The organism is Cupriavidus sp. HE11 (assembly GCF_056097175.1).
Genome location: NZ_CP184466.1, coordinates 114654 through 172324, shown reverse-complemented (window position 1 = coordinate 172324; position 57671 = coordinate 114654). Strand labels below are relative to the sequence as shown.

Genomic DNA, 57671 nt, shown 5'->3' with positions numbered 1-57671 from the left:
CCGTTTGGTCCAAAGTGATCAAAGACCATAACATCTCAGTTCAATAGAGGGCAGGCCTGGAAGGCGCCCCGCTGCACGCGCGCCGAAGACTTGGAGGCGCGATTCTGCAGTGACCGCCCTTATGTTCGGATTCAACCGGTCGATGCAACAGATTGAATCCGCAACCCTGTAGCTGCCTTTTCCCAGCGCCACAACGTCGCGCGACTGATGCCCAATTGCAGTGCCGCCTGCTGACGATTGCCCCCACAATTGGCCAGCACCTCCAGCACTCGGTCGCGCGCTGCCACGGCTGGCGGTTCGGCAACCTCAGATGTTTGCAGTGCCGTGGGACCGAGCACCCCGACACCGCTCGCCGGCAGCCCGAGCAATTCCGGGCAATCGTGATGCAACTCCTCGAATGCGATGTGACCCAGATCACTCCATTGAGAGAAAAACACTGCCATGCGCTCACAGATGTTTTCCAGTTCTCGAATGTTGCCCGGCCAGGCGTAGGCCTGGAGCCACGGCAGCACGCGCGCGACCAGGGCCGGGGCATCGAGGTGCGAGTCCAGTCGACCCAGCGAGCGACGCAACAAGAATGTCGCAAGAAGCTCGATGTCCTCGCTACGCTCGCGCAGCGTTGGCAACGCCAGTTGCAGGGTGTTGATCCGGTAGTAGAGGTCCTGCCGGAACTGCTTCGATGCGATTAGCTGCGGCAGCGGCTGATGTGTCGCGGCGATAATCCGGACGTCGACCGGAATCGGTATCGCGCCGCCCAGACGCAGGATTTCTCGCTCTTGCAGCACACGCAGCAGGCGCGTCTGCAGCGAGACGGGCATGTCGCCAATCTCATCGAGAAACAGTGTCCCGGTGTGTGCTGACTCGAACAGTCCGCGCTTGCCACCCCGGCGCGACCCGGTAAAGGCGCCTTCGTCGTAGCCAAATAGCTCGCTTTCCAGCAGCGCCTCCGGAAATGCGGCGCAGTTGATTGCCACAAAGGGCTTGGCCGCACGCTTGCTTTCGTTGTGAATGGCCTGGGCAAACTGCTCCTTGCCCACCCCGCTCTCACCGCACAGCAGCACCGTGAGGTCGGTCCTGGCAAAGCGCCGCGCCGTCGCGCAGGCGCGCGCAAACGCCGGACTCGCACCAATCAGGTTGTCGAAACGGTTGCGCGCATTGCGGGGATGCCGGCGCTGCTGGCTACGCAGGCTGGCGTCGGCATCCTGGATATTGCGGGCGTCATACAGCGTGATGGCGGCGCCTACCGTATCCCCATGTTCCCGGATCGGCGTGCGATTCACGATCCAATCGCGCTGCGCGAAGCGAAACACGCTACCGCGCTCCTGCATGCCGGTAGCCAGCGTGGATTGCAGCGACAGCGCCGGCTCGACGTCTTCGAGATGCTGGCCGATCATCTTCGACTTGACACGTCCCAGCAGGACTTCCATAGGCGGATTGACGGCGATTACCCGATTGTCACGATCCACGGCCAGCACGGCCTCCTGCAGGTTGTGCAGCACGCCGTTGAGCTGGTCATAGCGACTCGCTTCCAGGCGAGCTACGCGTGCCAGTTCGATGGCGTCTTCAACCCCTTGCCGAACCGCATTGATCGAATAGGCCAGGCGCCCCTGGATCCCGTACTGCTCGGCCAGCTCCATGACGATACTGGACCCGACGACCACCTCGTAGCCGTCCTGCACGAGGCGCTCGAAACACTGCCTCGCTTCGTCAGGCGTGTGGTACGCGTACTGGGCGACTTCGATATTGAGTAGCTCCCGGATGGCGTCCAACTCGGGAATGCACTCGCCATACATCACCACCCCGACCCGGCTCGAAATGCGCCGCGCATGGTATAGCGCCAGCAGGATGTCGAAGCCGCTGAGCTTGATCGTCGCAACGGGCGCATCAAGCGCACTGCGCAGGATCGTGGCGTTTGCCCCGGCGCTCACAAAGACGTCGGCCGCCCCATTACGCAGACGATCGTGCGCCGCGTCGAGCGCAGCCTCGAACGAGCCATTGACCACCTCGATAGTCGCACGGTCGGCGAACTCGTCCAGTACCGTCATGGCGAAGCGGCTCAAGTGCTTGTAACTGATGAAGCAAATGCGCGGCAGGCTGCCGCGCTCGGGGGTGGAACCGCGCATGTGTCTCCTCATCGGCTTTAGTCAGCTTTGGTCTGCCCTGATCGCCCAAGTCGAAAGCCCCTACGCCATTGGCGGCCGGACCCTATCGAACGTTTCTCGTGACGTTGCACGGGCGTTTCACAGCTGTTGCATGAATGTTTCATCAGTGTTTCATGAAACCGCCAGCCCGTCATCTACTCACGCGGCGTCTTATATAAATCAGTCACTTAGCTGCAAGCCAATCGCTGGCACACCGATTGCGCTGGTCCCCCCATACGAACAACGGAGGAACCCATGCAGGCGCTCGGACATATCACCGTGCTGGACCTGACCCATATGCTCTCGGGCCCGTACGGCACCATGCTGCTGGCCGACCTGGGCGCACGCACGATCAAGGTGGAGCCGCCGGGTACCGGCGAGGGCACGCGCAAACTGCTCGCGGAGAGCGAGGACTTCGCCCGCGACGGCATGGGGGCGTACTTTCTCACGCTGAACCGCAACAAGGAAAGCGTGTGCGTGGACCTCAAATCCGAGGCAGGCAGAGCCGTGTTTCTGGATCTCGTGCGCCATGCCGACGTGGTCTTTGACAACTTCAGCGCGAGCGTAACTGAGCGCTTGGGCATCGACCATGCGTCGCTCGCCAAGGTCAATCCGCGCATCATTACCTGTTCGGTCACCGGCTTCGGCCAGACGGGGCCAGATCGGCAGCAGCCAGCCTTCGACCAGGTCGTGCAGGCCATGGGTGGTGGCATGTCCATTACCGGCATGACCGACGGCCCGCCGATGCGCAGCGGCATTCCGGTCGGCGACCTGGGCGGGGGAGTTTTCGGTGCCATCGGCGTGCTGACAGCACTCGCTGCACGCGAGCAATCCGGGGTCGGCCAGCACGTCGATATCTCCATGCTGGACGCCCAGATCTCGCTGCTGAACTACATGGCGACGATGCATCTGATGTCGGGCCTGGTGCCAGAGCGCATCGGCAACAGCCATTTCGTGCATGTGCCGTACAACACCTACCCGACCCGTGACGGCCACATCATCATTGCCTGCATCGGCGACGCGTTCTTCGAGCGCTTCCTGAGCGTGATCGACCATCCCGATCTGCGGGCACCAGGCTATACGAAGCAACCCGGGCGCTACGCGGACAAGGCGCGCATCGATGCCATCATCGCCAATGAGCTGCAGGGTGAATCGTCCGCCTACTGGCTGGCGCGCTTGCGGCAGGCCCGCATTCCCTGCGGCCCGGTCAACGATTTCGCACACGCATTGCGTGAACCCCAGGTCGAAGCCCGCGACATGATTGTCGAAGTCCCCCTGAAGACCGGCGAGACCGTGCGCATGCCGGGCAACCCGGTAAAGCTCTCCGGGGCAACCACGCCGGCTTATACGTGCCCACCCGCCCTGGGTGAGCACACGGTGGCAGTGCTGCGTGACCTGCTGGGCTACGACGCGGAACAGGTTGCACGACTGCACGAGGCGGGAGCAGTGGCATGAGCGCCGTGCCCGCCCTCACGATCACCGACGTCGCACCGCGCGACGGACTGCAGAACCAGGCCGTCGCCATCTCCACCGACGCCAAGGTCGAACTGATCGGCTTGCTCTCGCGTGCGGGATTACGCAGCGTCGAAGCCACCAGCTTTGTGTCGCCGAAGGCCGTGCCGCAGATGGCTGACGCCGCCGACGTGGTCCGGCGCGCCTCCGTCCAATCGCCGGACCTGCGGATCTCCACGCTGGTACCGAATCTCAAGGGGCTCGAGCGCGCGCACGCGGCCGGGGCCTCCGAGATCGCGGTCGTACTGTCAGCGACCGAGACGATGAACCAGCGCAACATCAATATGGGGCTGGATGCAGCCACCGAGGTCAGCGAGCAGACCCTGTTACAGGCCCGCGCGCTCGGCCTGCGCACCCGCGCCTATGTGGCGGTGGCATTCGACTGCCCGTTCGAAGGCGCAGTCGACCTCGATACCGTGCTACGCCTGTCGTGCCGGATGCGGGACGCCGGTGCCGGAGAAATCGTGATCGCCGACACCATCGGCGCGGCCGCACCCGCCGCCGTCAAGTCCCGTATGTCCGCTCTCGCGCAAGCGTTGGACCCGGACACGCTGGCCGTGCATCTGCATGACACCCGGGGCCTGGGGGTCGCCAACGCGTGGGCCGCGCTCGAAGCCGGGGTACGGCGCTTCGACGCGAGCGTCGGTGGCATTGGTGGCTGCCCCTTCGCCCCGGGCGCCGCAGGGAACCTGGCGACCGAGGATTTGGTGCTGATGGCCGAGCAATGCGGGCTCAGTACCGGGATCTCACTTGATGGCCTGCTCGATGCCGTGGCGTTCGCCGAATCGTTGCTCGGGCGCGCGCTGGGCGGCCGCTCCAGCGCATGGCTGCGCCGACAACGTGAGCGACAGCGGGTCGCAGCCTGACCTGGCGACAGTCATCGCGCACGGTCGCGACGATAACAAGACCGTAGGGAGATGGCCGAGAACGACCGTCGTAGCAATGCACTGGCAGGAAAGCGGCACGCAATGCCGGCCTGGAAGCCCAGAGGCTTTCAGTACAGAACCATAAATGGAGGAGACATACGATGTGGAACGCTCGTTGGATGCGTGGCGCGCTAAGCGCCATGGCCTGTACCGCAGTGGCGCTGGCCTCGGGCCACGCCCTGGCCAAGTGGCCCGAAAAAGCCGTCACGCTGGTAGTCCCCTATGCCCCTGGTGGTGGCACGGACATCGTGAGCCGGCTGGTCGCACAGAAATTGTCCGAGCGCTGGGGGCAGTCGGTCATCGTTGAGAACCGCCCCGGTGCCAACGGCGTGATCGGCTCTAGTCACGTCCAGAAAGCCGCCCCGGACGGCTACACGCTGCTGATGGTGGTGGGCTCGCACGCGATCAATCCTGTGCTCATGAAGAACCTGCCGTATGACACCGTACGTGGCTTTTCTCCGATCACCCGGCTCGCCATCTCGCCGATGGTGCTCGTCGTGTCAAAGTCCAACCCCGCCAAGTCACTGACCGACTTGGTCGGTGCGGCCCGTAGCCAGCCGCTTGGCATCGGCTACTCCGAAGGCCAGACACGGTTGACGGGCGAGCTGATGCGCCAGGCGGGCAATCTCAAGACCATTCCGGTGTCCTACAAGGGTGGCGCACAGATCATGGTCGATGTGATCGGCGGCCATGTCGGTGCTGGCTTTACCAGCGTGCTCACGGCACTGCCCCATGTGCAAAGCGGCAATCTGCGTGTGATCGGCGTGGCGGCAGACCAGCGCATGCCCCTCTTCCCGGACGCGATGACGTTCAAGGAGGCGGGGCTCGACGGCGTGGAATCGCTGAACTGGTACGGTCTCTTCGGCCCTGCCGGCATGCAGACCGCCACCGTGGAGCAGATCCACCGGGACCTGCAGGCCGTCACGCAGGATCCCGCGCTGGCCAAGCAGATGAAGGATCAGGGGGCCATCATCGTTCTGACCCCACCCGCAGAATTTCGGGCGTTCCTCGGCAAGGAAACACAGAAATGGGCAGATGTGGCCAAGCGCGGTGGCATCCAACCCGAATAGGCACGCGGCGTTGCGCATCGTGTCGGTGCCACACATCCATCCTGAGCTGCACACAGTCCGATATATTGAACACACCCCGATATGGATCTTGAACTCAATGGCAAGCGTGTCCTGATTACCGGTGGCAGTCGTGGCATCGGCCTGGCGTGCGCCCGCGCATTCCTGCGCGAAGGCGCGCGCGTCACCCTCATTGGGCGTAGCGAGGCAAATCTCGCCGCAGCGGTGATATCCCTGGCGGCCTCGGTTGGGACGGCCGGGACGGTCGGTACACCCGGTGGAGCCGGCACCCACGGCGGCGGCGCCCCCCATACCATTGCGGCCGACCTGACCGATGCGGCGCAAGCCGCGCGCGCGGTCGACGCGGCCGCATCCGCGATGGGCGACATCGACATCCTGGTCACATCGGCAGGCGCCGCGCGCCGCACCCCACCTGCGGAACTCACACCGCAAGCGTGGCGCGATGCCATGGACGCCAAGTATTTCAGCTATCTGCACATCATCGATCCTGTCATCAAGCGGATGGCCCTGGCCGGCAGCGGCGCGATCGTCAATGTGGTCGGCATGGGCGGCAAGGTAGCGAGCCCCACCCACTTGCCAGGGGGCGCCGCCAACGCGGCGTTGATGCTGGCAACCGCGGGGCTGGCCAGCGCCTATGGTCGGTCCGGCGTGCGGGTGAATGCCGTGAACCCGTCGGCGACCCATACCGAGCGCCTTCAGCAAGGTCTGGAGGCCGAAGCCAAGCTTGCGGGCACGACCGTTGACGAGGCGCTGCGCTACGCCAGCGCACGCACCGGGCTCGGACGACTCGCCGCGCCTGAGGAAATCGCTGACGCGGTGCTGTTCCTTGCGTCGGCACGCGCGACCTATATCTCCGGCGCGATCCTGTCGATCGATGGCGCGACCACGCCCCTGGTCGTCTGATCGCTTCCGCGCTGTATCGGTCTTTACCGGCTTTCCAGGTCCTTACCACGCTTTACCGGTCACCAAGCTGTTCCAAAAAAAGGCGATCACGCCAACACACTCGCTGTCAAAACAGGAGGAGACAATATGCAGCGTCGTACCCTACTACGGGCGCTCAGCGCCATTGCTTTCGGCACGTTCGCCGCTTTCGGCGCCGGTGCCTTCGCGCAGGACTATCCAACACGCCCGATTCGGCTGATCGTGCCCTTCGCCCCTGGCGGTGTCTCTGACACCAGCGCCCGCGTGATCGCAGACAAACTCAGTCAGCGACTTGGGCAACAGGTCGTCGTCGACAACAAGCCCGGCGCGTCGGGCAATATCGGCACCGCGATGGTGGCCCAGTCGGCGCCCGACGGCTACACGTTGCTGCTCGGGTTCGATGGCACGATGGTCATCAACCCGCATGTGTTCCCGAAGGTACCCTTCGATCCCATAAAGGACTTCTTGCCCATCGGAAAAATTGGCGATGCGGCCCTGATCCTGATCACCCATCCGTCAGTCCCGGCGAAGAACCTGAAGGAGCTCGTTGCGTATTCGCAAACCCGGCCGGACGGCCTGTCGTATGGCAGCGCCGGCACCGGGAGCACCCCGCACCTGGCCGGCGAACTACTCAAGGCCCGCACGGGCCTGAAGATGGTGCACGTCCCCTACAAGGGCGGTGGCCAGGCCATGGGCGATCTGGTGGGTGGCACGCTCCCCGTGCTCTACACAGCCGTGGCGGGCGCCCAGCAATACGTGAAGTCCGGCAAGGCCAATGCGATTGCCGTCTCCGGTGCGAGCCGCGTGCCGGCACTGCCGGACGTCCCCACCTTGGAAGAGTCTGGGGTGTCGGGTCTGGTGAGCGACTCCTGGGTGGGCTTGCTGGCCCCCGCCAAGACCCCGAAGGAGATCGTCGACCGGCTATCGCGGGAGTTGAATGCGGTCGTCAACCAGCCTGACACCCGCGAGCGCCTCGCCACCCTTGGGATCGTGCCAGTCGGCAATTCGCCGGAGGCGTTCGGCAAACAAATTCAAGCTGATCTGAAGCGGTACGGCGAGATCGTCAAGACCGCCAATATCAAGGTGGAATAGCGGAATCGCGGGACGGGACGGCATCCGGCCACCGGGCAGTGCGCCGGATGCCCACGTCGAATCTTGACGGGCGAGGATCCGGCGCCATCCAGCAAGGTTCAGCACCATCCAGGCATGAGCCATGGAGACCAAGTCATGCTCGATAAGCGATGACCTCGATCTCTATCTTCGTATCCGCCATGTTCCGCCCCTGCAAGGTTCTCTCTGGGGACGAGTTGCGATGGACCACGCCCGCTGCTTCCGGCGGAGGTTCGGGAGAAGCCGTACTGAATCGGGCAGGATAACGGCGGCACGATGGCGTGCCTGCGATCGTCCGCGGTACCAAGCGTGCGGGCAAACGGAGGGGGCTCAGCCTAGCCGGTCGCGCCCATGCGGTGCAGCCAGGTCAAGCACCGGCCCCACCGGCACGATACCCGCCGGATTCAACGTTAGGTGACTTTCATAGTAGTGACCCTTGATGTGCTGAAAGTCCACCGTACCGGCCATGCCAGCGCGCTGGTAGATGTCCCGCAGATAGCCAGACAATCCCGGGTAGTCGACAATCCGGCGCCGATTGCATTTGAAATGCCCCACATAAACAGCGTCGAAGCGAATCAGGGTCGTAAAGAGCCGGATATCGGCTTCGGTGAAACGATTACCCACCAACCAGCGTTGCCCTGACAGGATGGACTCCAGCCAGTCGAGCGTCTCGAACAGCGGTCGCACACCCTCTTCATAGGCATGCTGAGTCGTGGCAAACCCGGCCTTGTACACGCCGTTATTGACGGTCTTGTACACCCGCGTGTTGACGGCATCGATCTGCGCACGCAATGCCGGCGGGTAGTAGTCCCCTGGCTCCGCGCCCAGCGCATCAAAGGCGCTGTTCATCATGCGGATGATCTCCGATGATTCGTTGCTGACGATGGTGGCCCGCTGCTTGTCCCATAGAACCGGTACCGTGACGCGTCCTGTGTACTGCGGATTTGCCAGCGTGTAGATTTGGTGCAGGACGCGCGCGCCGTTGACGACGTCAGGGATGACGCCCGGGCCATTGGCGAAGGTCCAGCCTTCTTCGCGCATCAACCAGTGCACGATCGAGATGCTGACGATGTCCTTCAAGCCCTTGAGTTCGCGCATGATCAACGTGCGATGCGCCCAGGGGCAAGCCAGGCTGACATAGAGGTGGTAACGTCCGGCCTGCGCCTCGAAGCCGCCGCTCCCTGACGGGCCAGGCACGCCATCAGGCGTCACCCAGCTCCGGAAAGCCGCGTCACCGCGCACGAAACGCCCGCCGGTCGCGCTCGTGTCATACCACCTGTCCTGCCACTGGCCATTGACCAAGAGTCCCATCGACGGCTCCTTGCTCCCACAGATGGAGAGAACACCTCCCCTGATACGGCCCGCGGCGTGCGTCGGGATTGTCCTGGCGCCCAACTTATGCGCGTAGCGCTCTCGGTTCGCCCCGCCCCAAGACTAACATGCCTTATTAATTACTCACGTTATCTAATCCGCCTTTGCACCGCCCTCAAGCTGCATCTTGAGTCGCTGCACCGCAGTTGTCGACTCCACATCAGTCCGTTGGCGTAGCTGCGGTACCGCACTGATACATCCACGAATAGGTGCCTCCTGCTGCACAGCGCCCGGCCTTCGATGCCTAGTGGCTGACCAGGTTGCGGGCGACTGCGACAGTGGGGTCTACGGCCACCTCGCCATGGCTGGCCGGGCTCCGAATCCGGCCATTTGCGGACAGACGATAAATTCTGGAAAATTGCTGCCAGATGATACAGGCGGGAGGGAAAATGACGGGACCACGGGGCTATCTTCACGAAATCTGGCTCTGCCCGGATGGCCAAGGAAGCCATCTTCCAGCGTGTATTCACCATGGACCCGACGGCGATGCAGCTCGCTCCCTGAACGAGCCAGGGAGTGAATGGGTCTGGACGTTCTGGGCATCATCACATGCGAAGGCGATGAGTATTTACTTTGAATTCATCGGCTATGGCAAATACACCCCTCAGCACGATGATGACCTACTCCCATATTCGCAAGCCATGTACGAACGCCAAGTCGCGCACTTAAAGTCCAAGTAGCCCGCACCCGCTATAGGGGGGGCCGGCCTCCAGCAGCCGCTTGCGAACGTCCGCTTCGGGTTGTAGATTCAACGGGCCGAAGCAACACTAGACACTCATGGGGCCGCTTCTTGCTGACACCGGGTATCAAGCCTCGGGGTGCCCCCCGCGCCCCGATTGCCCAAATCAGAGCCGCATCCTGACCCGGACTTGTCCCCACAATAGGGGACGCGCGGATCTTCCCCGCTTGCTAGACTCGCTCGCCAGCATCCAAGACCGGGGCACGGCGGGTCCCACCGCGATGGGCGAGCCGATCGTTCACTAGATTCAGGGTCGGCTACTTATGCCCCCACTATGGTGGGGCTCGTCGGATCTGCGCGACATTTACCATTTTTGGCACATCTACACATGTAACATATTCGTTACACGTCGTATGATCTGCGACGGTTCATTGTCGTGAACGTCGCGCCTTGCGCGTCCGACCCTCTACATAGATCCATGACCCAATACAAGATCAAGGCCGCCCGTCACCTGACGGCGCTCGCCATTTGTTCCGCCCTGCTGCTCTCCGCGTGTGGCGGCAACGGAGACCCCATCACCGCTTCGCCGCAGACAAGCGGCGCGCCTGCCGGCGCCAAGCTCGTACTCGACAAAGACTCGATCGCACCGACTGGCGGCGACACCGTCGTCGTATATGCCAAGATCCTCGGCGCAGACGGTAACGAACTGAAGGGCTACGACGTGTCCTGGGAGTCGAGCAATTCGGACGTGGCGAAGGTCCTCTCCGCATCGAATCTCGCACCATCGGCCTCGGTTGTTGGGGCGCCGGCGCCTGTCGGCTACTACGCGACCGTAGTGATCAGCGATGCAGGAGGCTCGGCCACGCTGACTGCATCCCTGTCTCGGGCCGATGGGTCCATCTTTAAGCAGACGCTCGTTATCTCGGCCATCCCGAAACCGACAACGCCGACCCCGCCGAAGACCTACACGCTCTCGATCTCGCCGAGCGGTTTCACGCTTGCCGCCGGCGCTGCCGCCCAGAACGCTACGGCCGTCGTTGCCCGCTCCGACGGCGCGAACGGTGTCTCCGATCTGACGAACTGGACCTGGAAGGTAGACGACACGACGAACTTCAAGGCTGTTGTTGCATCTGATGGCCTTTCTTCGACGATCGAGTCGGCACCTGGCGCTACGCCGGTCGCCGCAACAGGCAAGCTGACGGCCTGCGCGGATACGCCCGCCGGCGACCATCTCTGCGCGAATGCCTCGCTTTCTCGCCTGCAACTGCCGCTGCCGACGGTAACCTTTGACAAGGCTTCGCTCGACGTCAAGCCGGGGCGGACTGCCTACGTGCAGGCAACTCTGACGGATCAGCCCGGCCAGACCGCTTCGCTGGCATCGTATGCGACTTACACATGGTCATTCGATGACAGTAACCTGGCCACCACGGTGATCGGCGCCAACCCGGGCAGCGGTGGCATCTCCGCAAGCGCAAGCGCATTGAATGTATGGACAGGGTCGCTGAGGCTCACGGTGACCTACCCTGACGGCCGCTACGTTAGCACGTCGCTTCCCGTCTCCTCGTCGGGCCCTTGGAGCCAGATCAGCGTGGGCGCAGGCAGGTCCGCACGCGCGATTGTCGTCGATGGCGACAAGAGCTTTCTCCTCACGACTGACTCCTCAGGTGCATACGTCGAACGACAGCTTACCCCCCGTGGCGCGCTCGAGCGCATGTTCTATTCCGGCATAGGTCCCGATGCTTTCAACCTCATTTTGACGGAGGAGAAGTCCAGGCTTGTACTCGAATTCAATAACGGATTCCTGGGACACATCCCCGTCGACGGATCCCAAGGCCTGTTGAGTTTCTCTGATATGGCTTGCAATAACGGGGACGCTCGTCGCTCGTATGCGAAAACGAGCGACAACAACCTCGCCGGCGTCTCGTGGTGCCCGGGTGACCCGATTGCCAATAACTACCAGACTAGCATGGGACCTGGCATTTTTCGGAGGACTTTGCCGAACCTCTCCGACTCCATCATTGGGGCGAGGGTCTTCCCAGATGGAACGTACGCACTTGCGACAGCCGAAGGCAGCGTCACCGGACAGGTGTTGCAAGCCGTAGGCATGGAGACTTTCGACGGTGCAAACGCGCCCGGCCGTTTCGCGGGGGCAGTCATGCCTTCCGCAAGCAATCCGACCGCAATCACCGCAAGGTTCCTTGCCTCCCGACCGGAGCCTACCCTCTTTGCCTGGCAAGGCTCAACACTATTCACGCCGAGTTTCCCGCAGTTTAACCCCATGCCTGCCAAGGAAATCCAGGCTGACGACACAATCGTTTTTTCGTTGCATAGCCTCGCGGGAGACACCTTCTCCTTCTCGGCGGGACCGATGGTCACCTACGACGCTGGCAAGCCGCCTTCCGCTACCGCCACGTCCGCCACGCGATTCTCCTCGTCGCATTCGATGGTGAATGGCGTCCCCAAGGCCAAAATTGGCGCCGTTTACAACGACGGCTCCGTTTGGGTGTTCGACCAGCCCTGATACGCTAGCAGCACGAACAAAAGCCGACGTACCTTGCCGGGTACGTCGGCTTTTTTATTCGATAGCGAGAGTAAATTGTAGGGACCCGCTGCCCCACTCCATCCGCGACGCAGAAGGGTGGATGTCCCGGAACGGCCAGTTTGCGACAGTCGCCGCAAGATTATCTCTGGCCGATCAGGCTCCGGTACCAGCCATTCAATCCTGTCGCAGGCTTCCCGGCTGTCGGCGGCGTCTTGATGGCGCCGTCGACCAGCCGCGGGCACAGCGCAAACGACAGGTTCGCGCTGTTCAGCATATCGTTGCAGTCTGTGAATCACTCCGTAGCCTTGAACATGTCCTCCACCACCTTCTTGGCATCGCCAAATACCATCATGGTCTCGTCCATGTAGAACAGCGTGTTGTCCAGGCCTGCGTAGCCGGAAGCCATCGAGCGCTTGTTCACGATGATGGTCTTGGCCTTGTACGCCTCCAGGGTCGGCATGCCGGCCTCTCCAATATCCCGCTTCGGCTGGGCCGATTTTGCAATGGCCTGGCCGGAAGACGCAGCTCTTACCTACCTTCAGGAAGCTGCTGCCCGCAGGAAATCGCCTCATCGAGCCATTCTTAGGAGGCGCGAGCGTGTTCCTGAGAACGGATTTCCCGAGCTACCTGCTACTCGACGCACACGTGGACCTCATCGGCATATATAAACAGATGGTCCAGCGTCCCGAGCGCATCATTGAACTGGCGCGCCCCCTGTTTTCTCAGTATGCGGCGAACTAGGACATCTACTCTCATGTCCGAGGCATTCAACCGAGCTGCCCCTGTGGACGTCCGTGCGGCCTACTTCCTCTACGTGAACAAATTTTGCTTCAACGGGCTGTCGCGATATTCGGTAAAGGGCAACTTCAACGTGCCTTGGGGTCGCTCCGCCCAGGCGCCCGCGCTGCCAGAAAAAAACATTCGAGCGTTCAGTGAGCGCGCGCGAAGCAAGGCGGTCATCGTGCACGGCGAATTTACGGATGCGTTCAAGCTAGCGGTACCAGACGATGTCATCTACTGTGACCAGCCATATGTTGACCTGGCCGACGCGCCGTCCTTCACGAAGTACGCAGTAGAAGGCTTCCTCCAAGAACGCCAAGAGAAGCTGGCAGATTTGGCGCACGCCGGAACTTGGGACCTGTCACTGGCGTTTGTGATGGTCGGTGCAGTCGCTGTAATGAGGAATAAGGCTACTGGGTACTGGACCAGCGTGCGTGACGCGGCGACATGGCCTGGGGCATATTTACGTGCCGGCTTTGGAGGCCAGCGAGTGGGAAAGCTGTCCTGTCCTATTTGTTTTCCGGCGCCAGATATCGCTTGGAACCTTCGAGTACTGGAGCCGCTATCCCGCCGCGCGGTATACTGGTCGCAGGGCTTCTTTCACCATCGGGCTTCCTTTCAGACCCGCTATTTCTTTTGTCAGAATCTGCTTGTGTAACATCTGCTTTCGTGACATCTGCTGGTGTGGAATTCTGCTGGCTGCTCGACCGAAGTAGTGGCGTGTTTTTGACAGACTGCGCAGGGCACGCTGGGCAAAGACTGTCACCGGGACAACTAGCGCAAGACTCAGCAATGTTTGAATCATAATGGGTGGCCTCATGCGGTGAGCCCGTGCCCTGATTTTTTGCGCCTGCTAGCCGGAAGCCCGAAGAACGAAGAGCCCCTAAACAGGGGGCTCTTCAATTACCTCGGCATACCTCTCCAGTCCGGTTGGTGCCCCTTTCGCACGCCTTCTTCTACGTACCGAGCGCGCTTCATAACTTAAGCGCCATCGGTAAATACATCCCTCCGGTCCGTAACTCTCGCGCCGTCGGTGAATACATCCCGTTTATCCGTTGTTTTGCTTCCATCGACATATGGGTCTCGCGGCCCCATCGCGCTAGCACCATCCGTATAAACATCGCGCGTCCCGTTAGCGGCATAACTGACTCCCGCACCGAGTGCCGCACCCGTTATAGCGAGCAGTAAGAGTTCCTTCAGCATTATTCCACCTCCTTTTCAGGTGGTTACAAAAATTTATCTGTAAAAATTCCCTTAAATATAGTTTGTGCACTGCAACTTAGCTAGCCATATAAACAGATAGTTTTTTCATATAGGAATATTAATTACTGCATAACCGAACAGCAGTATTATTAATACTCGGGGCGGCTAAGATTTGCTGTGTGAACGAATGTAGACAACCCAAACGGATCCCCAGCGCGGACATTCCCTTAATTTCTTTTGACCGCAGCACAAGCCGGACTAGGACGTCGCCATCCCGAGTTGCTCGACGTCGTCTTCGAAAAGCCCTGTGGTCCCAAGGAAAATTATTGGGGCAATACTCCGTCTGCTCGCGAGCAGCGAAGAAAGCCCTGACGTTGCCATCTTCAACGTATTGCCACGTGTCGGCGCCGCCTTTGGATCAAGGGGACCGGACGGGGGCTTTACACCTTCGATGCTGGCTCCAGCAACGCCATGGCCGTGACCGTCAGCCCATGCTTGACCAGCACCGTGTTTTCCGCCGTCGCCGGGAATCCGCGCCCAGCACGATGTCGGGCCATCGTTCGCGGTCTCGCGTTCGGCCGCCATGGGCGTTGGTACTTGCGCAACGCCTCAAGGTTGCCGGAATCGGCCCGTTCGCGCAGCGCCGCCTACTGTGCCCTATAGCGATGCGGTGCGAGCCCAAAAAAAGCTCTGCTACTCCTCCTGAAAGGCCACCTCTCTCTTGGCTTTGATTGATGGCATGGCCACAATCATTACTAGTATCGCAGCCGCGACCAGCAGGCCCAGCGACAGCGGACGCGTCACGAACACGGTGAAGTCACCACGCGACAGCAGCAGCGAGCGGCGGAAGTTTTCTTCCATCATCGGCCCCAGCACAAAGCCCAGCAGCAGCGGTGCTGGTTCGCACTTCAGCTTGATGAATAGGTAGCCAATTAGACCGAATGCCGCGGTCTGGAACACGTCAAACGTGGTGTTCTGGACCGAGTACACGCCGATGCAGCAAAACACCAGAATGGCCGGATAGAGGTATCGGTAGGGCACCTTCAGCAGCTTCACCCAAATACCGATCAGCGGCAGGTTCAGCACAATGAGCATCAAGTTGCCTATCCACATCGAGGCAATCAGGCCCCAGAACAGCGCCGGGTTGCTGGTCATCACCTGCGGGCCGGGCTGGATGTTGTGGATGGTCATCGCACCGACCATCAGCGCCATCACGGCGTTTGGCGGAATACCCAGCGTCAGCAACGGGATGAACGACGTCTGTGCCGCGGCGTTGTTAGCCGATTCCGGGCCAGCCACACCTTCGATGGCGCCCTTTCCGAACTCATGTGCGTACTTCGAGGTCTTCTTCTCCAGAGAGTAAGCTGCAAACGACGCCAACGCCGCGCCACCGCCTGGCAGGATACCCAGTGCCGAACCCAGCAACGTTCCGCGCAGCACGGCAGGGATCATACGCTTGAAGTCCGCCTTGGTTGGAAACAGGTTCGTCACGTGGTCGGTGAAGGTCTCGCGGGCTTCCTTCTGTTCCAGGTTCGCGATGATTTCCGCGAAGCCGAACACACCCATGGCCACCGAAACGAAGTTCAGGCCGTCGGTAAGCTCGGGCACGTCGAACGAGAAGCGCGCCGCACCGGAGTTCACGTCGGTACCTACCAGACCCAGCAACAGGCCCAGCACGATCATCGAAATGGCCTTCACGAGTGAGCCCGACGCCAGCACCACGGCACCGATCAGGCCCAGGATCATCAGCGAGAAGTATTCGGCGGGACCGAACTTGAACGCCAGTTCCGACAGCGGGGCGGCAAACGCGGCAAGGATCAGCGTGGCCACGCAGCCGGCGAAGAACGAACCGATACCGGCCGTGGCAAGCGCCACGCCAGCCCGGCCGCGCCGTGCCATCTGGTAGCCGTCGATGGTGGTCACCACCGACGACGATTCGCCCGGCAGGTTCACCAGAATGGCAGTAGTGGAGCCACCGTACTGGGCACCGTAGTAGATACCGGCCAGCATGATCAGTGCGGCCACCGGGGAAAGTGTGTAGGTTACGGGCAGCAGCATCGCGATGGTGGCCAGCGGGCCGAGGCCCGGCAGCACGCCGATCAGCGTACCAAGCACGCAGCCTAGGAACGCGTAGGCGATGTTCTGGAACGACAGGGCGGTGGAGAAGCCCAGTCCGAGATTGGATAGCAATTCCATGAGAGCCATCTCCTTAGATTGCCAAGAAAGCGTGGACGCACCGCGGCATCTACAAGTCCATACCGTAGGCAAAAGCACCCATGGCAATTGGCAGCGGGGGAGCCTACGAGCCGCGGTAGGTATTCCTCGACGAGAGTGCTAGAGGCGAAAGCTGTTCATTCATCCGGCCCAACAATAACGTCCACGGCGGCGCGCCCTGCCAGCTCCGCCACGAGGTAAGCCCAACGTTTGGAATACGGCCCGCCAAAGACCTTGATTCGCTTACCCATCGCGGCGACGCTGGCCGGACTCATGGGCCCTTCAACCTGGAACCAGACGTCGAACATGTCCTTGGAGGTCATTCTGAGATCGACATGGATATCGAACCCGCGGTACTCAGTCACGCGATCCATAGCCATACTCTGCCTTGCAGAAGGAAGCCCATATCAAAGGGAAGTCGTTTCCACCCATATCGCATCGTTAAGGGTCGCTAGGACATCTATCGCGTCAGATACTTGCGAGAGGCCTGCTTGCGGGGCTACTGGGGGATCGTGCGAACGGCGGTCGCTGCGAGGCAGCGTGCATGAATTTTCCAGGAATCCCCTTGAGTGACTTAAGGAGTCACCAGCCCTAAGACGTCATCGAGGGGGAAGGCCCGGAAACGAGTGATAGACGGAGCAGAAGCACTTCGCTTCTGAAACGCTGCACTTCGAAGTATAGGGGGGTGATGCACCCCATCCTAACCCGCTTACAATTGCTCAGGCAGGCGGTACACCACGCACCTGTGGTGTCCGGTAGCACGGACAGCTCGCCCGCTTCTGGCGCTACACTAGATTTCAATGATAGAACCGTTCTCGCGGTCGAACCCGTCTCATATTCGGCAAGGTCGAGTCGAAGCGGCCCTTTATCGAAAGCCAGCCAGTATCCGGCCCGGCTGCCGGGATCGACCTGCCGCTCGCAACGACAATCACCATCTCAACCTGGCAGTCGGCATTAGCGCGCTTCGCCTTTCATCCCCTCAACTTCCATGGTGGCATTCCAATCCTCGTATGCCGCAATCGGTTCCATGGCGTCGTCAACGAACGATGCCGCACGTTCCGCGGCAGCCGCAGGTTCCGAGCACTTGCTCGGCTTACGACTTCCTCTTGGCAAGACCGTCGCTCCGAACCCGCGACTGAACCGTGCTGAATGGGGTTGCCGGTACGGAAGGTTTCTTGGGTTGCTTTGGCTTTTTCGCTTCACGGTTGCCGCGTAGTTGGCTTTTTGCCATAGAAACTCCTGTTGCATTGCTTGCCGGTTGGCAGCCTCAGCATACGCGCTTAATCTTCGTCACGGGGAATTACGTGCGCACGTGGAAGTCCGTTCCTTGGACGCTCTGCTGTGCGCACACCCGATCTCACTGACACGCGCTTGGACAGATGTGTGCCTTCCGCCGTAGGACAGCGAGAAACGTGACACGGAAGGTGCTGGTTGACACAGTGGCATCGGAAAATTGGGGGCGGGCCCCTCTTGCAACCACGGGAAATTAGGCTACGTATCGCTCGCGGCAGCACTGGGCGCTCGGGAGCGAGGCGGAGTAGCTCAGTCGAAATGCCAGCGACAGGGACGCTCACGCCTGGAAATACGAAGTCATGGATAGGTCGAAGTGAACGTCCCGCTTTTGTCCCATGCGACGCCCCGCCCGCCCTTGATCTCTCCGACAACCACGTCTTAAACCACGATATTGCGATAGGGCGTTGCACGACTTGGCATGCCGTAGAGCCGCTTCTCATCGGGGGAAAAAGCCAAACCATTTGGTGAGAACTTCAGCTTACCTGCCTGAACAATTGGGCTGCTTCACATCCCGCACAATGGTGCGTCACCTGCATTGCAGGGGGTTCTCGGCGGAGAAATCCATATACGCTTTCTCTCGCGATCTACCAATGAGCGCACCTCGGCAATCGATACGCTCGTTCAGCGCACCGGCGTAAGTCGGGACTTTTCCCACCTGATGATCGCGTTCTGCCGCGCCCTGAGTATTCCCGCCCGTATGTCAACCAGCGTGGACCTTGGCGCGGATCTCGCACTGGGAGCGCCAGACTTTCATGCGTTGGTTTGAGGTGTACTTGTCGGGCGGCTAGTACCTGCTCGACCCTCAGGATTGTCCATTCCGACTGGCCTGCCGCGCATTGGCACGGGCCAGGATGCTGCCGACATTCCATTTGCCGCCAAACTTGGCAAGGTCGTCCCGCCGCATCCCTGTCCGTTCCGTAGGCTCTGCCTCTGCCCCGCATCGCGATAACGATAGCCATACTAGTCATCCTCGATCATCAGGTCGACGGCATCGCGACCCGCAATCTCTCCCACGAGATGTGCCCACCGTCGCGAAAATGGGGAACCCATGACCTTCATTCGCTCGCCAAAAGGCACCACCCCGCGAGATCCATCCGCCCACTCGACCTGAAACCAGGTATCGAACATGTCCTTGGAGGTACTCACGAGATCAACATGAATCGCATAACCTCGGTACTCCGTCAGCCGATGCATCTCCTTGCGCTCCTCATCTTTCCCAACGGATCGAGCCATTCACAGAGACCCTCACAACCATCTGAAATTCGGAAAGACGTCACTGTGCTCATCCACGCTGACGCCACCCAGATCATGGACCGTCCGCCTGAGCAAGTCCCGGGACTTCGCATCGCAATTGGCGATCATCAAGATCTGTCCGGGCACCACTGGAAGGTTGCGGGCAGTCAGGCTGAGGCGCCGGACCCGTACACCAAGCAACCCGCCAATCCACCAGCCAATCATGCCGCCAAGCATGATGCCGCCGACCAGGGCAACCGCGCTTGCAGCCGGACCATGGAATGTCCCGTGGGTGAGCAGGACGGTCACGACTGCCAGGGCGCCGATGACAAATCCACCGATGGCGGCCTGCTCGCGATACGTGGTCTGGCCAATCTCCGCCCGGGGCAAGCCCTCGACCGGTTGATCGTCGCGTTGAGCGAACCACGGTCCGTCATGAAGGGCTGATCCGTCGAACAGGTTAGCGAGTCTAGACAGCGCCAACCTCGCAGTGGCCACATCATTCAATATGAAGTAAAGAAAAGTACGCATTGGGCTACCTCACTCGTACAGGCGACCGCTACCAATTGCCCGCAGAAGGATGTTCAGGATGGTGCCGCAGGTGCTGTACCGCCGATACCGAACGATACTGCGTGATACCGCGGCAAACAGGCATGCCTGACCCGCTGTCACGAGAATTCCCTCGCCAGATGGGCGATCTCATGACGCAAAGCTCAGGTACGTTGACGGAGGGATGGGTCGAAGTGACTGGCAACCAGGCGCAAACGCACATGCAGGGATGTCGTTGCATCTACCAGTCTAGAAGCTGGCACTTACCAATACCAGAATCCTTACAACACGGAGACGGCAATCCAGCCAGCGTATATCCCGGACATCACGGCGCTGCCCACCTGCGTCAGTCAGTCGCGCTACACTGACAGCCGCACCAGCTCACCCAGACTGGCGCATTTCTATCTTCGATGTGGACGGAGGGATCAAGATGAACCGTCTAAGATACGTGCTGCGGCTTTCCTATGACATCGAGGACGCCACCGCGGACTTTATCCTGAATATCGAGGCCGCCAGGACATCGCGACAGCATGTTGTCGACGAGCAATTGACGCTGCCACCGTCGGTCGCCGTCAGCCGATATACGGACGCGACGCTGTGCAACCGGCTGCTAAGAATACGCGCGCCAAAGGGCAGCCTTTCGCTGAGCTATGAGGCCGTCGTGGACATCGACCATCGGCAGGACGACGTGGCGTTCCTGTCGGAGATACCGGTCGCGGAGATTCCCTTCGATGTGCTGCCGTATCTCGCCCCGAGCCGTTATTGTGAATCTGACCGGCTCATGGAATTTGCGATGCGGGAGTTCGGCGGCATGGAGCCTGGCTATTTCCGCGTGTTTGCGATCCGCGAGTGGGTGCGTAACCACGTGCGCTTTCTTTCCCGCTCGACGAATGAACGCACGTCAGCGACAGACACGGTCGTGGAGCGAACGGGGGTATGCCGTGACTTTGCGCATCTGATGATTGCGATCTGCCGTGCGCTGAGCGTTCCGGCCCGCATGTCCAGCAGCCTGGATTACGGTGCCGATCCCGCGCTAGGGCAGCCAGATTTTCATGCGGTGGTCGAGGTATACCTGTCGGGTCATTGGTATCTGTTCGACCCCTCGGGAGTATCCATCCCGACCGGGCTGTTGCGCATCGGCACAGGGCGGGATGCCGCGGATATCCCCTTTGCCGCGATCTTCGGCAAGGTCGAGCCCAAACGGCCCTTCATTGAAATTCAGGCCTTGACGGACGATACCGCCGGCATTGGCATGCCGCTGGCCACCATCAAGGCGATTTCAACGTGGTGAAGCGAATGGATGCCCGTCGCGTCATGGCGACACGCGAAAAGCCTTGCTTGCGCGTGGGTTAGCGCCCCCCCCCCTTCATGCCTTCCATCGCCGCATACTATTCTTCGTAAGCTTCAATGGGTTCCATGGCCTGATCAACAAATGCCGTGGCGCGCGCCGCAGCGGCTGACGGCTCAACCTGGCGATCGCTCTGGCGGTCGTCGGCGACGCTCGGTGGAAGCAGCATGTCGTCGAGCATCGCCTGGAGCTCCGGGGTATCCCACGGCTTACCCAGCCGCTCTTTCCGGTTCAAGTAGGACGGATCTCCGAGTCTCGCGACGAGGTGATCATTGCCAGAAACACACAGTAAGCAGCGCATGCAGCCATCTTCCTACTATGACCGCGTGGTCGACGTCGTGGAGGAACTCCACAAATTCACGCTGCTGGTCCGGGATCGCAGCGTCCACCTCACGGATCGGTATAGCGAGCGCAAGGAAGCAATCCCGGCGAACGCCGCCGCGCTCGCCGCGGCGGCCATGCACCATGAGCACGAAGCGCAGGTCGGCGACACCGACAGCGGCGAAGTCGAATAACGGGCAACGGGATGGCCATGGCGCCAACGCGTAGTGTGATCGCCAGACTGGGCCTCGCCCAGACGTTGGCATGGGGTTCAACGTACTACCCTGCCGGCCATGCTGGCCACACCCATGGCCCGGGATCTTGGGGTATCACCGCCCACGATCTACGCCCCGTTCAGCGCGGCGCTCATTGTGTCGGCGTTGATCGGCCCGACCGCAGGCAGGATGATCGACCGGACTGGCGGGCGCTGGGTGTTGGCCGCTACCAGCCTCGTTTTTGCTGTCGGTCTGGCGGGGCTTGGCGTCGCCCAAGGCGTCGTCGGACTCTTCGCTGCCTGGCTCATTCTCGGTGTCGGGATGGGCGCGGGCCTTTATGAAGCTGCGTTCGCCACGCTCATTGCGCTGTACGGCAATCGCTCGCGCGGCGCGATCACCGGCATCACCCTCATCGCGGGCTTCGCCAGTACCGTCGGCTGGCCACTGTCGAGGTTCATGGAGTCACACATCGGATGGCGCGGCGCCTGCCTGTCTTGGGCGGCGCTGCATCTCACACTCGGGCTTGCGCTGAATCTGAGCATGCCGCGTGTCTCGTCTGCCGCCGCTACCTTGGCTCAGGCGATATCGTCGGCAGGCGGCCTGCCCCAACCATCTGATGAGCATTCACGACGGCTTGCCTCCTACGCCCTTGCCTTCGTTTTCGCCGCTACGCGGTTCATCAGCACGGCCATGGCAGCGCACTTGCCACGACTGCTGCAGGCGGGCGGCGCGTCGCTGGCCACTGCGGTGATGGTCGGCGCATTGATCGGTCCCGCCCTGGTTGGCGCCCGGATTCTGGAGTTCGGCCTCCCGCGCAAGGTCCATCCGCTACTGTCGGCGCGCATCGCCTCCGCTTCGCATCCAGCCGGCGCCCTGGCGCTCGGTCTGCTTGGCGCGCCGGCCGCCGTCCTGTTCGGCGTGCTGCATGGCGCGGGCAACGGTATCCTCACTATCGCCAGGGCACGCTGCCCCTTGTCATCTTCGGTCCGGGTGGCTACGGCAGGCGGCAAGGCATCCTGATGGTGCCGGCCCGCATCGCGCAGGCGTCGGCTCCGTGGCTGTTTGGCATGTTGCTCGATATTGTCGGCGCCAAGTCGCTTTGGTTGTCGTCCGGCCTTGGCGCCGCGGCTATCCTGATGCTGCTGACCATACGGGAGGTCAAGTCCGTACAGGCCCAGCCCGCGTAACCCCACGCTTCAATGCCGACTCTCAGCCAACAGTCTGCTGCTGTCCGTGAACCGGTCATTTAAAGCACGAGCCACGAACGGCGGCGAAGGGTCGGAAGCGGAAGGCCGTGGCCGCAGGGAACCTGCCGGCACCGGACTTTCGTGTCCAACCTATGATCGCCAGCTTCATCAATGCGTTGGCTCCCTTACTCATCTTCCAATCGGTCGCCTCATTACGTTCACTGAAGAAACCCGCTGATGGCCGAAATGGTTGCCTGCGGTTGCTCTTCCATTAGCCAATGCCCGGAGTTCGGAATCACAACCCCCTGCACGTTGCTGGCTGCAGCCCGGGCGACGGTTTCCATCATGACACCGAAAGACTTTTCACCACCAATGGCAAGTACTGGCATCGGCAACGCTCCTTTCGCAAGGTTGACCTTGTTGTCGATGACATCCTGGTCAAAAGCGTGAAACTGCTCGAAGCCGGAATGCATCGCGCCGGGCAATGCGTAGACCTTCGCGTAGTGTTGGCGCGATGCTTCATCAAAGTTTCTGGGGTTTGCCGAGAACTCGTTCCAGAAACGGTCCAGATAAATGCGTTCGCGCCCTTTTACCAGCCGTTCCATGTCCGGGCCTCCAAAACGGAAATGCCAGAGCAGAGGGCTTTTAAGAATCTCTTCCCAGGGGCCGACGCCGGGAATCGGCGCGTCCATCAGCACGAGCCTGCTCACCCGCTCCGGCTGCTCGGCCGCGAAAGCATAGGCAACCATGTTTCCGATGTCGTGGGCGACCACATCGACTTTTCCAATTTGGAGGGCGTCCAGCACCCCGGCAATATCACGCGCCTGGTTTCTCTTTTCATAACCCGTTGCCGGATGGTTCGACAGCCCCATTCCGCGCAGATCCGGGACAACCACGGTATGGTTCACCGCCAGCTTCGCGGCGAGCGGTGCCCACATGTCGCCGGTCTCGCCGAACCCGTGCAGCAACACCACAGCGGGCCCGTGGCCGCCGACACGCACGTACATGTTCACGCCGTTGGTGGTAATGGTCTGCTTCTTGAAATCGGCCGGAAATGAAAGCACAGCGGCAGCGACCGGGAAGATTTGAAGCGAGGCAATCAACAGCAGAAAAGAAAAAATCTTTCGCATTTCCGACCCCAGTTGGTTGAAAAATCAAAACTGATTCTGGTGCGGATATTCTCACAATCAATCGCGTTTCGGGTTTCCCTGGCCATCCTGGTGCGTGAATTCACTTCGTCGATTGCCATTCCCCGCCACAGTCCTGGTCGAATCCATCTCCGTCACGCATGTCACAGCGGATCAGAAAGAACACGGGGCGGAAGCAAACAGACACGCAACGCGCTCAGGCGAGCGCGCGTTCGGTCGAGGGGCGCCTATCGACCATGCCGCCCACTTCCGCGATCAGTTCGCGCAGGCGCTCGGCCGCGATGGGCTTGTGCAGCACGCGCAAGCCGCTGGCGTGCAGCGCGCGCAGGCGATCGGGCGCCGTATCGCCGGTCACCAGCACCGCTGGTGCGTCGGTACCCAGCGCCCGGCGCAACGCGGCCACCGCGTCGATGCCGGTCACTCCGTTGCCCAACCGATAGTCGGCAAGGATCAGCCCGATCGGCGCCTGCGCATCAGTGGCCGCCGCCGCGTGGACGACCAGCACGTCGTCGACGGTGGCCCCGGCGTAGACCGGATGGCCCCACAGCGCGAGTAGTCCGCCCAGTGCCGAGCGAATGCCCGCGTCGTCATCGATCAGCACGATGCCGATTGCCTGGGTCTGGGCCTGCGCGTCGGCAGACATGGCGATGACGTCGTCGTCACCCGCCACCGCGCCCGCCACCACACCCGGCCGCTGCGTCGGCCTGACCGCCAGCGGCGCCGTCACGGCGAACATGGTGCCCCGGCCCGGAATGGAACGCAGCGCCACCCGATGGCCCAGCAGCGCGGCAAGCCGGCGCACGATCGCCAGTCCCAGCCCTAGGCCCTGTCCGTCGGGACGGCGTGCATCGGGCAACTGGGTGAACTCGTCGAATATGCGCGCCTGCTCCGCCTCGGGAATGCCCGGCCCCTGGTCGATGACCTGGATTTCCACCGCGCCCGTCCGACGCCGGCAACCCACCAGCACACGGGCACCCGGCGCATAGCGCAGCGCATTCGACAGCAGGTTGTCGATGATGCGATGCAGCAGCGCGGGGTCCGTGTCGATCCAGACATCGGCGCCGTGCACCCGTAGCTGGCCGCCCTGCTCCCGGGCCAGCTGCGCGTACTCGTCGCCCATTTCGACCAGCCAGGTGCCGAGCCACAGCGGCTGGCGACGCACCGGCATCAGCCCGGCATCGAGCCGCGACGCATCGAGCAGGCCGTCGAGCATGGTGCCGATCTTGTCGAGCGTGCCGTCCAGTCGGCCAGCGATATGGGCAGCCTGCGCGGCGGGCACATCCGTGCGGCGCGCCAGGCCAGCGAGCGTGGCGGTCAGCAGGCCCAGCGCGTAAACCGGTTGGCGCAGGTCGTGGCTTGCGGCGGCCAGAAAGCGTGTCTTCGCCAGATCGGCCTCGGTCGCGCGGTCGCGCTCGTGCTTGAGTTCGCCGATCAGGGCCAGGTTCTCGAAGCGAAGCCGCACGCTTTCGCGTAGCGTGCGGTGCGTGTTACGGCTGTAGTACAGGTTCACCGCCAGCAAGCACAGCGTGAACAGCAGGTAGATCCTGTAGACCGTGCCGTCGTGGACGAAGCAGTACAGCGCAAACGGCGCCAGCATGGCCACGATGGTGCCGATGGCCGTGGGCCGATGGGCCGATAGCGACGGCACGGCCCCGCCCGACATGCCGGCCAGCACGACGCACGCAAACGCCACCAACGCCGGCTGTTCGGGCAACAGCCAGGAGGACCCCACCAGGCCCCACATCAGTGCAGACAACCACGACATCACCATGAAGCTGCGCGCCCAGCGGGCCGGCACGATCGGGCCTCGCTGGCGGAAGAAATGGATCGAATGCACGATCCGCAGCGCGGTCAGGACGTAGATCGCACCGCTCCAGACCAGCAGGACAGCCATCGGCACACTGTCGCGCAGGATCGCGATGACGGGCAACGGGATGACGAAATTCGCCGCCAGCACCGCGTTCGACTGCCGGTACAGCAGGCGCACCAATTCGACGTCGGTCGGATCGGCGCCCGTTGCGCCAGGCAGTTCTTTTTGCGTCATCGGAGGGGCAGCTGGCTCAAAAAAAGCGGGAGTAAGTGGCGTCGGCGCCTGATATTATCCGTTTGCTGGCGAACAGACAAAGGGCCTTTTTCCCGTGGCGCACCAATGTCTGCTATGTCCGCGATCCTCCACGCCCCAACCCCATGACCGCTTCGCCCTCGCCCACCCGCATTGCGCTCGCCGACGATCACGCCATCGTGCTCGAAGGATTGAAGCTGCTGCTGTCGGCGGTGGACGGCGTGACGGTGGTGGGCACCGCCGTGGACGGCGCCGCGCTGCGTACGCTGCTGGCCACGCAACCGGTGGACCTGCTGGTGCTGGACCTGCATATGCCGGCGCTGGACGTGCGACTGTTCCTGGGCGAGGCGCGGACCCGCTTTCCGGCGATGCGCGTGCTGGTGCTGACCGGCGATGGCGATGCGCAGGCGATGTCCGTCACCATGGCGGCGGGCGCGCATGGCTTCCTCGTCAAGCGCAGCGATGTCAGCGAACTGCTGCCCGCCATCGAGGCGCTACGCCTGGGCCAGCCCTACATCGGCGCGGGAATCCGCCACGGCGCTCATGTTGGCCAGCGCCCGCCTGCCCACGCCGCCGCGACGGTGCCAGATGCCGACGACGTACTGACCCGCCGCGAATGCCAGATCCTGGCACTGATCGCGCGCGGCGCCACGGCCAGCGAGATCGCGGCAGAACTGAGCATCAGCCCGCTCACCGTCCGCAAGCATCGCGAGAACCTGATGCGCAAGCTGTCGCTGCACAACACGGCGGAACTGGTGGCCCATGCGGTCCGGGTGGGTTTGCGCACCGTATAGCCCCGATCCCCTCTGCCAACAGGGCTCCATCCGCTCCGCCACGCCAGTTTCCACCGCGCCACCACCCCGAAATACGACGGGTGCCGTATTTTCCCCGCCCGCCCTGCCCGGTATATTTCGCCCGCTCGCCTCGCAAGCCACGCGGCGAAGCACCACATAAACACACAATAAATATCGGAAGCGCGGCGCCAGTCGTGCCTCCAAGGGTTGACGGGACATCCATGGCACAACTGCTCTTCTATCGGCAGCCGGAGATGCTGAACCGCTACCGCCATCGCCATCTGCGCATGCTGCCGGTGGACAACGCGTACGGTTTCGCACGGCACACCAATTCCACCGTACTGACGCTGGCCGAGTTCGGCATCGCCAGCCGCGTCTACCCGATCCTCTTTGCGGGCGATGCCACCGGCAAGCCTGTGCCGGTGGTGCTGCTTGGCGTGCGCAGCGACGAGAACCTGTTCGTCGACGCGGACGGACGCTGGGATGCCCCGTATGTGCCGGCCTTCGTGCGCCGGTATCCGTTCGTGCTGGCCGACGACGGCGGGCAATGGAACGTCTGCATCGACCGCGCCTATCCCGGCTTCGTCGACGACGCCGCCAGTGAACTGGGCACGCCGCTGTTCGGCGACGACAACGAGCCGCTGCCGGCGCTGCGCGGCAGCATCGACTTCCTCGAAGCGTTCCAGCGTACGTTCGAACGTGCCGTGGCCTTCGCCGCCGAACTGGCCGCGCACGACCTGCTGACCGAGGTACACGCCGTGGCCGACGTGGGCGAGGCCGGCCGGTTCTCGCTGTCAGGCCTGCTGGCCGTCGACGAGGCGCGGCTCGCCGCCCTGCCCGCCGAGGTGCTGCAGCGCTGGCTCACGGACGGCACGATGAAGGCGGTGATGGCCCATCGGCTCTCACTCGACCGTCTGCCACAGCTCGCCCAACGGCTGCGGGAACGCCTACCGGCGACGTCCGACAGCAGCGATCCGGCACCAGAAGCCGTTGCCGCCACCGACGCCGACGCCATCGAAGCCTGACTGCGTCGCTGACATGACATCTTGACGCGCCCCGGGGCCAGCCTCGCGGGCGCGCGGTAACTGGCCGCCCATCGCCGGCACGCACGGGTTTTCAGTTCAACACATCAACGGGTTGTCGCTCCGTGCCATGCCGCGCGGGCGCCGGGGGAAATCGCCATGAAGAACCACGCCACGCGGCTGCGCCGCGAACGTCTTGTCGCGCGCAAACTGTCCATTGCCATCGCCACCCTGATCGGCACGGCTGGGGTGCTCGGCGAAGCGGCGGCACAGGTCGTCGCCTCGGGCAAGACCGGTACGACGGTCACCCCGGGCGCCACCGTCACGCGTGTGGACACCACCAGCAAGGTCGGGGCCACGGCCTTCAACGACTTTTCCGCGTTCAACGTCAGCGACGGTCACACGGTCAACCTGAACCTGCCAGCCGGCACCAGCGCGCTGATCAACCTGATCGGCGGCGGCCGCAGCCGGATCGACGGCACCGTCAACGCGCTCAAGGACGGCCGGATCGGCGGCAACGTGTTCTTCGCCAACCCCGACGGCTTCCTGATTTCCAGCTCGGGGGTGATGAATGCCGGCTCGCTGCACCTGTCAGCGCCGTCGCGCGGCTTCATGGACAGCTTCTTCCTCGGCAAGGACCAGCCGAATAGCGACGCCGTCGACCAGCTGATGCAGGGCCAGCAGCCCATCGAGCCACACAGCCTGATCGAGGTGCGGGGCCGCCTGAACGCGGCCGACACCATCGACCTGCGCGCCGGAAGGATCGTCGTCGGCAACACCGCCCAGTTGCGTGCCGGCGTGCCGCAGGCCGAGTTCGACCAGATGGTGAACACCGCAGGCATCACGCAAGCCGGCCAGGTGGTGGCGGTACAGGGGCGCATCTTCCTCGCGGCCACCGGCGATGTCGACATCAGCGGCCGGCTCGACGCGGCGGCCACGCCCGACAACGGTGGGCAGATCGACGTCACCTCGGGCGGCCGGCTCGACGTGCATGGCGGCGCCATACTGAACACCCGCAGCGGGGCCGGCACCGGCGACGCCATCAAGGACGGCAGCATCAAGCTGCTGGCGGAGTCCATCAATACGGCCGGCACCGATCTGGTCTCGTCCGTGACATCCGAGGCTTCCGTCAACATCGCCGACGCCACGCTAACCAGCGGCGATATCTCGATCGACGCCCGTAGCCAGGCCATCTACAAGAAGAACATCACCTCGCTCGCCGATGTGCCCGTCGTCACCAGCGGTTCGCTCGGGCTGGCGGACCTGATCGGTGACGTCACGCTCGGTGCCATGCAGACCCGCAGCCGCGCCAGCGTCAATATCGGTGCCGGCGCCAATATCCAGGCAAGCGGCACGCTGGCGATGAAGGCAGAATCCACCGCCGAGACCACGTTCAGCCAGATGTCGCTGTGGAACATGCTGGTGCCGTTCAGTGTCGATTTCCTGAAGGCCGACGTCGATTCGGCGGCCTCGGTATCGGTGCAAGCCGGCGCCGCCCTGCGCGCAAACACGCTGGTGGCCGAGGCTGTCAACAAAGCCACGCTCGACGTTTCGGTCACCTCGATTTCCACCGAGGACAACGTCGCCGTAGGCGTGGCGCTGACCAGTGCGCGCGCCAACGCCAACGTGGACGTTGCTGCCGGCGCGGGCGTCAACGTCACCGGCGACGTGCGGCTGGCCGCCAGCAATACCAACAGCTTCAACACATCAATGAGCCAGACCGCAAACGACGACGGTGTGGCCGGCGGCGCGGCCGCGATCTTCGACGGGCAGACGGCGGCCACGGTACGGCTCGGCACCGACCTGGTCGGCGCGCGCGACGTCACGCTCGCCGCGCAGGACGACACGCTGAAGAACCGCACCAATGCGTCGTCCACGGTGGGCGGCATCCACCTGCTGCAACGCGTCTCCGGCATCGGCACGCGCGGCGCCGAGATGGTCCAGAAATACTTGCTGAACAGCAAGAACGGGACGCCCAAGGTCGACGACCGCGCCGATTCCGATGGATCGCCGTTCAAGCTGTCCGGCGCGCTGTCATACACCGACTTCTCCAGCGGCGCCAACGCCGAGGTGGCGAATGGCGTGCACATCGACGCTACCGGCAACGTGGTGGTGGCCGCCACCGTGAGCGATGCGCAGATCCACGCCATGAGCGCCAGCTCGGCCGAGCAGGACACCTCCAGCGGCAACCAGAACAGCACCTCGGAAGCCTCGGTCAGCGGCGCGGTGACGCTCGGCTTCTACCGTCACGAGGCCAATGCCCGCGTGGGCGACGGGGCGACCATCACGGCCGGTCAGTTCGGGCTGCTCTCGGACGTCTCGCTGCCCTACGCGTTCACCTGGGGCAAGTTCGACAACCTCGATGCGCTGATCGCCAAGGCCACGGCAACGCTAGGGCTCTCCGACCAGCTCACGGGCTACGCCAACGCCTCGACGAGCGCGCACGATGGCGACCTCGGCGTGGGGGGCGCGGTCAGCTACCTCGACTTCACCAACCGCAGCCGCGCCACAGTAGGCGATGGCGCGTCGGTCACCGTCAAGCCGTCCGCCAACGGCACCTGGGGCGCGGACCTCGGCAACGGCACGCGCGCCGATTTCGATGCGGCCGTGCACGTCAAGGCGACGATGGAGACCGAGGGCGCTTTCTCGGCGGGCAACCTCGGCCTGACTGGCAACGGCAGCGGTGGCAGCGGCGATTCCGCATCGGTCGGCGGAGCCTACAACCAGGTCAACTTCGATAACGGCGTGGAGGCCCGCGTCGGTCGCGGCGCGGTGATCGGCGGGAACGTCGTGAACGCCGATGGCACGGCCGGCGCACGCGTCGACGTGGCCGTCACGGCGGACGCCACGGAGCGCCTGTTCGTACTGACCCCCAGCGCGGGCCGGGGCGGCGGCTTCGGCCTGAACGGCACGTTCGCATACGCCAACACCGCCCATGCGACGACAGCCGTCATCGATGCCGGTGCGCAGGTAATGGCCAACAAGGTGCGCGTGGCCGCCCAGGACGACACCGTGATCTGGTCCGTGTCCGGCGGCATCAACAAATCCGAAAGCGCTAGCGTGGGGCTGGGCAATGCACTGATCGAGGTTGCCACCGACACCGAGGCCCGCATCGGCAGCGATCAGGCCGGCGCCGACGCGGTCACCCTCCTGGCATCGAACGTCGATGTCGGCGCACGTACCGACGGTCGCGTCGAGAGCATTGCCGTGGCGGGCGCCATCACCACGCAGGCGGCCCCCGAAAAGCCCAAGGAACCCAAGCCCAAGAAGGAACCGTCCGACCCGGGCTTCTTCGACAAGCTCGGCGGCAAGCTCTCCACGCTGGGCACCGCGCTGAAATACACCCTCCTTGGCGACGACCAAGCCCCGCAGACCACGCCAAAGTTCGGGCTCGGCGTCTCGGGCTCTTCGGCAATCAACCTCGTGTCGATGAAGACCAGCGCCGGCGTCAGCAACGCGAACCTGACGCTGGACGAAGGCGACCTGGCGGTCACGGCGGTCAACAACACGGACATCGGTGCTTTCAGCGGCGCCGCGGCCCTGACACGGGCCAACGCGCAGAGCAGCCAGGGCAGCGCGGCCATTGCCGGCGCCCTGGCGCTCAACGACCTGGCCAACACCACCGAAGCCACGCTGCACAACGCGAGCGTTACCGATGCCACACGGGTCGACGTGATGGCGCTGTCGGGCGGCGAGCAGCTTTCCGTGGCGCTAGGCCTGGCCGTCAATGCCTCGGCCGACCAGAGCAAGGCGGCTTCGGCGGCCGGCTCGGTCTCGGTCAGCACCGCGCGCAATGCCGTGCGGGCCACGGTGGACGACAGCACGATCACGGGCCAGGCCCACCGCACCGACATCGATGTGCTGGCCTATGACCGCACCACGCTTGGCACCGGGGGCGGTGCCTTGCTCGGCGGTGGCCGGGGCGGCGTGGGTGCCGCCGTCACGTACAGCGATATCGGCAATACGTCGGCGGCCATCGTGGACAACACGGCGATCACCGGTGCCGGCGACGTGCAGGTGCAGGCGCTGACCGCGAGCCTGATCGGCGCCGGCGGCGCCATGGTCGCGGCTACCGGCTCGAGCAACAACGTCACGCTGGGCGGCGCATTCGTCTTCAACGACATCGGCAACGTCGTGCAGGCCAGCATCCGCAACGGCTCGCGTATCGACGCGGGCAACGTGGCGGTACGGGCCAGCGATACGGCCCGCATCGACGGGCTGGACGCCGTGATCGACCAGCACGATGGCGCCGGCAGTGCCTCGGGTTACGACTACACTGGCGCCGGCGCGGGCAATACCGACACCGATGGCGCCAGCATCGTCGCCGTGGCCGGCAACGTCCAGGTAGGCGGCAACAACGTCGGGGCGTCGATGCTGTTCAACACGATCGGCAACCGCTTCACGGCCGAGATCGACCAATCGACCGTCACGGCGGCCGCCGGCGTGGACGTCACGGCGCACAGCGGCGCCACCATCTTCGGCTATGCGGCCGGCGTGGGCGTGGGCACCGGACAGTTCTCCGGTGGCGGCTCCGTGGTGATCAACGAGATTGGCAACACCGTCACCGCACGCATCGGCGGCGACAAGGCCGCGATAACCGCCGGCGCCTTGCAGGTGGCCGCCAGCGATGCCTCGCACATCAGCGCGGTGGCCGGCCAGATCAACGCCAGCCTGGGGACGGGCGCAGTGGGCGCGGCCGTCAGCGTCAACGAGATCGGCAATACGGTCGAAGCCAGCGTGACCGATGCCGCCTTGCACATCGGGGACGCGAACACGATTCGCGCCGACAACACGTCCCGGATCGACACGCTCGCTGCCTCGGCGGGCGGCGCGCCCAGCTTCGCGGTCAATGGTTCCGCGGCCACCGCGACCATCGCCAACACCACGTCGGCACAACTGGTCGATGCCACGGTCGTGGGCGATGCCCAGCAGCTGTTCGTGCTTGCCACGGACAGCGCGCTGATCCGTTCGCTGTCCGGCTCGGCCGCCGGCAGCGGCAGTGCCGCATTCGGCGCCGCCGCCACAGTCAACCAGATCGACAGCGTGACGTCGGCCGGCATTCACGGCGGCGACGTCGAGGCCGGCAACGTCACGGTGGCGGCCACTACCGATGCGGCCATCGACACGCTCGCTGCCAGCGGCGCTGGCAGCGGCTCGGTGGCCGTGGCCGGTTCGTTCGCCACCAGCCTGCTCGGCGGCAGCACGTCGGCGGTGATCGACAACGGGGCCACGGTGCGGGCCTGGCAGAACGTGGGCGTGCTGGCCCGACGTGACGACCGCGTGACGGTTGCTGCCGGCGGCGTAGGCATCGGCGTCGGTGTGACCGGCGTTGGCGCAGCCGCCGTCGTCAATGTGATGGACGCCGCCACGTACGCGGGCATCGTCGGGAACGGCACACAGGTCAATGCGCTGGCGCTCGACCCGGCCGCGAAGCTGAACGTCCAGAGTGGCGCGCTCGCCGGCCTGGCCAATCTCGCCGACGGCACCGACCTCGGCCATTACGCTCGCAGCGACCTGGCCGGCATGCGCGAAACGCTGGCGGTGTCCGGCGTGGCGGTCAACGCCACAGCCACGCATTCGGTAGAAAGCCTGGCGGCGACGGTGGGCGGTGGCACCTATGCCGGAGTGGGCGTGACCACGCAGGTCGACGTGGTGGGCGGCCGGACCGTGGCCGAGGTGCGCGACGCCAGCGTCAACCTGCTGGACGGCGCCGGTCTGGCCCAGGGGCTGGACGTGCGCGCCGCCGACCACGCCTATGCGAACAGCTTTGTCGGCGCGCTGGGCGGCGGCGCAGTTGGCGTGGCCGCTGCGGCGGACACCCATGTGTTCGACGGCACCACGCGCGCGCAGATCGTGGACAGCAACGTGCAGGCGCGCGGCACGGCCAGCATCGTCGCGCAGTCGAGCCAGAGCGCGGCGTCGGTCGCGGCCGGCGGCGCGGCCGGCCTCGCGGGCGTGGCTGGCACCGGTTCGCTAGCCAAGTTCACCAGCACAACCCAGGCCGCGCTCAGCGGCGGCACCACGGAGGCCGGTGCCCTCTCGGTCGATGCCGATCACCTCAGCCGCATGGCGCTGGGTGCCGGTGCGCTGTCGGGCGGCGGCGTGGCGGTGTCTGGCAGCTTCGGCGTGGGGCTGGACCAGAGCCAGACCACTGCGACGATCGATGGTGCCGGGATTCGCGCCACGCGCGGTGTATCGGCCACGGCGGACAGCCGCACCGAGATCGACAACTGGAGTGTCTCTGGCGCGGGCGGCGGCTTCGGCGCCGGGGCCGGCTCGGCCGCTGTCGTCCTGACGGAAGGCGCGACACAGGCCTGGGTGGCCAACAGCCAGATCGCCGGCTCGACGATCGGCAACGACGTGACGCTCACCGGCACCATCCAGTCCGCCACCATCGACAACAACCGGCTGGTGGGCACTGATGCCGGCGGCCAGGCGATGGGCGGCACGCTGCAGGGCACGAACGGCGCGACGCTGTCCGATGCCAAGGTCTGGACCGAAACCGACACGAAAGGCCGAAAGACCACGCTGGTCACGGGTTCGTTGCGCGATGCCAGCGGCGCCCTCGCCCCGTTTGAAGGCGAACTGCGCGACGGCGTGCTGTACGACCCCAACGGTACGGTGATCGCCACGCTGGTTGGCGCGGCACCGCAGCAGGCCATCGCAGGCGCCGGCTCGCTCACGGTCAGCGCCACCGACCGCACGACCGTCGACAATCTCGCCGGCGGCGCCGGGCTGAGCGGCGGTGCTGGCGTCGGTGCGGCGGCGGTAGTCACACGCGTGGACAACACGGTCACTGCCTGGATCGACCGTAGCGATGTGAAGACCCAGGGCGACGTGACGCTCCAGGCGCGTGCAGAGCGCGACCTGTCGGCCCAGGCGATATCGGCCGGCGTGGGCTTCACCGGCGCGGGCCTGGCCGGTTCGGTGGCCGTCACGCTGGTCGGTCAGGGCCTGGGCGGCGACGCCGCGCAGCAGCTCGATCACAACGGCGACGGCACGCTGAGCAAGGTCGAGGCACTCGGCCAGCAGGCCAAGGTCGGCGCCAGCGGGTTCGGCAATGCCCTGGACAACGACACCCGGGCGGCGCTCAACCAGCGCACCGGGGTCTCCGTGAAATCGGGCATCAACGCGTCTGACCTCGACGCGCGCACGGCGGCGGTGATCTCGGGCTCTACCGTTGTGGCCGGCGGCGACGTGCGCCTGGACGCCAGCGAAAGCGACCACAACGACATCCTGGTGGGCGCTGCCGCTGGCGGGTTCGCCGGCGTCGGCGCGGCGGTAGGTGTCATGCAGATCCGCCACAACGTCGATGCGCTGGTCGACGGCGCCTCCACGCTGACGGCTGGCGGTGCCATCCGCCTTAGCGCCGGCACCGGCGCGCTCGGCACGAACGCGCCGGCCGCCCAGGTACTGGCGTACCAGGGCTCAGGGGGCGTGGCTGCGATCGGTGCGGCGGTGGCGACGGTCGACATCGCCAACCAGGTGTCGGCGCGAATTGCAGGCGGCGCCTCCGCGCAAGCGGGAGACGACGTTGCCGTGACGGCCGAAGACGCGACCGATGCCAACGCCGAAGCCCAGGGCTATCAGATTGGACTGGTGGCGGCGGGCGCCGCCGTGGCGACGGCCGACAAGTCTGGCCAGACGCTCGCCGCCATCGGCGATGACAGTGGCCTGCGCACCAACGTGGCCGCGCAAGGCGACGTCACACTCGGCGCACAACGCAACGGCCGGGTTGGCAGCCTGGCGCGTGCCGGGTCCGGCGGCGCCGGCGCAGCCACGGGTTCCGGTGCCACGGCCACCGACGACGGCATCGTCACCGCCAGCATCGCCAATGCCACGGTGCAGGCCGGCGGCACGGCAAGCGTGGTGGCGGCGGCCGCACCCCAGACACAGGCCCGCGCGGAAGGCTACAACGGCGCGGTATACGCAGCCATCGGCGCCTCGGTGGCCAAGGCGACCGCCGCCACCACCGCGGGCGCCACGATCATGGGCAGCAGCATCGTCGCCGGCGGCGTGGAGGTGCGCGCCGCCACGATGCGCACCGCGGGCAGCCAGAATGCCGACGCCTTCGCCCGCGCCACGGGCGGCGCCGGGCTTGTGGGCGCCAATGCCACCGACGCCGACGCCCTGACGCAGACCACAAGCCGCGCGACGATCGGCGGCAACACGGTCCTGCTGGTGAGCAACGCCACGCGTGTCAGTGCCAGTTCCGACACCGGCACGCACGCCAATGCCAACGGCATCACCGTGGGCGGCGTGCTGGCCGTCGGCGCCAACATCGCGCAGGCCGATGCCGATACCGCCACCACGGCGACCATCGAAAACGGGGTGACCGGCCAGGCCGGCACCACGCTGACCGTGCAGGCCATCGGTACCGACGAGACCACCGCGCAGGCCATGTCGGGCAGCGGCGGGCTGATCTCCGGCGCGGCGGCCGTCGCCGACACGCGCAACCAGTCGCGCACCACGGCAGCGCTGGGCGGCGGCACCAGCAGCCAGGCGCTGCTGGCGACTGGCGCGGGCGGTTACGGGAAGATCGTCGTCGATGCCCTTCACACCGCACGCTTCAACGGCGAGGTAGATTCGGTCAACGCCGCGCTGGTGGGCGCCAGTGGCGCCCTGACGCGCCATGACGTCGACGCCAGCGTGACTGCGGCCATCAGCGACGGCGCCAACCTCGTCAGCCATGGCATCGAGGCCACGGCGGCGAACCTCGTGCGCAAGCCATGGCTCGACGATGGCGAGTACAACGCCGAGGCGGGCTCGGGCGGCTTCCTGAACGGCTCGGCCGTGGTCAGCGAAAGCGACATCGATACCGTCACCCGCACGCTTGTCGGCCAGAACGCCTCGGTGCGCATCACGGGTGATCGCGACGATCCGGGCCGCACGCGCTTCACCGCGTACAGCGACGTCCAGGCGCGCGACAAGACCCGCCTGGACTCGGGCGGCGTGCTCGATATCGCCCGCGCCGAATCGCTGGTCCATGACCATTTCGACACGGCCGTCGTCATCGCCCAGGGCGCCAACATCGATACCGTGGGCGACGCCAGCTTCGCAGCGCGCGTGGCCAGCGATATCGAGACCAGCGCCAATGCCAAGACCTATGGACTTTCGAGTGCGGCGCAGGGCAATTCGGCCGCAACCGTCACCGGCACGCTGGCCGTCAATATTGCCAGCGGTGCGGCGATTCGCGCCGACGGCAACGTCAACCTGCTGGTGGGTTCCGATGCGGACGGCAATGCCAACGCCGTACGCGCGGTGGCCCGCACCGACCTGTTCAACAAGTCGATCGTGCCGGTGCAGACCGACCCGAATGCCGACGCCGCGATCGACATCCAGGGCCGCATCGACGTGGCCGACGGTGCCGCCGTGCGCAGCGTCAAAGACGTCAACCTCTATGCCGAGCGCGGCAACCTGCTGGCCGACGGCAAGGGCGTGGGCAAGGACCTATGGCGCGAGGCGGCGGCCGCGGTGGGCAGCTTCTTCTCGAACCTGTTTGGCGGCGGCGACATCTCGCTGGACATCGAAGGTGGCTCCAGCAAGACCGATGTGGCGAACCGCGTGGACATCGCCGGTAATGTGCAGGCAGGCATCCAGAACAAGCAGATCCTGCGCGTGGAAGACGCCGCCGATGGTTCGCTGAAGGTGCTCGAGCAGTCAGAAGGCATCACCTTCCGCGAGACCACAATGGACCTCGTGGCGAACCTGCAGGCGGAGATCGATGCCTACACGCGGGCGCGCCAGCAGTACGCGGCGGCCGGCGACGCGTTCGTGGCGCAGATCGACGCCGAGATTTCGCGCCTGCAGCAGGAACTGGCGGCGTTTGGCGGCGTCTCGTCCAAGACCGTCAAGGTGATCGCGGTGGACCCGGTCTACGCCAGCGGCGGCGACGTCAACGTCAAGGCCGACGTGCTGACCGTGGCGGCAACCGGCAAGGTCAACGCGCCCGGCGATGCGCTGATCAACATCGACTCGTCGAGCAACCGCTACCTTCAGGTCTCCAAGCTGGAGATCCCCGAGGACCAGGGCGGACACGTGACCTTCAACAACGCATCGGTCACCACACTTGCCGACATCACCCAGCGCAACCTGGGCCAGGAAAACGCGGGTAGCGGCACGCTGGTTACCGGGACAGCCAGCGGCAAGCCGGCGATCAACGTGACGCAACGCTACCAGGCGTTGAACACCGGCGACGCGAATGCCCAATCTCCAGACCTGCTGATCACCGGCGACGTGCTGAACCTGGGCGGCAACATCTCCATCGAGAGCAAGGAAGGCAGTGTGCTGGTCAAGAATGGCCAGCAAGGAAACGGCACGATGGCGGGCAGCCGCATCCTGGGCCAGACCGTCAGCATCACGGCGGGCCGCGACTTCGTGATGTCCCCGACGGACGGCTATTTCCACGTGGCGGGCGATCCGTCGGCCACCTGGGACGCCGTGGCGCAGGCGCTCGAAGCGAAGTACCGCGACTACTCCCTGCGCTATGGCACCGACCCCGCCAACTGGCCCAACCCGAGCGGCACAATCGAGACCGCCAATCCGGGGGCGATTCCGCTGGCCAGCGGCGTTGGCATCATTGCCGGCAACAACGTGTTCCTGAACGCGCGGGTGCTCAATATCAACGGGCTGGTGCAGGCCGGCCTGCCGGACTGGTCGATCGTGCTCGACGCGGAACGCGCCGGCGGCACCAGCATCGCGGCACAGATCGCCAATGCGGCCGCCGACTACGCTCAGCAGCTGAAGGCCGGCGTCAAGCCGGGCGACATCAAGACCCGCTACGAGCTATCGGGCGTGCGGATGACCGGCACGGACAGCCTGATCCACGCAGTCTACGACGTGGTCTCGCAGGAAATCGTGCTGGACAACGTCCGCGTGCAAGGCGGCTACATGGAGCTGACCGGCCAGATCCTGAACACCGGCGGCGGCGAACTGCGCGTGATGGACGGCTACGGCCGCATCAACGTGCAAAACGACACCAACTACACGGTGCGCCTGAACACGCTCGACGTCGGCAGCAACATCGAGGGCACGATCAAGATCACCGACACGTCGGCGATGCTGTTCGACGGCCAGCCGCTCTCCTCGACGATCTACCGGCGCATCGGCAACCAGATCACCCAGGAGACCGTGCGCGACGGCGCGGTGGTCTCCACGGCGAATCTGGGCGAAGGCCGCACCGCCGCCTACACGCCACTGTCCGGCCTGCGGTACGGCTGGACCTCAGGCCAGAAGCAGACGTTCCAGCGCGAGCTGGTCAACTACACCACCAAGGGCTGCTATGGCGCCGGCGGCGACGGGTGCGCCAGCGACGACTCCAGCGACTCCTGGCGCACGGGCTGGTATGCGTTGGAGAGCGGCAAGCAGATCTATGACCGTACCGGCTTCGTCACCCGCGATCTTGCGCACGAGAACGACGCCTATCTCTACGAGTTCCAGACCCGGACGGTCAAGGACACCACGCATGTGTCGACCTACGACACCGGCAAGTATGGCTGCGGCGTCTACTGGTGCGACAGCGAGATCTTCGTCTACCAGTACGAGAAGCAGGACTTCCACAAGCACTCGGTCAAGGCCGACTACGCCATCGGCATCTCGTTCGTTGGCCATGACACCGGCAGCGTCAATGTGACCGGCAAGGGCAACGTGGTCATCGGCAGCACGGTCAACGCCGGCAACGGCACGGCCTCGATCACCTCCACTGCCGGCAGCATCAACGCCGCGGACCGCACCGTCGTGGTGGGTCAGGACGTAAACCTGTCGGCCGCCACCGGCATTGGCAACAACGGCAATGCCATCTCGGTGGACGTGCAGGACGGCGGCCTGCTGAACGCGAGCACTGTCGCGGGCGACGTGTCGGTGCGCGAGCGCAGCGGCGACATGCTGATTGGCCGCGTCGGCACGGGGGCCGGCACCGTCACGCTCGACGCCGACGCGTCGATCCTGGCAGGCCGGCCTGCGGCTGGTGGTCAGCCCGACATTCGCGGTACCTCGCTGAACCTGATCGCACGCGGTGGCACGCTGGGCACGGCGGCCCGGGCGCTGGAGATCCAGACGGACGGCGTCAATGGCAAGCTCGATGCGCAGGCCAATAGCGACATCTTCCTCACCCAGCGCGACGGCGACCTGCGTCTGAACCGCGTGGTGTCGCACGGGCGCGACGTCAGCATTGTGCTCGACAACGGCAGCTTCATCGACGCCAACGACAACAGCACGCGAGACACCCGCACGCTGGCGCAGCTCGAATCGCTGTGGAGCGACATGCAGTTGCTGGGAGAAGGTGCCCAGGCCAGCGCCGACCAGGCGCTGCGCAGCCTGGTCGGCCTGCGCGACCGCGAGTACCAGACCTACTGGAACCTGCGCAACCTGCGCCAGGTGGTGGGGCCGGACGGCAACCCGATGCTGGTGGCCGACGCCTACGATCCGGCCACGGCCTCGCCCGAACTGCAGGCGCTACATGCCGGCTTCAGCCATCTGACCACTGCCGACGGCACGGCCAGCGACCTGACGCAGCAGTACCAGGCTGGCTTTAGCTACGCCGGCTACGTCACCGCCGAGGACAAGGCATCGGTGACTACCGGCGCTACGTGGACGGCCAATGAACTCAAGTACGGCATCGGCCGCGCGGTCTACAACAAGACCACCACCGATACCGAAACGCAGATCGAGCAGCCCAATATCGAGGCCCGCAATGTCTCGCTGGTGGCGCGCAATGGCGGCGTCGGCACGCTGAAGGGCGAGGTCCTGATCGATGCCTCCACGGCTGGCGCCACGCTGACGCAGGCGCAGCGCGAGGCGCTGGCCACGGCCGAGGCCGATGACGTGGCCGTGCTGGCCAACGGGCAGTTGCGCATCCTCCAGCGCGACGACGTCGACGTGGCCAGTACCGGTGCCATCTCGATCACGGCGGACAAGCACATCTACCTCGGGTCCGAGACCGACCTCAATATCGATGCGGTGAAGGCCGGCGACACGATCCGCGTCAAGGGTGCAGGCGGTATCTACAGCGTCACGACCGATCCGGCGCGTCCGAATCTCGAAGGCGGCAGCGTGGTGCTGGAAGCCGCCGACGGCGGTGTGGGCACTGCCGCCAATCCGCTGACCACGCAGATTGCAGATGGCGGCACGCTGACCGCGCGTGGCGCGCTCGGCGTACACGTCGCGCAGCTTGCCGGCGATCTGAACGTGGCGGAAATCTACTCGCCCGGCGCAGTGTCGCTGTCGGCCCGTGCGGGCAACATCGTCGACGCGCGGGGCCCGGACCGGCTGCAGGCGATCCAGGCCGGATCGCTGGCGTTGCAGGCGGCCGGAGCGATTGGCAGCAGCGTCAACCCGCTCGCGCTGACGGTGCTCGCCGATGGCAATGTAACGGCCACGGCGTTGCAAGGGATCTTCCTCGGTAGCGACCAGCGTGCGCTGGCACTGGGCGACATTGTCGCAGGCGGCGAGGTCGGCATCGCGGCGACGGGCGGCGACCTGACGCTGTACGGCACGGTCGTCGGCACCGAGGTGGCGCTGAGCAGCGCGCGCGGGCTGGTCTTCGCGGCAAGCAGCAACGTCCGCGCGGCCGGCGGACTGTTCCTGCAAGGCGAATCCGTGACGATGGCGGATGGCGCCGCCGCCGAGGCGGCCGGGCGTATCGACGCGGTTGCCAATGGCGACATGGCCCTCGGCCAGCTGACAGCCGCAGCCACCGCGGCGGACGCCATCCGCCTTACCGCTGGCCGCAATATCACTGACGCCAATGGTGACGGCATCAACCTGGCGACGCGCGCACCGGGCGCCGGCATCGTGCTGGCGGCGGAAGGCAGCATCGGTGCGAGCGACGCGCTGGAGATCGTCACGTCGTCACTCGATGCACGTAGCGGCCGCAACCTCGCCCTCGCCGCGCTGGGCAACCTGGATACGATGTCCGTCACAGCTACCGGCCATGCGGCACTCGATATCGCCGGTTCGCTCGCGGGCGGCCGCCTCGCCAGCGGCTCCGCCGAACTGGTCGTCACCGGCAACGCTGCGCTGCATCAGTTGACGGTGGCGGATAACGCCGGGATGCGTATCGGCGGCACGCTGACTGCCGCGAACCTGCAGGCAGGGGCGCTGTCCGCCGATATCGGCGGCGATGTGGTGATCGGCCAGTTGGCGAGCAGCGGCCCCGCCCGCGTCACGGGCGGCGGAAATCTGCGAGTGGATGACGCATCGGCCGACGCCCTTGTCCTGCAGGCAGCCGATATGCTGACGGCCACGCGGATCACGGCGGGCAGCGCGCAGCTTGCCGCCGGTGGCGATCTCAACGTCGGCAGGCTGTCCGCCACGAGCGAGGTGCTGGCCGCTGCCGGGCACGACCTGCACGCCAATGCGGTGCAGGCCAACACGATGACGCTGTCGGCAGGCAACGCGCTGCGCGTCGACGAGGCCCGCGCCCAACAGCATGCCGCGTTTGGCGCGCGCACCATCGTCGCCAACGTGCGCGCCACGGACCCCGCCACGCCGCTGACACTGGCAGCCACCGGTACGAACGGCCTTGCCGCCACTGCGGTGGATACCGACAGCGGCGCGCTCGCCGAGCGGATCGACCTGACGATCGACAGCACCGCAGGCGCCAACTTCGGCAGGCTGTGGACGGCGGGCGGCCAGTTGGCCATGCGTGGCGGCGCGCTCGATATTGCCAGGGGGCGTGTGCTCGACCAGTTCGTCTTCAGCAACGAGGCCATGCGCGTGCTGATGGACAACCGCAGCGTGCAGCCACGGCCATACGACGTGCAGCTTTACGCGCCGTCTACCCGCTTCACACTCAATATGAACGGCAACCTCGTGACAACCGATGCCTTCGTGGTGCTGCGGGAGCCAGCCTTCCGCACCCGTACGCCGGCCGGCGAGAACGTCAGCCTGCGCGACGCGGGCGCGGAAATGTCCGCGCGCGCCAATGCCGTGCCACGTCCGGACCCGGACGGCAGCCCGCGTCCGGCGGCAGCGCAGCCGGCGCAACTGATCGCGATGACCGGCATCCCGGTTGGCCTGGGCGACCTGGCCTCGGCATCGTGGACCGCGCGCGCGGCGTCGCCCGGCGCCCCGGCATCGGCATCCGGAAGCTGGACCATCGAGCGCATGCTGCTGGCGCCCTGCCGCCCCGATGACACCACATGCGTGGCCGAATGACGCGCATCCCCTCGTTCCGTATCCCTGACTTTTCAAGCATGCTCAACAGGATCCTGTCGTGCCGCGCCGCGCCGACCTTCACGCTGGCACCGGTGGCGCTGGCCGCTGCACTCGGTGCGCTGCCCGTGCGGCAGGCCGGCGCACAGGTGCCGCCCGTGCCCGTACCACCGGCTGCCGACCCAGCCGTGATCCAGCGGCAGGCCATCGAGAACGAGCAGCGCATTCGTCGACGCACCGAGCCTGATGTGCCCGCGCCAGACAAGCTGATCGAGCAGAAGCCGGCGCCTGACGTTTTGGGCCAGGACGCCACGATCCGCTTCCAGGTCAGGCAGATTGCGTTCACGCCATCGGCCATCCTGCCCGAATCGCTGCTGCGCGAACTGGCTGCGCCATACGAGGGCCGCGAGGTGTCGCTGGCCGAACTGCGCGAACTGGTGGCCGCCATCAACGCGCAATACAGAGCGCGCAACATCGCCACGGCCATGGCGGTGATTCCGCCGCAGGAGGTCACCACGGGCGTGGTGCAAATTCGCCTGGTGGAGGGTCGCGTGGGCGCGGTGCGCATCGAAGGCAATGCGTCGACCGCCGACCGCTATATCCGCTGGCGCGCGGGTCAGGCTCCAGGCACGCTGGTGGACCTGCCTACGCTGGAGGCCGACCTGGAGCGCTTCAATCGCACCAATGAGATGCAGTTGCGCGCCCAACTGGAGCCGGGACAGGACACCGGAGCCACGGACATCGTCCTGGTCGCCACCGAGCCCGAGCGACAGAGCGTGCGCGCGTATACGGACAACGGCGGCAGCCGCTATACCGGCGAAACGCGTTTTGGCGCCATCTACACCAACCGCAGCCTGCTCGGATGGCGCGATGAGCTCACGCTGAGTGGCGCGGCCGCCGAAGGCTATCGCGGCGGCTCCGTGAACTACAGCGTACCGGTCACCCCTTGGGGCACGCGCCTGTCCTATGGCTATTTCCACGACGAGACCAAGATCAGGAATGGCCCGTTCGCGTCGCTGGGCATCGAGGGCACCTCGCGCACCAACCTGTTCGGCCTGCGCCAGCCGCTGCTGTTCGTGCAGGCGGTGCAACTCGACCTGACCGTCTCGCACAAGCGGCAGGATTCGGACAGCCGCATCGATCCGATCGAGCTATCGCACAACCAGACCAACACCACCGCCGTGGGGGTCGACATGCGCGCCGGCACCGACGGCAACTTCACCTTCGCGCAACTGAGCCTTGCCACCGGCGAAGGCCGCAATGCCAGCACCGACTGGCAGGATTTCCGGCTGGTGCGTGGCTATGCGCGCCACTGGCACGACCTCGGGGCGGCACTCTCGCTGCAGGTGGGCGGCAGCTTCCAATGGACGCGCGACCAGTTGCTGCCCAGCAGCGAACAGTTCTTCATCGGCGGCGACGGATCGGTGCGCGGCTACGACAGCGCCGCGCTGGGCGGCTACAACGGCTACACGCTGTCGGCCGAACTGCACCGCAGGCTGTATGGCAGCACCGCGCCGGACAGTCGCTCGCTGGGCCTCAGCGCGTTCGTGTTCGTCGATCATGGCGCGGTGAAGGCATACGCGCCGCCGGGCACCGACGGCGGCCTCACCAGCCTGACCAGCGCCGGTCTTGGCTTCGACCTTAACTATGGCAAGTATCTGACGGCACGGCTGGCCTATGGATACGGCTTCAATGACCGCGCCGACCTGCAGCGGCACCAGCGCGTGCACTTCCAGGTCGTCGCGGGCTTCTGACGACGACCTGGTGCGTACGGGCGGCCAAGGCGTGACAATGTTGACTGGTCTCGACAGTGCCATAAGGAGGCAAGATTTGCGCGCGAAGCACGTCCGGCTAGATCGCTATCGATAGCGTGGCACACCGCTGGACTTGCTGACAAAAAGGGGCAGGAACCTCCAAACCAGTTGTAACCTTGGTCTGCCCAACAGCCCCCGGGAAGGTGTTGGTCACGAACAGTTCCATGATGTGCTTGGGATTCTTTTAGCCAAGCTTGGTCGGCATCCGTTCGACCGGAATTCTCTTACCGCAGTGACGGAGCGCGGAAGAAAAGTGGTTTGCGCATGGGCTCCGTTCTCTCAAGGATTGGAGCCTGGCGCAAACCCAGGCAGTTCAGCCCGCTTCGCCCTTACGCGAATTGGCCTGCGGTCTTGAAATACATCACCTCGTCCTTCATACCGACGGCCTGCTCGCGCAGAGCCTGTGCTGCTGCGGAGGACTCCTCGACCAGCGCTGCATTTTGCTGAGTCGCCTGGTCAATCTGGGCAATGGCAACACTCACCTGTTCAAGATTCTTGCTCTGCTCGTCGGACGCCGCGGAAATCTCACCGATGATGTCCGAGACGCGCTCGATTGCCGTGCTAATCCGTTCCATCGCGGCACTGACGCCCTCGGCCTGCTGAGCACCAACTTGCACCTTCACGGTTGACGCCTCAATCAGCTCCTTGATTTCCTTGGCTGCGCCAGACGCCCTTTGCGCCAGCGATCGTACCTCGCCGGCGACCACGGCGAAGCCTCGACCTTGCTCACCAGCACGTGCCGCCTCCACTGCAGCATTCAGCGCCAGGATATTCGTCTGAAATGCGATGCCTTCAATCATGCCGGTGATCTCCGCGATCTTCTTCGACTCGGCGTTCACCTCACCAACCGTCTGCACCATCGCGGCCACATCGGAACGCCCGGACTCCGTCATCTCTCTGGCACTTCCGGCAAGGGAAGTCGCCTGACGCGCATGGTCGGCATTCTGATTCACCGTTTCCGTCAGCTCGACCATACTGGCCGCAGTCTGCTCAATCGAAGCAGCCTGCTCTTCGGTGCGAGAAGACAGATCCAGATTGCCGGATGCAATTTGCCCGGCGGCGCTGGCGACCGCCACACTGGCCGATCGGATATTTCCGACCGTGCCTCCGAGCTTGTCATTCATGTCCTTCAGCGCTTGCAGCAGCTCACCAGTCTCGTCACGGGATGCCACCACTATCTCGCTGGACAAGTCACCATCGGCCACACGACGCGACACGCTGACAGCCAGCGCCAGCGGACGGCTGATGCTGCGAGTCAGGAAGTACGCACAGATGATCCCGAGCAGCAGAATGAGTCCTTCGAGCACGAGCAATAGCGCGCGGCTCTTGGCGGCAACGCCATCAATCACCTTGGCGGTATCGTCAATGGTGCGTCGCTGTACTTCAACCAGCTCGCGCATGGTGCCTTGATAGGCGTTCGCCGCCGGCGTGAACACCTTGTCCAGAATACGCGTGGCTTCATCGACATTACCAGCCGCCTTGGCCTTGTTGATCTCATCGCGAGAACTCAGGTAGGCCTTCCGTGATTCGCCGATCTTTCCGAATAGCGCCCTTTCTTCTTCAGAGGAAATCAGGGCTTCCACTTTTTTCTGAAGTTCGCCTGAACTCTTGGACGACGCCGCTGCCTCTTCAGCAAAATAAGGGCCCAGCGCAGGATCACTACTCTTCGCGATTGCGCTAGTGCGTCGTATGCCCGATGCCAGATTGGCATACCAGTCACCAATCAGTCTCTCCTTGAGGAGCGGCACATTCATCATCTCGCGCGTCGCGGCTGCGACGTTGTCGAGCCGCCAGATGGCGATAGCGGTAATTGCAATGGAAAATGCCAGAATCAGGGCGAAGCCAAGAGCCAGCCGCTTGCCAATCTTCATGTTGCCGATGAACGTCATTCGTGTCCCCATGTTCCCTACGGCCTCGGCGATAGGTCCTGTTTGGTTTTTGTCTGCCCTGCCGCGTCGTTGACGAGCAAGATTTGGCACTGCCGCTTGCAGAACGGCTGTTCCAATGACATCCTCAACCCAACTTTGGTGGGGTATGGATTGCGGCCAGATACCGAGGCCTTCCGGTTCCGATGCCACTCGGATTCGATTCGGCAGCAACGCCGTTTCAGTCGAAATCGGACGTCGCATCAAACCGCCGTGACAGAACTGAGAGAGTCCGACCTCCATGAGCGTCAAGCGCAACAAGCATAGGCCTGACTTTCGGCAGGGAGCGTCTTTGCCCAAACGACAGGCAGAGGACCGGAAGATTCGTTGAGCGTGGTAGGCTGCCGCGAAATTTGAGCCTGGGCGATAGTCGCCTGGGATAGCGAGGTAAAGAATGATTGATGGTCTGATTGGCGGCAAGGTCTACGGAAAGTCCGCGGAGCGCCAAGGGCAAGGCGGCACGACGTATGTCACAGCTAAGGTGCTCGCCCCCACTGGCGACGGCGAATCGCTGTTCGTCAACGTCATTGCGTTTAGCGACGAAGTGCGGGCAGCACTGCTCGCGCTGGATGACGGCGATTCCGTTGCCCTGTCTGGCACGCTCACACCGAAGGTTTGGACTGACAAGAACGGCGATGCCCGTCCAGCGCTGGACATGGTGGCCCATGGCGTGCTGACGGTCTACGACGTCAATCGAAAGCAGCAGGCTGTTCGACAGCAGTCAGCACCGACTGGCGCAGACGGCCTGGAGGACAGGTCTGTCTAAAGCAGGGCTGAATAGATCAAAGGCGGGGCGTCAGCCCCGCGTTACTCATCGAAACGGCACCTCACATTGACATATCGGGAAATGCCGATATACTGCCCGCATGGACTTGCTCGAAATTTTCAAAGCGCTCTCGAACCGCACTCGCCTCGAGATTTTGCGCGGCTTGAAAGATCCCGTGAAGAACTTCCCGCCCCAGGATGAGGGCGACGTTCACACGGTGGGCGTTTGCGTGAGCAGCATTCAGGAAGGTGTCGGCCTGTCGCAATCGACGGTGTCGGATTACCTTGCGACCCTCCAACGCGCGGGGCTGGTCGACGTCCAGCGCATTGGGCAGTGGACCTACTACAAGCGAAACGAAGCCGCCATCAATGCCCTCGCCCAGTTGATTGGGAAGGAGCTGTAATTTTTTGTCCGGATATATCGATATTTCTCGATATCCCGTTTTACCGAAACGAACTGGAGATAGTTCGCAATGAAAGCACTGGTACTGAAAACATTCGGCGGCCCCGACGCGTTCGAACTTTGCGACGTACCGAAACCCGCGCCTCAGGCGGGACAAGTCCTGGTCCGGGTCGAGGCCACGTCGATCAATCCTCTGGACTATCAGGTCCGGCGCGGCGACTACGCTGACCTGGTGCCACTGCCCGCCATCACCGGCCATGACGTCTCTGGCGTCGTCGAAGCAATCGGCCCTGGCGTGACGGCCTTCCACCCAGGCGACGAAGTCTGGTACACCCCGCAGATCTTCGACGGCCCAGGAAGCTATGCCGAATACCACGTTGCATCCGAGCACATCGTAGCGAAGAAGCCCGCGTCCCTGAGCCACGTCGAAGCGGCAAGCTTGAGCCTCGCGGGCGGAACGGTGTGGGAAGCGCTGGTCGCACGTGCGGCGCTACGCGCGGGAGAAAGCATCCTGATCCACGGCGGCGCGGGCGGCGTCGGCCATATTGCGATCCAGGTCGCGAAAGCGATGGGAGCCAGAGTGTTCACGACCGTACGCGACGCCAACTTTGCGTTCGCAAGACGCATGGGCGCCGACGTGGCCATCGACTACCGGAAAGAGGACTACGTTGACGCGATCCTGCGCGAAACAGGCGGCCGTGGCGTGGATGTTGTGTTGGACACCATCGGCGGCAATACGCTGTCCCGCAGCCCCGACGCCCTCGCCCAACTGGGCCGCGTGGTCACGATCGTCGATACCGCGCAGCCGCAGAACGTGATACAGGCATGGGGCAAGAACGCGAGCTACCACTTTGTGTTCACACGGCAGAACCGCGGCAAGCTGGATGAACTGAGCGCGTTGGTCGAGCGCGGCCAACTGCGGCCGCACGTAGGCGCTGTCTACTCCCTCGCCGACATCCCCTTGGCTCACGCCAAACTTGAGAGTGCCAACAACGGCCTACAGGGAAAAATCGCGATTGCGGTCGGGCCGTTGGCGGAACGCATTGCCCCTGACGGGAAGTCGCATCCGGCGGGCGTTTGATGGTTTTTGCTTCATTCGCCCGAAAGGGGCCGGCTCATACGACTCATGTGTCGGCAAATACCCGTAAACAGAGACACCTGAAAGGTGACTGAAAGATCCAGCCTCTAGATCAATTCTATCGAGTTGCCATCCGCGTGCCCGCGACTGGCCCAGTTGCGAGTGTTCTGGTGCTGATTGGTTCGTTGTCGGGCAAAGACGGGGGACCATCTCGCGCACTGGGATCTGAAGGCGGCGTGGGCTGTTATCAGCCTGGGCGCCTTCGTCTAAGGCATCAACCCGCAAATGTGAGCGTGGCAGGCATTCATTGCCAGTTGAGGGAGCCGCAAGATGGAACTGATTCAACACCTCGGGCTCGGTTTTGCCACAGCGCTGTCGCTGCAAAACCTTGTCTACGCTTTCCTGGGCTGCGTGCTGGGTACCCTGATCGGCGTGCTACCGGGCATCGGCCCGCTGGCCACCATCGCCATGCTGCTGCCAGTGACCTACACCCTGCCGCCGGTGGCCGCGCTTATCATGCTGGCCGGCATCTACTATGGCGCCCAGTACGGGGGATCGACCACCGCCATCCTGGTGAACCTGCCGGGCGAGTCGTCGTCAGTGGTGACCACCATCGACGGCTACCAGATGGCGCGGCGCGGTCGTGCCGGGGTGGCGCTGGCCACGGCCGGGCTGGGCTCCTTCTTCGCCGGCTGCGTGTCCACGCTGATCCTGGCTGCGTTTGCCACGCCGCTGTCCGAACTGGCCTTCAAGTTCGGTCCTGCTGAGTACTTCTCGCTGATGTGTCTGGGCCTGATCGGCGCCGTGGTGCTGGCCTCGGGCTCGCTGGCCAAGGCGGTAGCTATGATCGTGCTGGGCCTGCTGCTGGGCCTGGTGGGTACCGACGTGAACTCGGGTGCCGCACGCTTCTCATTCGATGTACCGGAATTGACCGATGGCGTCGATTTCGTCGCGCTGGCCATGGGCATGTTCGGCTTCGCGGAAATCATCTCCAACCTGGAGCAGAAGGAATCCCGCGAAACGTTCACCGACCACGTCACCAACTTGTGGCCGACCAAGGCAGACTTCAAGCGCATGATTCCCGCCGTGCTGCGGGGCACCTGCCTGGGCTCGGTGCTGGGCATTCTGCCCGGCGGCGGTGCGGCGCTCGCTTCCTTTGCCGCTTACTCGCTGGAAAAGAAGACATCCAAGTACTCCAGTGAATTCGGCAAGGGCGCCATCGAAGGCGTGGCGGGCCCCGAGTCGGCGAACAATGCTGCGGCGCAGACCTCATTCATCCCGTTGCTGACGCTGGGCATTCCGCCCAACGCCGTGATGGCGCTAATGGTGGGCGCGATGACCATCCACAACATCCAGCCCGGCCCGCAGGTGATGACCAGCAACCCGTCGCTTTTCTGGGGCCTGATCGCCTCGATGTGGATCGGCAACCTGATGCTGATCATCCTGAACCTTCCGCTGATCGGGATCTGGGTCAAGCTGCTGCAGGTGCCCTACCGCTTTCTGTACCCAGCCATCCTGGTGTTTTGCTGCATCGGCGTGTACTCGGTCAATAACCAGACGTTCGACGTCTTTACCGCGGCTGGCTTCGGTGTGGTCGGCTATCTGTTCATCAAGTTCAAGTGCGAACCGGCGCCGCTGCTGCTGGGCTTCGTGCTGGGGCCGATGATGGAAGAGAACTTCCGCCGGGCGCTATTGCTGTCACGAGGCGAATTCAGCGTCTTCTTGACCCGTCCGCTGTCGCTCGGGTTGCTGATTGCCGCAGCCGTGCTAGTGGCGGTGGTGGCCCTGCCCTCGATTAAGGCCAAGCGTGAGGAAGCCTTCCAGGAGGAATAGCGCGGCGGCCCGTGCATGGGACGGCTCAGCCCTCAGTCACGGTAGAAGCGCGGGGGGCAGCCAGCGTAGAACCATCGTGAGGAATCGCTTGCCAGAGCCGCGTCCGAAACCGTTCCCGTGGGCAGTATCAAGCTTGACCCGATCGCACACCACCCAGACGCGCAGGCCTGTCTGAACAGGAAGGCTGAGCGCATTGGCTCCCACTGACGCCGAATGAAAAAGGGGCCAAAGCCCCGAGCGTTCACAGCAACCCGCGCTCGGCTGTCAACGCCGATTTAAAACTGACCCACTTTTGGCGTGATCGCCGAAGTAAATCTGACCCACCCGGGCCTCTCTGGCCGCACGCCAATATCTGGTGGTGCGACCCCGTCAATTACACCTGCATCGCCTTCCTGACCGCCTGGCCGGCCTTGCGTTTGTCCTTGAGCCGGAAGCTCTCGCCCATGATCTGTACGATGTGGGCGTGATGCAGCAGGCGATCCAGCATCGCCGCAGTCAGCGTTTGATCGTCAGCGAACGCGCCTGCCCACTGTGTGAACGGCAGGTTGCTCGTGAGGACCATCGACCCGCGCTCATAGCGCTTGGCGACGACGTTGAAGAACAGATTGGCCTCGTCCCGCCCAAACGGCAGGTAGCCGATTTCGTCGATCACCAGCAGCTTCGGACCCAGCACCGCCCGGTTAAAGTATTCCTTGAGTCGGCCCTGCGACTTGGCTGCTGCCAACTGCATCATCAGGTCGGCTGCGGTGATGAAGCGGGCCTTGTGGCCGGCCATCACCGCACGCTGGCACAGCGCCAGCGCAATATGCGTCTTGCCCACGCCGCTAGGACCTAACAACACCACGTTCTCCGCACGCTCGACGAAGGTCAGATGGCCCAACTCCACAATCTGCGCTTTGGGTGCGCCGGCGGCCTGAGCCCAGTCGAACTGCTCCAGCGTCTTGATGGTAGGCATCGTCGCCAGCCGGCCCAAAGTCGTGCGCTTGCGTTCCTCCCGGGCCTGGTGCTCACCGGTCAGCACGGCCTCGAGGAAGTCCGCGAAGCTCTTCTCATGACGCGCGGCGTCCTGCGCCAGCGCCGGCCAATCGCTAGCCAACCGGACTAACTTGAGCTGGTCGCATAGCGCGACGATACGATCGTGCTGCAGGCTCATTGCGCAACCTCCAGCAACGCGTCGTACACGGCTAGCGGGTGCTGCAGGCTCTCTATGGGCATGGCCACACGCTGAGCCTTCTGTAGAGGTGCGTTGAGTGCTGGCGCCGCCAGCATGACCGCTCTCTCCTCAGCAAGCCGCACGGCCGGCACAGCCCTCGTGGTGGCGTGGATTCGGGCGTTTGCGACCTCGTCGAGCCAGCGGCGTACGTGCATATTGGCCACGTTCGCGTCCAGGCGAAGTCCGCTGGCTTCCAGCGTCGCCGCCAACGGCACCACGAAGCTGCCCTTGAGGTAGGCGTTAAAGCGCTCCACCTTCCCCTTGGTCTTGGCACGATATGGCCTGCAGAGCCGGGGCGTGAAGCCGCAGGCCTCGGCCAGTTCCATCAGTTCGCTGTTCCATCGGTGCAGGCCTTCGCCGTATGCGTCGCGCTCAATGACCACCGCCTTGGTGTTATCGAAAAGCACGTGTTCCGGGACGCCACCGAAGTAGTCGAATGCCTCGCGCAAGCCGGCGCACAGCGTACGCGCATCCTCGCCGGCCGTGGCGACGAACTTGACGAAGCTCGCTCGGCTGTAGCCCATCGTTGCGACCAGCGCCAGCAGCGGGTCGCGGCCCCGGCGAACGTATGTGAAGTCGGCCTGCATCTGCTTGCCCGGCGCCGTCTCGAACCGGATCAACGGCTCGGGTTCACTCGTCTTGAGGGGTGCCAACCATGCCTTGAGCTGGCTAATGCCACCGTCGTATCCCCGCTCGCGTATCTCACGCAGCAGCACTGTTGCCGGAATCCATCGGGGCCGTGCCTGCGCGATCCGCTCCTGCAGATACGCCTTGTATTCGTCCAGTTTGCAGGCGCGCGGCTCCCGCGGACCATACCGTTGTGCTGTCTGATCTCGCAGGTACCGGCGTACCGTGTTGCGAGAACACTCCAACTGCCTGGCGATCGCTCTGACGCTCTCGCCCCTTCGGGCCATGACTCGAATCTCCACTGCTTGCTCCTGGGTCAGCATCGGCAGCCCTGAAAAAGCCGCCATCGTCACCCAAGTGGGTCAGATTTACTTCGGCGCAGGGGGGGCAGTTTTACATCGGCGCTAACACTCGGCAAACGATCCCGTCTTGCATCCACCCACGATGATGTGATCGAGTGAAAAATACTGCGACATGACGGTGCTCCGGTTGCGTGGGCGGGATTGCCCGGAACCGACGCCCCATGTCGATAAGCGCAGCCGTCAGGGGGACAATCCGCCCGCAGGATGCAAGCGCGATAGCACGATCGTGCGCAGCCCTTGACGGCGAGCACGCCATTGCAAGGTGGGACGACACAGCAAGCCCCCACTCACTCACCACTACCCTCCCCCGCATTTCTTTCTCTGGCTCTTCCGTCTTTGACGGGCCGACCGGTCGCTGGTCCGGTACCCATGCGACACGCCGCGGCCCAATGACGAAGGGGCCGCATCAGCGACCCCTTTTCTCTCGGCAACACCGTCGTTGCGCCACAGGTCGGCGCCACTGGTCGGCGGCGCTTCCGGTTTCGCAGCGGTAGCGACCTATGCCGCCACGTTGCCGGTCAACACAAAGGACAACACATCGTCGGCCGTGGGCATGCCCCAGGTTTGATCGGCGAGCCATTTGTAGAAGCTCGTCTGGGCGACCTTGGTCGGCCGCTTTCGGGTAACAAGTTGCAGGTCCGCGGTCGCACACTGATCGTTATACCGGCCGATGAGCGGCATCTGCTCCTCGGCGGCCAGGCCGACAAAATACGCCTGTGCCAAGGGCAAGCGCGCGGCGATGTAGCGCTCCATCGCCTCTTGTGCGGACTTCGCTGGCGGTGGCGATGCGACCACCGGTTCTTCGGTCGCGCCCGTTGTCGCACCCACTGTCGTGCCCATTGCCGACCCAGCCCCTGCGGCCCTTCCCTTTCTAGCGTGGGCCTTGACCCCATCCTTGCCGCCACCCGCGCCGTCACCCATCCCTTGCGCCAACCTGTCGGCCAGCGTCTTGCGGAAATACGCGGGCACATTGTCGATCGCCGCGGCGTCGTTTGCGGACGCACGCGTGCGGACGTGAGTGATCGCTTCGTTCAGGGTCCCATGCGGGTGCAGCTTGGCGAGCTTGCGCGCCTCACTTGCCGGCAAGCCCAACCCGATGATTGCCTGGATCAGCTCGCCGAAGTCGGCCCCATCGTTAGCGGCCCCATCGTTAGCGGCTCCATCGTGAGTAGCGCTATCGTGAGCGGCCTCATCGTTATCAGCCTCGCCGGCAGCGGCACTGCTCGCGCCCGCCTTTCGCGTGATCTTGAACTGCAGCTCGGTGACCGAGCGACCGACCTTGTGCTCGATGAGCTCGAGGTAGTGATCGGACACGTCGCAAATCTCCGCGACACAGGGGTTGAGCACCGCGCGCTTGAAGATCTTGTATTCCTTGTACTTGGTCTCGCTCTCCTCGCGCCCAAGGATCAGATTTCGGAAGACGGCCAGCGGTATACGCGCCGTGATCCCTGCGCGTTCGTAACGCACCGTGTTTTCCCAGAGCGCAAGCGAATGGGCCCGACGGAACAGCTTCGCGATCCGCATGTCGATCATCGCGTAGCGCTCAGGGTTCAACAGTTCTTCACGGATCTGGGGTGCAAAGGAGTACGACAGCAGGGAGCCCGTGATCCGCGCCCCCGCCAGCAGGGTTGAGCCCGTCCAGGTCGCTGTCCCGTCGCTGTTAAGTTGGTCCCAGTCGACAACCGTACGCATCAGCGACTTGGCCGTCTCCTTTATATAGGTGGTGTCCTTGGTGGTAAGCGCAAGGTTGGCCATCATCTCGGGGATCGAGATCTGGAAGGTCTCAACCGTCCCGGCCTCCCCGAGGCGATGTTCGATCGCATTCTTGATGAGCGCGTTGAACAGGCGTCGTTGCTGCAGCGTGAGCGAGCCGCCGACCGGTGAAACGTGGATGGCCTGGACCGCTTTCTTGAAGGGCTCCGCCACCTCCGGCTGCTGAAACAGGGTGATCTGGCTGCCCTTGGGTGCCTTCGCGCGTGCCATCGGTTGTGCCTGCGATGTGTAGATGGGTGAAATGTTAGACGGGTCGCGTTCACCTATCAAGATGACGCGCGTGGCGTGTCGGTCCGGCAGGTGAAACGAGTCAAATGACACGCTGCGCCCGATCTGACAGATGAGGCGCCCCAATTCTCTTCACCTTTACGAATCTCACCATCCCCAAATTTCTTCACTGTTGCGGCCTCATCCCGCATTCAGGCCCGTCCGGCGGTCGCAAAGAGTAACGGCGTTGGGGTAAACGTTGGGTTCAAGGTGAACGACATTGGGGAAATGTGTCGCTCAGATGTGGACCATGGCCGACCCGCGGCGTGCCATCCCGGTTCTGAGCGTGCGAGCTCCCCAATAGGGTTCACCTTTCCCGCGAACATGGCTGCGGTCGGATTAGCGCATCGAGCGTAAGTGAGTGCACGCACCCTTCTACATATCGGATCCGGCGTGGCACCCTTCCCCAAACCTGTGCACCTAAGCGGCACCCCAGCAGTTCTTAAACGATGCTCACCCCCTAATTCGTTCACCCTCGATATTCCCCAAATCCTTTCACCTAACGGTGCGTCCGCCTAGCAGCGAGGGCTGCTGACACGCTGGGACGCGTCTGATTTCACCTCGCCCGAAATCCTTTCACCTTAATCCTGCATTTGGAAATTCCCCAATAGTGTTCACCTTGTTGGAAATCAACGGAAGCCTTTTCCCCATTCGTGTTCACCTAATTGCAAATACCGCAGGGGCTTTCACCGCAATACTATTCACCTTTTCTCGCCGCGGCTCCTGCTACACGCCGCAGATATCGTTTTCCAGCAACCAGATAGGTCTTTCGATGTTTCGATGGCCGGTGTAATGCGCTATTCCGGCGCTTGATCAAAAGAACAGATCGCATTAGGAAATAGGTGAACATTATTGGGGAAGCCATACCGTACGTATGCAGCCCTTTGGTTTCGGCGTGTCGTGGCGTCGACGACCAATCCGCCGCCCTTGCTCGTTTTTTATGTGAGCAGTCACTCTCTGTATGTTGCAGCCTATACCATGTTCTTACCAGCAGTCCAGGTGCTGCGTCGTCTGCCGCCGACGCGCCCGCGCCCGCGATCAGGCGGGTCGCTTTGACCGGTCAGGATACGTCCCTGCTTATACAAGGAAAATCTGCTGACACTTGGTCTTCTCGAAATACGGCGGCTTCTGCGTAAGGTGTGACTGGGATCCGGGGCGCCGGACCCACGTCGCGCATTCGTGAAATGCAATTGGCGTTTGGGAAGCACGGACACGAAATGCGCACCCGCGCCAATCCACCGACCAACGATGATTTCAGGGGTTAAATCGAGGACTGCCACGCCCCTGCAATGGAAAATCAACGCCGGCTGACACAAAAATGACGCGTATACGCATCGGAGTGACGTAAACCTCTTGCGGTTTACGTATACGGTCGCTATTCTACGGCCAACCATTTAATTGACGGAAAGCGTCTAAGTTTTCGGTTCGTCGTCAGTCAAGCGCTTCGGGACCTTTCCAACGGATTTACAACTGTTATGGCACGCACGAGCTTACTCAAGGCAGAACTCCCGCGCCCAGACTTTTCAGACGACCACGGCCTGTCAATCGACGGGCTCGCGGCCGTTGCTGCGCAGGCTAATGACGTCTTTGGGCAGATTCGGGATGCCATGCTGGAACCCTACCCCCGCAAGATCCCGCCGACGTTTACCAGTAGCCAGATCGCCTCGCTGTGCGGGGTTGACAAGGCGCGCTTCCATTATCTTGCCACCAAAGGCGGCTTGCCGGCGGGCACCTCGCAGGGCAACGGCCGGGCCAAGGTATTCAGCCTGGAAGATGCCATCACGTGGGTGCAGCACGCCAACGGCCGGGCTAAGCGGCCGGAAGGCCAGCGCGGGCGGATCGTCACGGTCGGTAATTTCAAGGGCGGTGTGGCCAAGACCACGACCGCGGTCTGCTTGGCGCAGGCCTTGACCCTGCTCGGCCGACGCGTCCTGATTGTCGACTGCGATCCGCAGGGTACAACGACCCAGCTTTGCGGCTGGGCCCCGGATGCCGAGATTGCCGAAGAGCAGACGCTGCTGCCGCTGATCTATGGCGACCAGACGACGCTGGACTATGCCGTCCAGACGACCTATTGGCATAACCTGGATCTGATCCCGGCCTCGTCGGCACTGTTCGACGCGGAGTTCGAGATTCCGTCGAAGGTGCTGTCCGAGTCGGGCTTCGAGTTCTGGGACATCCTGCGCAAGGGCCTGGTGCCGCTGTCCGAGCAGTACGACGTGATCGTCATCGACACGCCGCCTGCGCTGAGCTACATCACGATCAATGCGCTAATTGCCTCGGATGGCATTCTGATGCCCTGCCCGCCCGACGGGCTGGACTTCGCCAGCTCGACGCAGTTCTGGCACCTCTTCTCGGATATCGCGAAGAAGCTACCTGGCGTGCTCGAATCCAAGCGCTATGACTTCATCAACATCGTGCTCACCAAGGTGAAGCAGGATGCGGTGTCGCGGGTCGTGCGTGAGTGGATGGTCAAGGCCTACGGCAATCGTGTACTGAGCATCGAGATTCCCGAGTCATCGGTCCCCAAGGGCGCTTCGGCGCAGCTGGCGACCGTCTATGACCTTTCCAAGCCTGACGGCAGCGTTGAAGCGTATCAGCGCTTCCGCGACCCGCTGGACAAGCTCGCCCTGCATGTGGACGACCAGTTCGTCAGGGCATGGACAGAAAGGAAAGAAGTATGAGAATCGGCGACAAGTTGTTGGCGAAGACCGCCAACATCGCAGTCAAAACCAATACGCCTAAACCCGAAGCCAACGAGCCCAAGACATCGCCCGGCCGCATGCTGGCTGCGCAGTC

The 57671-nt window shown here is 63.8% G+C and carries 33 protein-coding genes and 5 pseudogenes (2 of these 38 cut by a window edge); 23 read left to right on the top strand and 15 right to left on the bottom strand.

Annotated features, from left to right (window positions below):
- Window positions 1-47, top strand: the 3' portion of a protein-coding gene (locus ACOABP_RS28685; RefSeq protein ID WP_474231158.1) for a Bug family tripartite tricarboxylate transporter substrate binding protein. It extends 886 nt beyond the left edge of the window; only the last 47 of its 933 coding nucleotides appear in the window; the start codon falls outside the window, past its left edge; its stop codon occupies window positions 45-47.
- A gap of 84 nt (window positions 48-131) precedes the next feature.
- Here the strand turns inward: ACOABP_RS28685 and prpR are convergent, their stop codons facing one another.
- Window positions 132-2123, bottom strand: a complete 1992-nt coding sequence (gene prpR, locus ACOABP_RS28680) for a propionate catabolism operon regulatory protein PrpR (RefSeq protein ID WP_474231157.1) — start codon at window positions 2121-2123, stop codon at window positions 132-134.
- Window positions 2124-2396: 273 nt separating this feature from the next.
- Between prpR and ACOABP_RS28675 the strand changes: the two genes are divergently transcribed.
- The 5 genes from ACOABP_RS28675 to ACOABP_RS28655 all read left to right on the top strand — a co-directional run bounded on the left by ACOABP_RS28675 (window position 2397) and on the right by ACOABP_RS28655 (window position 7680).
- Complete coding sequence (locus ACOABP_RS28675) at window positions 2397-3596, top strand: CaiB/BaiF CoA transferase family protein (RefSeq protein WP_474231156.1); 1200 nt, start codon at window positions 2397-2399, stop codon at window positions 3594-3596.
- The gene (locus ACOABP_RS28670; RefSeq protein WP_474231155.1) at window positions 3593-4519 is read left to right on the top strand and encodes a hydroxymethylglutaryl-CoA lyase; all 927 of its coding nucleotides are present in this window, start codon (window positions 3593-3595) and stop codon (window positions 4517-4519) included. The genes ACOABP_RS28675 and ACOABP_RS28670 overlap by 4 nt, the downstream gene beginning before the upstream one ends.
- A gap of 161 nt (window positions 4520-4680) precedes the next feature.
- A complete protein-coding gene (locus tag ACOABP_RS28665; protein ID WP_474231153.1) occupies window positions 4681-5649 on the top strand; it encodes a Bug family tripartite tricarboxylate transporter substrate binding protein in 969 nt (322 codons plus the stop codon).
- Between the two features lie 81 nt (window positions 5650-5730).
- On the top strand, window positions 5731-6570 hold the full coding sequence (locus tag ACOABP_RS28660; RefSeq protein WP_474231152.1) for an SDR family oxidoreductase: 840 nt from the start codon (window positions 5731-5733) through the stop codon (window positions 6568-6570).
- A gap of 126 nt (window positions 6571-6696) precedes the next feature.
- The gene (locus ACOABP_RS28655) at window positions 6697-7680 is read left to right on the top strand and encodes a Bug family tripartite tricarboxylate transporter substrate binding protein (protein WP_474231150.1); all 984 of its coding nucleotides are present in this window, start codon (window positions 6697-6699) and stop codon (window positions 7678-7680) included.
- A 348-nt stretch (window positions 7681-8028) separates the two neighbouring features.
- Here ACOABP_RS28655 and ACOABP_RS28650 read toward each other — a convergent pair whose 3' ends face one another.
- Window positions 8029-9009: a glutathione S-transferase family protein gene (locus ACOABP_RS28650; RefSeq protein ID WP_474231149.1), complete on the bottom strand. Its 981-nt coding sequence runs from the start codon at window positions 9007-9009 to the stop codon at window positions 8029-8031.
- A gap of 1217 nt (window positions 9010-10226) precedes the next feature.
- Here ACOABP_RS28650 and ACOABP_RS28645 point away from each other — a divergent pair.
- Entirely contained in the window at window positions 10227-12269 is a 2043-nt protein-coding gene (locus tag ACOABP_RS28645) for a hypothetical protein (RefSeq protein WP_474231147.1), read from the top strand.
- A gap of 313 nt (window positions 12270-12582) precedes the next feature.
- On the opposite strand, the pseudogene ACOABP_RS28640 reads toward ACOABP_RS28645, so the two are convergent.
- Window positions 12583-12777 (bottom strand): annotated as a pseudogene (locus ACOABP_RS28640) (NAD(P)(+) transhydrogenase (Re/Si-specific) subunit beta); the annotation flags it as partial.
- Between the two features lie 11 nt (window positions 12778-12788).
- On the opposite strand from ACOABP_RS28640, the gene ACOABP_RS28635 reads away from it, so the two are divergent.
- Window positions 12789-13031: a DNA adenine methylase gene (locus ACOABP_RS28635; protein WP_474231145.1), complete on the top strand. Its 243-nt coding sequence runs from the start codon at window positions 12789-12791 to the stop codon at window positions 13029-13031.
- A 13-nt stretch (window positions 13032-13044) separates the two neighbouring features.
- On the top strand, window positions 13045-13728 hold the full coding sequence (locus tag ACOABP_RS28630; protein WP_474231144.1) for a DNA adenine methylase: 684 nt from the start codon (window positions 13045-13047) through the stop codon (window positions 13726-13728).
- Between the two features lie 1238 nt (window positions 13729-14966).
- Here the strand turns inward: ACOABP_RS28630 and ACOABP_RS28625 are convergent.
- A complete protein-coding gene (locus tag ACOABP_RS28625; RefSeq protein ID WP_474231143.1) occupies window positions 14967-16469 on the bottom strand; it encodes a tripartite tricarboxylate transporter permease in 1503 nt (500 codons plus the stop codon).
- A gap of 155 nt (window positions 16470-16624) precedes the next feature.
- Window positions 16625-16861: a hypothetical protein gene (locus ACOABP_RS28620; protein ID WP_474231141.1), complete on the bottom strand. Its 237-nt coding sequence runs from the start codon at window positions 16859-16861 to the stop codon at window positions 16625-16627.
- Window positions 16862-18315: 1454 nt separating this feature from the next.
- Here ACOABP_RS28620 and ACOABP_RS28615 point away from each other — a divergent pair.
- Window positions 18316-18546, top strand: coding sequence for a transglutaminase-like domain-containing protein (locus tag ACOABP_RS28615; RefSeq protein ID WP_474231140.1), 231 nt, complete (start codon window positions 18316-18318; stop codon window positions 18544-18546).
- Window positions 18547-18740: 194 nt separating this feature from the next.
- Here the strand turns inward: ACOABP_RS28615 and ACOABP_RS28610 are convergent, their stop codons facing one another.
- Window positions 18741-19013 carry a hypothetical protein gene (locus tag ACOABP_RS28610; RefSeq protein WP_474231138.1) on the bottom strand — a complete coding sequence of 91 codons (273 nt, stop codon included), beginning with the start codon at window positions 19011-19013 and terminating at the stop codon, window positions 18741-18743.
- A 12-nt stretch (window positions 19014-19025) separates the two neighbouring features.
- Window positions 19026-19544 (bottom strand): hypothetical protein, encoded by a 519-nt coding sequence (locus ACOABP_RS28605; protein ID WP_474231136.1) that lies wholly within the window; start codon window positions 19542-19544, stop codon window positions 19026-19028.
- A 448-nt stretch (window positions 19545-19992) separates the two neighbouring features.
- On the opposite strand from ACOABP_RS28605, the gene ACOABP_RS28600 reads away from it, so the two are divergent.
- Window positions 19993-20853 carry a transglutaminase-like domain-containing protein gene (locus ACOABP_RS28600; protein ID WP_474231134.1) on the top strand — a complete coding sequence of 287 codons (861 nt, stop codon included), beginning with the start codon at window positions 19993-19995 and terminating at the stop codon, window positions 20851-20853.
- A gap of 97 nt (window positions 20854-20950) precedes the next feature.
- Here ACOABP_RS28600 and ACOABP_RS28595 read toward each other — a convergent pair.
- A pseudogene (locus tag ACOABP_RS28595) lies at window positions 20951-21219 on the bottom strand (hypothetical protein).
- Between ACOABP_RS28595 and ACOABP_RS28590 the strand changes: the two are divergent.
- Both ACOABP_RS28590 and ACOABP_RS28585 read left to right on the top strand, forming a co-directional pair.
- A pseudogene (locus ACOABP_RS28590) lies at window positions 21207-21425 on the top strand (arsenical resistance protein ArsH); the annotation flags it as partial. The pseudogenes ACOABP_RS28595 and ACOABP_RS28590 overlap by 13 nt on opposite strands.
- 11 nt (window positions 21426-21436) lie before the next feature.
- A pseudogene (locus ACOABP_RS28585) lies at window positions 21437-22622 on the top strand (MFS transporter); the annotation flags it as partial.
- Window positions 22623-22851: 229 nt separating this feature from the next.
- On the opposite strand, the gene ACOABP_RS28580 reads toward ACOABP_RS28585, so the two are convergent.
- Together ACOABP_RS28580 and ACOABP_RS28575 are read right to left on the bottom strand one after the other, a co-directional pair.
- Entirely contained in the window at window positions 22852-23763 is a 912-nt protein-coding gene (locus tag ACOABP_RS28580) for an alpha/beta fold hydrolase (RefSeq protein ID WP_474231132.1), read from the bottom strand.
- A 214-nt stretch (window positions 23764-23977) separates the two neighbouring features.
- Window positions 23978-25825: a sensor histidine kinase gene (locus ACOABP_RS28575; protein ID WP_474231131.1), complete on the bottom strand. Its 1848-nt coding sequence runs from the start codon at window positions 25823-25825 to the stop codon at window positions 23978-23980.
- 143 nt (window positions 25826-25968) lie between these two features.
- On the opposite strand from ACOABP_RS28575, the gene ACOABP_RS28570 reads away from it, so the two are divergent.
- The 4 genes from ACOABP_RS28570 to ACOABP_RS28555 all read left to right on the top strand — a co-directional run bounded on the left by ACOABP_RS28570 (window position 25969) and on the right by ACOABP_RS28555 (window position 44566).
- The gene (locus tag ACOABP_RS28570; RefSeq protein ID WP_474231130.1) at window positions 25969-26637 is read left to right on the top strand and encodes a LuxR C-terminal-related transcriptional regulator; all 669 of its coding nucleotides are present in this window, start codon (window positions 25969-25971) and stop codon (window positions 26635-26637) included.
- A gap of 221 nt (window positions 26638-26858) precedes the next feature.
- Entirely contained in the window at window positions 26859-27662 is an 804-nt protein-coding gene (locus ACOABP_RS28565) for a SapC family protein (protein ID WP_474231128.1), read from the top strand.
- A gap of 156 nt (window positions 27663-27818) precedes the next feature.
- On the top strand, window positions 27819-42815 hold the full coding sequence (locus ACOABP_RS28560; protein WP_474231126.1) for a leukotoxin LktA family filamentous adhesin: 14997 nt from the start codon (window positions 27819-27821) through the stop codon (window positions 42813-42815).
- A 38-nt stretch (window positions 42816-42853) separates the two neighbouring features.
- Complete coding sequence (locus tag ACOABP_RS28555) at window positions 42854-44566, top strand: ShlB/FhaC/HecB family hemolysin secretion/activation protein (protein WP_474231125.1); 1713 nt, start codon at window positions 42854-42856, stop codon at window positions 44564-44566.
- Between the two features lie 152 nt (window positions 44567-44718).
- On the opposite strand, the pseudogene ACOABP_RS28550 reads toward ACOABP_RS28555, so the two are convergent.
- Both ACOABP_RS28550 and ACOABP_RS28545 read right to left on the bottom strand, forming a co-directional pair.
- Window positions 44719-44855, bottom strand: a pseudogene (locus ACOABP_RS28550) (molybdopterin-binding protein); the annotation flags it as partial.
- Between the two features lie 100 nt (window positions 44856-44955).
- On the bottom strand, window positions 44956-46515 hold the full coding sequence (locus ACOABP_RS28545; protein ID WP_474231124.1) for a methyl-accepting chemotaxis protein: 1560 nt from the start codon (window positions 46513-46515) through the stop codon (window positions 44956-44958).
- 430 nt (window positions 46516-46945) lie between these two features.
- On the opposite strand from ACOABP_RS28545, the gene ACOABP_RS28540 reads away from it, so the two are divergent.
- The 4 genes from ACOABP_RS28540 to ACOABP_RS28525 all read left to right on the top strand — a co-directional run bounded on the left by ACOABP_RS28540 (window position 46946) and on the right by ACOABP_RS28525 (window position 50630).
- Complete coding sequence (locus ACOABP_RS28540) at window positions 46946-47317, top strand: single-stranded DNA-binding protein (protein WP_474231123.1); 372 nt, start codon at window positions 46946-46948, stop codon at window positions 47315-47317.
- 100 nt (window positions 47318-47417) lie between these two features.
- The gene (locus ACOABP_RS28535) at window positions 47418-47720 is read left to right on the top strand and encodes an ArsR/SmtB family transcription factor (protein ID WP_066742938.1); all 303 of its coding nucleotides are present in this window, start codon (window positions 47418-47420) and stop codon (window positions 47718-47720) included.
- A gap of 69 nt (window positions 47721-47789) precedes the next feature.
- The gene (locus ACOABP_RS28530; RefSeq protein WP_474231121.1) at window positions 47790-48800 is read left to right on the top strand and encodes a zinc-dependent alcohol dehydrogenase family protein; all 1011 of its coding nucleotides are present in this window, start codon (window positions 47790-47792) and stop codon (window positions 48798-48800) included.
- Between the two features lie 327 nt (window positions 48801-49127).
- Window positions 49128-50630 carry a tripartite tricarboxylate transporter permease gene (locus ACOABP_RS28525; protein WP_474231120.1) on the top strand — a complete coding sequence of 501 codons (1503 nt, stop codon included), beginning with the start codon at window positions 49128-49130 and terminating at the stop codon, window positions 50628-50630.
- Between the two features lie 373 nt (window positions 50631-51003).
- Here the strand turns inward: ACOABP_RS28525 and istB are convergent, their stop codons facing one another.
- From istB to ACOABP_RS28510, 3 genes are all read right to left on the bottom strand, one after another.
- On the bottom strand, window positions 51004-51783 hold the full coding sequence (istB, locus tag ACOABP_RS28520) for an IS21-like element helper ATPase IstB (protein WP_474224958.1): 780 nt from the start codon (window positions 51781-51783) through the stop codon (window positions 51004-51006).
- Entirely contained in the window at window positions 51780-52793 is a 1014-nt protein-coding gene (gene istA / locus ACOABP_RS28515) for an IS21 family transposase (protein WP_474224957.1), read from the bottom strand. The genes istB and istA overlap by 4 nt, the downstream gene beginning before the upstream one ends.
- Before the next feature lie 537 nt (window positions 52794-53330).
- Entirely contained in the window at window positions 53331-54815 is a 1485-nt protein-coding gene (locus tag ACOABP_RS28510; RefSeq protein WP_474231118.1) for a RepB family plasmid replication initiator protein, read from the bottom strand.
- A gap of 1532 nt (window positions 54816-56347) precedes the next feature.
- Between ACOABP_RS28510 and ACOABP_RS28505 the strand changes: the two genes are divergently transcribed.
- Together ACOABP_RS28505 and ACOABP_RS28500 are read left to right on the top strand one after the other, a co-directional pair.
- Window positions 56348-57556 carry a ParA family protein gene (locus tag ACOABP_RS28505; protein WP_474231116.1) on the top strand — a complete coding sequence of 403 codons (1209 nt, stop codon included), beginning with the start codon at window positions 56348-56350 and terminating at the stop codon, window positions 57554-57556.
- On the top strand, window positions 57553-57671 hold the start of the coding sequence (locus tag ACOABP_RS28500; RefSeq protein WP_474231115.1) for a ParB/RepB/Spo0J family partition protein. Its footprint extends 856 nt past the window's final position; only the first 119 of its 975 coding nucleotides appear in the window; its start codon is at window positions 57553-57555; its stop codon lies off the right edge, out of view. Before ACOABP_RS28505 ends, ACOABP_RS28500 begins: the two co-directional genes overlap by 4 nt.

What these genes read in the sequence shown, in the direction of transcription:
- ACOABP_RS28665 (WP_474231153.1), top strand. Translation starts at nt 4,681, where the DNA reads ATGTGGAACGCTCGTTGGATGCGTGGCGCGCTAAGCGCCATGGCCTGT.
- ACOABP_RS28575 (WP_474231131.1), bottom strand. Translation starts at nt 25,825, where the DNA reads ATGACGCAAAAAGAACTGCCTGGCGCAACGGGCGCCGATCCGACCGAC.
- prpR (WP_474231157.1), bottom strand. Translation starts at nt 2,123, where the DNA reads ATGCGCGGTTCCACCCCCGAGCGCGGCAGCCTGCCGCGCATTTGCTTC.
- ACOABP_RS28605 (WP_474231136.1), bottom strand. Translation starts at nt 19,544, where the DNA reads ATGCGTACTTTTCTTTACTTCATATTGAATGATGTGGCCACTGCGAGG.
- ACOABP_RS28625 (WP_474231143.1), bottom strand. Translation starts at nt 16,469, where the DNA reads ATGGAATTGCTATCCAATCTCGGACTGGGCTTCTCCACCGCCCTGTCG.
- ACOABP_RS28535 (WP_066742938.1), top strand. Translation starts at nt 47,418, where the DNA reads ATGGACTTGCTCGAAATTTTCAAAGCGCTCTCGAACCGCACTCGCCTC.
- ACOABP_RS28510 (WP_474231118.1), bottom strand. Translation starts at nt 54,815, where the DNA reads ATGGCACGCGCGAAGGCACCCAAGGGCAGCCAGATCACCCTGTTTCAG.
- ACOABP_RS28670 (WP_474231155.1), top strand. Translation starts at nt 3,593, where the DNA reads ATGAGCGCCGTGCCCGCCCTCACGATCACCGACGTCGCACCGCGCGAC.
- ACOABP_RS28660 (WP_474231152.1), top strand. Translation starts at nt 5,731, where the DNA reads ATGGATCTTGAACTCAATGGCAAGCGTGTCCTGATTACCGGTGGCAGT.
- ACOABP_RS28540 (WP_474231123.1), top strand. Translation starts at nt 46,946, where the DNA reads ATGATTGATGGTCTGATTGGCGGCAAGGTCTACGGAAAGTCCGCGGAG.
- ACOABP_RS28580 (WP_474231132.1), bottom strand. Translation starts at nt 23,763, where the DNA reads ATGCGAAAGATTTTTTCTTTTCTGCTGTTGATTGCCTCGCTTCAAATC.
- ACOABP_RS28655 (WP_474231150.1), top strand. Translation starts at nt 6,697, where the DNA reads ATGCAGCGTCGTACCCTACTACGGGCGCTCAGCGCCATTGCTTTCGGC.
- ACOABP_RS28610 (WP_474231138.1), bottom strand. Translation starts at nt 19,013, where the DNA reads ATGGCTCGATCCGTTGGGAAAGATGAGGAGCGCAAGGAGATGCATCGG.
- ACOABP_RS28570 (WP_474231130.1), top strand. Translation starts at nt 25,969, where the DNA reads ATGACCGCTTCGCCCTCGCCCACCCGCATTGCGCTCGCCGACGATCAC.
- ACOABP_RS28675 (WP_474231156.1), top strand. Translation starts at nt 2,397, where the DNA reads ATGCAGGCGCTCGGACATATCACCGTGCTGGACCTGACCCATATGCTC.
- ACOABP_RS28600 (WP_474231134.1), top strand. Translation starts at nt 19,993, where the DNA reads ATGAACCGTCTAAGATACGTGCTGCGGCTTTCCTATGACATCGAGGAC.
- ACOABP_RS28565 (WP_474231128.1), top strand. Translation starts at nt 26,859, where the DNA reads ATGGCACAACTGCTCTTCTATCGGCAGCCGGAGATGCTGAACCGCTAC.
- ACOABP_RS28530 (WP_474231121.1), top strand. Translation starts at nt 47,790, where the DNA reads ATGAAAGCACTGGTACTGAAAACATTCGGCGGCCCCGACGCGTTCGAA.
- ACOABP_RS28560 (WP_474231126.1), top strand. Translation starts at nt 27,819, where the DNA reads ATGAAGAACCACGCCACGCGGCTGCGCCGCGAACGTCTTGTCGCGCGC.
- ACOABP_RS28545 (WP_474231124.1), bottom strand. Translation starts at nt 46,515, where the DNA reads ATGACGTTCATCGGCAACATGAAGATTGGCAAGCGGCTGGCTCTTGGC.
- ACOABP_RS28525 (WP_474231120.1), top strand. Translation starts at nt 49,128, where the DNA reads ATGGAACTGATTCAACACCTCGGGCTCGGTTTTGCCACAGCGCTGTCG.
- ACOABP_RS28645 (WP_474231147.1), top strand. Translation starts at nt 10,227, where the DNA reads ATGACCCAATACAAGATCAAGGCCGCCCGTCACCTGACGGCGCTCGCC.
- ACOABP_RS28650 (WP_474231149.1), bottom strand. Translation starts at nt 9,009, where the DNA reads ATGGGACTCTTGGTCAATGGCCAGTGGCAGGACAGGTGGTATGACACG.
- ACOABP_RS28555 (WP_474231125.1), top strand. Translation starts at nt 42,854, where the DNA reads ATGCTCAACAGGATCCTGTCGTGCCGCGCCGCGCCGACCTTCACGCTG.
- ACOABP_RS28620 (WP_474231141.1), bottom strand. Translation starts at nt 16,861, where the DNA reads ATGGATCGCGTGACTGAGTACCGCGGGTTCGATATCCATGTCGATCTC.
- istB (WP_474224958.1), bottom strand. Translation starts at nt 51,783, where the DNA reads ATGAGCCTGCAGCACGATCGTATCGTCGCGCTATGCGACCAGCTCAAG.
- ACOABP_RS28630 (WP_474231144.1), top strand. Translation starts at nt 13,045, where the DNA reads ATGTCCGAGGCATTCAACCGAGCTGCCCCTGTGGACGTCCGTGCGGCC.
- istA (WP_474224957.1), bottom strand. Translation starts at nt 52,793, where the DNA reads ATGCTGACCCAGGAGCAAGCAGTGGAGATTCGAGTCATGGCCCGAAGG.
- ACOABP_RS28505 (WP_474231116.1), top strand. Translation starts at nt 56,348, where the DNA reads ATGGCACGCACGAGCTTACTCAAGGCAGAACTCCCGCGCCCAGACTTT.